General features: G+C 51.4%; 46 protein-coding genes. 3 read left to right on the forward strand and 43 right to left on the reverse strand.

Translation table 11 applies throughout. The features are described from left to right. Window positions 1-353: 353 nt before the first annotated feature. The 6 genes from ligA to CFI03_RS05560 all read right to left on the reverse strand — a co-directional run bounded on the left by ligA (window position 354) and on the right by CFI03_RS05560 (window position 11,418). A complete protein-coding gene (ligA, locus tag CFI03_RS05535) occupies window positions 354-2,387 on the reverse strand; it encodes an NAD-dependent DNA ligase LigA (protein ID WP_116393568.1) in 2,034 nt (677 codons plus the stop codon). A gap of 25 nt (window positions 2,388-2,412) precedes the next feature. Next, window positions 2,413-4,773 carry a DNA helicase PcrA gene (pcrA, locus tag CFI03_RS05540; RefSeq protein WP_116393569.1) on the reverse strand — a complete coding sequence of 787 codons (2,361 nt, stop codon included), beginning with the start codon at window positions 4,771-4,773 and terminating at the stop codon, window positions 2,413-2,415. Between the two features lie 201 nt (window positions 4,774-4,974). After that, entirely contained in the window at window positions 4,975-5,679 is a 705-nt protein-coding gene (pcrB, locus tag CFI03_RS05545) for a heptaprenylglyceryl phosphate synthase (RefSeq protein ID WP_116393570.1), read from the reverse strand. A 14-nt stretch (window positions 5,680-5,693) separates the two neighbouring features. Further along, window positions 5,694-8,219: a U32 family peptidase gene (locus CFI03_RS05550; protein WP_116393571.1), complete on the reverse strand. Its 2,526-nt coding sequence runs from the start codon at window positions 8,217-8,219 to the stop codon at window positions 5,694-5,696. A 145-nt stretch (window positions 8,220-8,364) separates the two neighbouring features. Beyond that, a complete protein-coding gene (locus CFI03_RS05555) occupies window positions 8,365-10,266 on the reverse strand; it encodes a copper amine oxidase N-terminal domain-containing protein (protein ID WP_116393572.1) in 1,902 nt (633 codons plus the stop codon). A gap of 36 nt (window positions 10,267-10,302) precedes the next feature. Continuing rightward, the gene (locus CFI03_RS05560; protein WP_116393573.1) at window positions 10,303-11,418 is read right to left on the reverse strand and encodes a trypsin-like peptidase domain-containing protein; all 1,116 of its coding nucleotides are present in this window, start codon (window positions 11,416-11,418) and stop codon (window positions 10,303-10,305) included. A gap of 388 nt (window positions 11,419-11,806) precedes the next feature. On the opposite strand from CFI03_RS05560, the gene CFI03_RS05565 reads away from it, so the two are divergent. Next, a complete protein-coding gene (locus CFI03_RS05565) occupies window positions 11,807-12,775 on the forward strand; it encodes a sugar phosphate isomerase/epimerase family protein (RefSeq protein WP_116393574.1) in 969 nt (322 codons plus the stop codon). 278 nt (window positions 12,776-13,053) lie between these two features. On the opposite strand, the gene CFI03_RS05570 is transcribed toward CFI03_RS05565, so the two are convergent. From CFI03_RS05570 to ftsE, 9 genes are all read right to left on the reverse strand, one after another. After that, window positions 13,054-13,659, reverse strand: a complete 606-nt coding sequence (locus CFI03_RS05570) for a DUF2087 domain-containing protein (RefSeq protein ID WP_116393575.1) — start codon at window positions 13,657-13,659, stop codon at window positions 13,054-13,056. A 190-nt stretch (window positions 13,660-13,849) separates the two neighbouring features. Further along, window positions 13,850-14,068: a hypothetical protein gene (locus CFI03_RS05575; protein ID WP_116393576.1), complete on the reverse strand. Its 219-nt coding sequence runs from the start codon at window positions 14,066-14,068 to the stop codon at window positions 13,850-13,852. 246 nt (window positions 14,069-14,314) lie between these two features. Continuing rightward, the gene (gene uvrA, locus CFI03_RS05580) at window positions 14,315-17,203 is read right to left on the reverse strand and encodes an excinuclease ABC subunit UvrA (protein WP_116393577.1); all 2,889 of its coding nucleotides are present in this window, start codon (window positions 17,201-17,203) and stop codon (window positions 14,315-14,317) included. A 27-nt stretch (window positions 17,204-17,230) separates the two neighbouring features. Beyond that, window positions 17,231-19,234 (reverse strand): excinuclease ABC subunit UvrB, encoded by a 2,004-nt coding sequence (uvrB, locus tag CFI03_RS05585; protein WP_205411919.1) that lies wholly within the window; start codon window positions 19,232-19,234, stop codon window positions 17,231-17,233. Between the two features lie 231 nt (window positions 19,235-19,465). Beyond that, on the reverse strand, window positions 19,466-20,779 hold the full coding sequence (locus CFI03_RS05590; protein ID WP_116393578.1) for a PDZ domain-containing protein: 1,314 nt from the start codon (window positions 20,777-20,779) through the stop codon (window positions 19,466-19,468). Between the two features lie 81 nt (window positions 20,780-20,860). Beyond that, window positions 20,861-22,312, reverse strand: coding sequence for a S41 family peptidase (locus tag CFI03_RS05595; protein WP_116393579.1), 1,452 nt, complete (start codon window positions 22,310-22,312; stop codon window positions 20,861-20,863). Between the two features lie 164 nt (window positions 22,313-22,476). After that, window positions 22,477-23,649 carry a peptidoglycan DD-metalloendopeptidase family protein gene (locus tag CFI03_RS05600; protein ID WP_116393580.1) on the reverse strand — a complete coding sequence of 391 codons (1,173 nt, stop codon included), beginning with the start codon at window positions 23,647-23,649 and terminating at the stop codon, window positions 22,477-22,479. A gap of 12 nt (window positions 23,650-23,661) precedes the next feature. Then, complete coding sequence (gene ftsX, locus CFI03_RS05605; RefSeq protein WP_116393581.1) at window positions 23,662-24,579, reverse strand: permease-like cell division protein FtsX; 918 nt, start codon at window positions 24,577-24,579, stop codon at window positions 23,662-23,664. Next, window positions 24,569-25,255 carry a cell division ATP-binding protein FtsE gene (ftsE, locus tag CFI03_RS05610; RefSeq protein WP_116393610.1) on the reverse strand — a complete coding sequence of 229 codons (687 nt, stop codon included), beginning with the start codon at window positions 25,253-25,255 and terminating at the stop codon, window positions 24,569-24,571. Before ftsE ends, ftsX begins: the two co-directional genes overlap by 11 nt. A gap of 264 nt (window positions 25,256-25,519) precedes the next feature. Here ftsE and CFI03_RS05615 point away from each other — a divergent pair, with 264 nt between their 5' ends. After that, window positions 25,520-26,950 carry a VanW family protein gene (locus tag CFI03_RS05615; protein ID WP_116393582.1) on the forward strand — a complete coding sequence of 477 codons (1,431 nt, stop codon included), beginning with the start codon at window positions 25,520-25,522 and terminating at the stop codon, window positions 26,948-26,950. Between the two features lie 351 nt (window positions 26,951-27,301). Here the strand turns inward: CFI03_RS05615 and argH are convergent, their stop codons facing one another. From argH to CFI03_RS05755, 28 genes are all read right to left on the reverse strand, one after another. Further along, window positions 27,302-28,717, reverse strand: a complete 1,416-nt coding sequence (argH, locus tag CFI03_RS05620; protein ID WP_116393583.1) for an argininosuccinate lyase — start codon at window positions 28,715-28,717, stop codon at window positions 27,302-27,304. Between the two features lie 81 nt (window positions 28,718-28,798). After that, the gene (locus CFI03_RS05625; RefSeq protein WP_116393584.1) at window positions 28,799-30,034 is read right to left on the reverse strand and encodes an argininosuccinate synthase; all 1,236 of its coding nucleotides are present in this window, start codon (window positions 30,032-30,034) and stop codon (window positions 28,799-28,801) included. A gap of 45 nt (window positions 30,035-30,079) precedes the next feature. Then, entirely contained in the window at window positions 30,080-31,036 is a 957-nt protein-coding gene (argF, locus tag CFI03_RS05630) for an ornithine carbamoyltransferase (RefSeq protein WP_116393585.1), read from the reverse strand. A 39-nt stretch (window positions 31,037-31,075) separates the two neighbouring features. Next, window positions 31,076-32,275 carry an acetylornithine transaminase gene (locus tag CFI03_RS05635; RefSeq protein WP_116393586.1) on the reverse strand — a complete coding sequence of 400 codons (1,200 nt, stop codon included), beginning with the start codon at window positions 32,273-32,275 and terminating at the stop codon, window positions 31,076-31,078. A 19-nt stretch (window positions 32,276-32,294) separates the two neighbouring features. Continuing rightward, window positions 32,295-33,083 carry an acetylglutamate kinase gene (argB, locus tag CFI03_RS05640; protein WP_116393587.1) on the reverse strand — a complete coding sequence of 263 codons (789 nt, stop codon included), beginning with the start codon at window positions 33,081-33,083 and terminating at the stop codon, window positions 32,295-32,297. Window positions 33,084-33,112: 29 nt separating this feature from the next. Continuing rightward, window positions 33,113-34,357 (reverse strand): bifunctional ornithine acetyltransferase/N-acetylglutamate synthase, encoded by a 1,245-nt coding sequence (gene argJ, locus CFI03_RS05645; protein WP_116393588.1) that lies wholly within the window; start codon window positions 34,355-34,357, stop codon window positions 33,113-33,115. 92 nt (window positions 34,358-34,449) lie between these two features. Continuing rightward, the gene (gene argC / locus CFI03_RS05650) at window positions 34,450-35,499 is read right to left on the reverse strand and encodes an N-acetyl-gamma-glutamyl-phosphate reductase (protein WP_116393589.1); all 1,050 of its coding nucleotides are present in this window, start codon (window positions 35,497-35,499) and stop codon (window positions 34,450-34,452) included. Between the two features lie 177 nt (window positions 35,500-35,676). After that, complete coding sequence (locus CFI03_RS05655) at window positions 35,677-36,576, reverse strand: YitT family protein (RefSeq protein WP_116393590.1); 900 nt, start codon at window positions 36,574-36,576, stop codon at window positions 35,677-35,679. A 165-nt stretch (window positions 36,577-36,741) separates the two neighbouring features. Beyond that, a protein-coding gene (gene prfB / locus CFI03_RS05660) for a peptide chain release factor 2 (protein WP_116393591.1) occupies window positions 36,742-37,849 on the reverse strand; the annotation gives its coding sequence in 2 pieces (ribosomal slippage) (window positions 36,742-37,776 and window positions 37,778-37,849; 1,107 coding nt in all). A 147-nt stretch (window positions 37,850-37,996) separates the two neighbouring features. Further along, complete coding sequence (gene secA / locus CFI03_RS05665) at window positions 37,997-40,504, reverse strand: preprotein translocase subunit SecA (RefSeq protein ID WP_116393592.1); 2,508 nt, start codon at window positions 40,502-40,504, stop codon at window positions 37,997-37,999. Between the two features lie 193 nt (window positions 40,505-40,697). After that, window positions 40,698-41,246 carry a ribosome hibernation-promoting factor, HPF/YfiA family gene (hpf, locus tag CFI03_RS05670; protein WP_116393593.1) on the reverse strand — a complete coding sequence of 183 codons (549 nt, stop codon included), beginning with the start codon at window positions 41,244-41,246 and terminating at the stop codon, window positions 40,698-40,700. A 262-nt stretch (window positions 41,247-41,508) separates the two neighbouring features. Continuing rightward, complete coding sequence (locus CFI03_RS05675) at window positions 41,509-41,706, reverse strand: cold-shock protein (RefSeq protein ID WP_015847290.1); 198 nt, start codon at window positions 41,704-41,706, stop codon at window positions 41,509-41,511. A gap of 141 nt (window positions 41,707-41,847) precedes the next feature. After that, on the reverse strand, window positions 41,848-42,186 hold the full coding sequence (locus CFI03_RS05680; protein ID WP_127498003.1) for a hypothetical protein: 339 nt from the start codon (window positions 42,184-42,186) through the stop codon (window positions 41,848-41,850). Beyond that, window positions 42,146-42,571 carry a flagellar export chaperone FliS gene (fliS, locus tag CFI03_RS05685; protein ID WP_116393595.1) on the reverse strand — a complete coding sequence of 142 codons (426 nt, stop codon included), beginning with the start codon at window positions 42,569-42,571 and terminating at the stop codon, window positions 42,146-42,148. The genes CFI03_RS05680 and fliS overlap by 41 nt, the downstream gene beginning before the upstream one ends. A 14-nt stretch (window positions 42,572-42,585) precedes the next feature. Then, a complete protein-coding gene (gene fliD / locus CFI03_RS05690) occupies window positions 42,586-44,367 on the reverse strand; it encodes a flagellar filament capping protein FliD (RefSeq protein ID WP_116393596.1) in 1,782 nt (593 codons plus the stop codon). Window positions 44,368-44,385: 18 nt separating this feature from the next. Further along, on the reverse strand, window positions 44,386-44,808 hold the full coding sequence (locus CFI03_RS05695) for a flagellar protein FlaG (RefSeq protein ID WP_015847294.1): 423 nt from the start codon (window positions 44,806-44,808) through the stop codon (window positions 44,386-44,388). Window positions 44,809-44,951: 143 nt separating this feature from the next. After that, window positions 44,952-46,712 carry a flagellin N-terminal helical domain-containing protein gene (locus tag CFI03_RS05700; RefSeq protein ID WP_116393597.1) on the reverse strand — a complete coding sequence of 587 codons (1,761 nt, stop codon included), beginning with the start codon at window positions 46,710-46,712 and terminating at the stop codon, window positions 44,952-44,954. Between the two features lie 158 nt (window positions 46,713-46,870). Beyond that, complete coding sequence (csrA, locus tag CFI03_RS05705) at window positions 46,871-47,110, reverse strand: carbon storage regulator CsrA (RefSeq protein WP_015847302.1); 240 nt, start codon at window positions 47,108-47,110, stop codon at window positions 46,871-46,873. Between the two features lie 11 nt (window positions 47,111-47,121). Beyond that, a complete protein-coding gene (fliW, locus tag CFI03_RS05710; RefSeq protein ID WP_116393598.1) occupies window positions 47,122-47,502 on the reverse strand; it encodes a flagellar assembly protein FliW in 381 nt (126 codons plus the stop codon). 112 nt (window positions 47,503-47,614) lie between these two features. Next, window positions 47,615-48,184, reverse strand: coding sequence for a DUF6470 family protein (locus CFI03_RS05715; RefSeq protein ID WP_116393599.1), 570 nt, complete (start codon window positions 48,182-48,184; stop codon window positions 47,615-47,617). Between the two features lie 9 nt (window positions 48,185-48,193). After that, window positions 48,194-49,153: a flagellar hook-associated protein FlgL gene (gene flgL, locus CFI03_RS05720; RefSeq protein ID WP_116393600.1), complete on the reverse strand. Its 960-nt coding sequence runs from the start codon at window positions 49,151-49,153 to the stop codon at window positions 48,194-48,196. Window positions 49,154-49,183: 30 nt separating this feature from the next. Further along, window positions 49,184-50,740, reverse strand: coding sequence for a flagellar hook-associated protein FlgK (gene flgK, locus CFI03_RS05725; RefSeq protein ID WP_116393601.1), 1,557 nt, complete (start codon window positions 50,738-50,740; stop codon window positions 49,184-49,186). An 18-nt stretch (window positions 50,741-50,758) separates the two neighbouring features. Further along, on the reverse strand, window positions 50,759-51,262 hold the full coding sequence (locus CFI03_RS05730) for a flagellar protein FlgN (protein WP_116393602.1): 504 nt from the start codon (window positions 51,260-51,262) through the stop codon (window positions 50,759-50,761). Window positions 51,263-51,269: 7 nt separating this feature from the next. Then, entirely contained in the window at window positions 51,270-51,536 is a 267-nt protein-coding gene (flgM, locus tag CFI03_RS05735; protein ID WP_116393603.1) for a flagellar biosynthesis anti-sigma factor FlgM, read from the reverse strand. A gap of 106 nt (window positions 51,537-51,642) precedes the next feature. Further along, entirely contained in the window at window positions 51,643-52,059 is a 417-nt protein-coding gene (locus CFI03_RS05740; protein ID WP_248756758.1) for a TIGR03826 family flagellar region protein, read from the reverse strand. 99 nt (window positions 52,060-52,158) lie between these two features. Then, window positions 52,159-53,049, reverse strand: a complete 891-nt coding sequence (locus CFI03_RS05745; RefSeq protein WP_162862738.1) for a ComF family protein — start codon at window positions 53,047-53,049, stop codon at window positions 52,159-52,161. A 124-nt stretch (window positions 53,050-53,173) separates the two neighbouring features. After that, a complete protein-coding gene (locus CFI03_RS05750; RefSeq protein WP_248756756.1) occupies window positions 53,174-54,640 on the reverse strand; it encodes an ATP-dependent helicase ComFA in 1,467 nt (488 codons plus the stop codon). A 650-nt stretch (window positions 54,641-55,290) separates the two neighbouring features. Then, complete coding sequence (locus CFI03_RS05755; RefSeq protein ID WP_116393607.1) at window positions 55,291-55,743, reverse strand: hypothetical protein; 453 nt, start codon at window positions 55,741-55,743, stop codon at window positions 55,291-55,293. Window positions 55,744-55,913: 170 nt separating this feature from the next. On the opposite strand from CFI03_RS05755, the gene CFI03_RS05760 reads away from it, so the two are divergent. Further along, a complete protein-coding gene (locus tag CFI03_RS05760; protein ID WP_116393608.1) occupies window positions 55,914-56,609 on the forward strand; it encodes a DNA-binding response regulator in 696 nt (231 codons plus the stop codon). Window positions 56,610-56,829: the final 220 nt, after the last annotated feature.

Consider the following 56,829-nt stretch of genomic DNA (forward strand, 5'->3'; position numbering starts at 1 on the left):
AACTCTCCATTAAAGTGTTTGACTTGCTCATTACTTAACTAGCTATTTAAAACTTGTTTGAATCGACGTGATTCATTTGTTCAGTTTTCAAGGAACTTGTTTGTCACAATTTTTCGTGACAAGATGTAATTTTATCAGCTTCTTCATCCTTTGTCAACAGCTTGTTTCACATTTTTATTCATTTCGATGTGTTTCGCTATTGATGTCGTGTCTTCCGAAGCGACAAGAGATAATATACCATGTCTGATTTTGAAATACAACTTGTAATAAATGACATTTAACTTTCGCGTCATAAGTTAAACGCCGCAAGCCTTTTTTCAAAGACCCGCGGCGCTCTGGTATTCTGCGAAAACTTATGCTTCGCCTAACAAGCGGAGCAATTCGTCTTCATCCTCTATTACGGTAATTCCAAGATCACGGGCCTTGGTCAGCTTGCTGCCCGCGCTCTCGCCCGCTATAACGAAGTCCGTCTTTTTCGAGACGCTGCCGCTGACTTTGGCGCCAAAAGCTTCAAGCTTTTTGGCCGCCTCATCCCGAGACATTTTCGATAAGGTTCCCGTTAATACAACGGTCTTGCCGCTGAAGATACTGTCCTGGCGAACAATAACCGGCTGTTCGGCTTCCGCTTTTACGCCAAGCTCGCGCATACGGGCAATGCTTGCAGCGATAACCGGATCGGCAAAATAGTTCACGATGCTGTCCGCTACAATGGCGCCGACATCCTGCAGGCCTACAAGCTCTTCAGCCGTCGCCGACATAACCGCATCAAGGCTTCCGTAGTGGTCGGCCAGCATTTTGGTCGTTGCTTTCCCTGTATTCGGAATTCCCAAGGCAAAGAGGAAGGCTGCCAAATCGCGGTCTTTGGATTTTTCGATGGCATCCAGCAGCTTGCGCGCTTTTTTGTCGCCGAATCGATCCAGCTTAATCAAATCGTCATAGCCAAGCGCATAAAGATCCGCTGGATCATGAACATCGCATTCCGCATACAGCTGCTCCGCCGTCATTACGCTGAAGGCTTCGATATCCATCGCGTCGCGGGAGGAGAAATGGGTGATCCGCCCGATAATTTGAGGACGGCAGCCCAGCTTATTATTACAGAATAGATGCGCCCCGCGCTGCTCCAGCTCGGTGCCGCATGCCGGACAGACGGTTGGAAATACGATCTCTTGCCCCGGCTCTTCGTCTATTTTGCCTAGTATTTCAGGGATTACGTCGTTCGAGCGGCGGATGGATACAAGCGTGCCCAAGGCATACTTCAGGTTCTTACGCTCAATGTCTCCGATATTGTTAAGCGTACAGTTCTGTACCGTTACTCCCGCCAGCTCAACCGCTTCAACCCTTGCTACCGGCGTGATTTTGCCCGTACGGCCGACTTCCCAGGAGACAGACTCCAGCACCGTTGCCGCCTCTTCCGCCTCAAACTTGAAAGCGACCGCCCAGCGAGGGAACTTATCCGTATAGCCAAGCGCCTCCCGAGTACGCATATCGGTGAGTTTCACTACCGCGCCGTCGATCAGGAAATCAAGCTCCAGGCGCTTCTCGGCAATCCGCAGCAATTCTTCCTGCACTTCTTCAATCGTATCGAAATACAAGGCATACGGGTTCACCTTGAACAAGTTATCCTTCAAAAACTGCTGCATCTCCCGGTGGTTCGAGAACGAAACGCCTTCCGCAAATCCGACATTATAGAAGAAAGCATTCAACTTTCGCTCCGCCGTTGTTTTCGGATTCAGGTTGCGCAGAGCGCCTGCAGCTGCATTGCGCGCATTCTTAAGCGGTTCTGCCGCCGTCTGGTTGTATCGCTCCAGAACGGACAGGTTCATAATGCCTTCCCCTTGCACTTCGATAATTCCGTCTCTGAAAGGTATAGTCAGCGGCACGGAGCGAATGGTCTTCACCTGTGCCAGAATCCCCTCGCCAACGGTTCCGTTGCCGCGGGTGGATGCCTGAATAAGCTGGCCGTTCTCATAAGTCAGGTTAAGGGTTAAGCCGTCGAATTTCAGTTCAATGACATAGTTGGGCTGCGGAAGAGGCTCCTCCTCCGGATGCTTCGCGTTATAGTCATTGATGGCTTTCAATACCCGCTGATTCCAAGCCAGGAGGTCTTCGGTATCCTGCGCCTTGTCGAGACTCCATAAGCGGGCCCGGTGACGGTGGGGCTCAAAGCCTTTGAGCAGTTCTCCTCCAACGCGCTGCGTAGGGGAATCGGGCAGTACAATGCCGGTAGCGGCTTCCAGCGCCACCAGCTCATCGTACAGCTTGTCGTAATCCGCGTCATTAATAGTGGGCTGGTCAAGCGTGTAATACGAATAATTATGGGCGGAGATTTCCGCCGCCAGCTCTTGCATGCGGGTCAGCTGCTCAGGCGTTGCCGTCTGGTTTTCCATGGGAGGGTCCCATCCTTCCATCCATTTAGACTTTTGTTATTGGTGCAAATCCGGCCAAAAGCCGTTTGACGCCAACCGGCGCAGGGAAAGCGATTTGCAGCTCCATATCGTTGCCCGTCCCTTTGACGGAAACGATGACGCCTTCGCCCCATTTGCCGTGCGCAACCTTGTCGCCGGCTACGAAGTTCCGGTCCGCGGCATTCCCCGCGGCCGATCCGGCGGTAGACGCCGCTTTCGCGGCCGCGTCAAGCGGCGTGCTCACGCGCACTCCCGCCCCCGATGGTCCCGGGGTTCGGGCTCCGGCGCCGGAAGCGCCAAAGGATGGCGCGCGCCCTGCGCCAAAGCTGGCTCCGCTACCGCTGCTGCCGAAGCTTGCGCGGCTTGCGCCGCCGGCAAAGCTGCCGGAGCGGCCGATCGTACCGCCCGGCGAAGCCAGCGTCTTCACGTTGTCCGGCACTTCCTGCAGGAAACGCGAAGGCAGGTTGGCGCTGATGCGGCCGAAGAGAGTCCGGCTGCGCGCGCAAGTCAGGTAAAGCTGCTTCTCCGCGCGGGTAATCCCTACGTAAGCAAGGCGGCGCTCTTCTTCGAGCTCTTCGTTATCGTTTAACGCACGGCTGTGCGGGAAGATGCTTTCCTCCATCCCGATAATAAAGACAACCGGGAACTCCAGGCCTTTCGCGCTATGCATCGTCATGAGAACAACGGAATTGTTGTCCGCCGGTTTTCCGTCATCGTCCTTGTCCATGGAATCAATATCCGCGATAAGGGCAAGATCCGTCAGGAAAGCGACTAACGTCTTGTCTTCGTTGCGCTTCTCGAAGTCCATCGTAACGGACAGGAACTCGTCGATGTTCTCGAGGCGGGCAGTCGACTCAAGCGTCTTCTCGCGCTGCAACTCCATGCGGTATTGCGACATTTCCAACACTTTCTCCGTCAGCTCGGTTACGGACAGATAATCGACCATCTGCGTTAGATTATCGATCATATCCCGGAATTCATGCAGCAGGCCCTGTGCCCGGGCGTTCAGATCTATCCCTTGCAGATTGCCAAGCACGTTAAAGATAGACGTGCCTTGACGAACTGCTTCTTCCGCCAGCTTCGCTACCGTCGTATCGCCGATTCCCCGCTTCGGAACATTGATGATCCGCTGCAAGCTGATATCGTCGTCCGGATTGGAGATCAGTCTGAGGTAAGCGAGCAAATCCTTAATCTCTTTGCGGTCGTAGAACTTGATGCCGCCGACAATCTGATACGGAATGTCCGACTTGATCAGTATTTCCTCGATTACGCGGGACTGGGCGTTGGTGCGGTACAGAATCGCATGGTCATCGTACCTGCGGCCGCTTTTCACGTTTTTGCTGATCGTGCCGGTTACGAAATATCCTTCATCATGCTCGGAGTCGGCTTGGTACAAGGTGATCATGTCGCCTTCTCCTTGGTCGGTCCACAGCTTCTTCGGCTTGCGGCCCGTGTTCAGCTTGATGACGGCATTGGCCGCTTCCAGAATGTTGGCCGTAGAACGGTAATTCTGCTCGAGCATAATGGTACGGGCTTCCGGATAGTCATCCTCAAAGTTCAGGATGTTCGTAATGTCCGCTCCGCGCCAGCGGTAGATCGACTGGTCGCTGTCGCCGACAACGCAAATATTGTGATGCTTGTCAGCCAGCATGCGGCAAAGCATGTATTGCGCGCGGTTCGTATCCTGATACTCGTCCACGTGGATATAACGGAATTTGTTCTGGTAGAACTCAAGCACTTCCGGCATTTCCTTGAACAGCTGAATCGTCGTCATGATCAGATCGTCAAAGTCCAGCGAGTTGTTGCTCTTCAGCCGCTTCTGGTACATCTTAAATACTTTCGCCACAATATCGGTAAAATAGTCGCCTATCTTCTGCTCATAACGCTCCGGCGTAATCAGCTCATTCTTCGCGCCGCTGATTTCAGCCTGAACGGCTTTCGGTTCAAACTTTTTCACGTCGATATTAAGCTCTTTCATGCAATTGCGAATGACCGACAGCTGGTCGGCGGAATCCAGGATCGAGAAATTGGAGGTAAAGCCGATGCGGTCGATATCCCTGCGGAGAATCCGTACGCACATGGAGTGGAAGGTAGAGACCCAAATATCCTGACCGGAAGGGCCAATAAGCGCCGCCACCCTCGCCTGCATCTCCCTGGCCGCTTTATTCGTAAAGGTAATGGCCAGAATGCTCCAAGGGGCAACCCGCTTCTTCTCGATTAAATAGGCAATACGGTGAGTAAGGACGCGGGTCTTGCCGGAGCCCGCTCCCGCCATGATAAGCAATGGTCCATCCGTCGCTTGAACGGCATCCCTCTGAGGAGGGTTCAGCTTCTGTACGGCTTGATCAATATTTATCGGATTAAACATGAATGTACTCCTTATTTATAAGTTCTGTTCGCATTTGTTCGCTTCTTACTGATAGTGTAGACAACGGCCAGTAATGTGTCAATTTGCAAATAAAAAGCTATTCCTAAAGCTTGTCATTACGCTCTCGGAATAGCTCTGCGATGCCCTGCATCTCTTGGAAAAGCTTCTGTCACCAGCTTGCTTCGCGCAAGCTTTGTTCATTCATCCCCGCGCTGCGGCGCGTACAGCCTCCACGGTCGACAGCGCCGCTTCCAAATCGGTATAGATGATATTGCCTACCACAATCGTATCGGCAACTTGAGCAGCCTGCTCGGCGGTATCGGCATTATGAATGCCTCCGCCGTAGAAGAGCTGCGCCCCTTGTGCCGCATCCTTCGCTGCGCGGACCAAGGACATGTCGCCAAAACGCCCGCTATACTCGATATAAATAACCGGAAGATGCATCAGCCTCGCACCCATGCGCACATGGGCCACCAAAGCCGTCTCGTCCAGTTCCGTATCGGCGCCCGTAACAGCAGCGGCCGTCGCTTCGCCGTTGAGGATAATATAGCCCTGCGAAGCGGTCTCTTCCCAAGGTACAAAAGAGCCGTATTCCTTGAGCCCTTCGATCTGCCGGCCAATGATCCATTCCGACTTGTCCGTATTGAGGACAATCGGGACGAAATAACCGTCAAAGCCGGGAACGGCACCGTCGAGGGTCGAAACCTCGAGTGCACAGTCCACCTCATAACGGCGGATGCGCGCCATTAGGTCAACCGTATTTTCAAACGTAACGCCGCTGGAGCCGCCAACTATGATCGCATCGGTCCCGGACATACAGACGGCATCTAATGCCTCATCCGAGATTTCCTTCTCCGGATCTAATTTGAACACATGTCTCCAGCCGCTGTACCATGCTCCACTCATAAAGGCGGTTCTCCTTATTTCACGAGCTGCCCGCGCGTAACGCCGAGCTGATTCGTTGCTTTTAACGTTTTCCATACCTTTGTGCCGCTAATGCGTCCGTCCAGAGCGTCGCGGTACAAGCCAAGCACTTCGCGTACTTTGTCCGCCGTCTCTTCCAAAAACTCAACGCGGTAGGAAGGCACGCCAAGCTCCATGAAGTTGCGAATATATTCGGCGCCCGATTGCTCGATTGCGTTGTACACCGTATTGCGGCAGCCTTCGTCTACGCGTACCGGGTGGGACATGCCGATCCGGTCCTGCAGGGATGCGCGGTGATCCTCGCAAGGACGTCCGCAGTTTGTGTAGTCGGTCCCTTCGCTCATGAACGTGCAATAAACGCAATGTTCGGTATGGAACATCGGCAGATGCTGCTGAATCACGACTTCCAGACGCGTTGTATCGGATTGCTCGAGCATATCCACCATCTGCTGAATGTTCAGGTCGTAAGACGGGGTAATCAGATCCAGACCCGCTTCCGCAAAAACTTCAACGGCTTTGTGATTCGCTACGTTAAGCGAAAAATCGCCGATCAGCTTAGGAAACGGCTTGCCCGGGTTCTCCGCGCGCGCACGCAGGTAGTAGTACAAAGCACCCGTATTGCGGATAAGCACGGCATCCGGCTGGAGCTTCAGTATATTCGCATGGTAGCCGTTCTCTCCCGGCATATGAATACGCGGCGTAGCCAGCGCAATCGGCTTGCCTGCGCGTCTAGCCACTTCAATTGCCGCAGGGAACTGCTTAATAAATTCAAAGTCGGCATAAATCATCTCGACATCCATTTGAACAGCCGCTTCCACCTGCTCCAGATTGCGGCATAGAGCCGTCAATTTCGGATCGGATACCTGCTGTTTGGATGGCTTGGCTTTTGCGGCCGCGTTCGGCGCATCTTCAAGCGGATCGATCATATGCTTCACGTATACCGGCGGTTTCGGACGTTCGCCCGTCAGCTTCTCAACCGCTTCGCGGCGCATCCGGTTCAGTTCGCGTACGGGTACGATAACATCGCCCTCAAGCGCGACCTCCAGTTGGTCCAGCTGATAGAGCGAGCCGCCAAGGCGGCCAAGCTGGTCTTCAAGCAGCGCAGCGTCCATCGGGCGTTTATTCGCTTGCTCCAGCATCAGCTCGGATTCAACCTCTACCGTGATCCCCTTCTGTACATCCGTCCACCAGGTGCGGAGCGGTTCGCCAACCACACCGGTTACTTTCAGATGCAGAGGGAATACGCGGTAGGGCTTCTCGGTCTCGAATGTCGCGCGAAGACGCTTGTCGAGAGCTGGGTCATTCGTCTTCCAGATCTTATCGCCGACATGGACTTTACGCAGGTCAACGTCATTACGTCCGGCAACCAGCTCAAGAAGAGTTCCTTCCTGCGCTTCGCCTTCGATCTTTTGGCCATGACGGCGCAGGTCGTAGACGCGTCCGCCCTCTTCCTTCTTCGTTGGATCGCCGGCGTCAAATACGATACCGTCACCGCGCTTCAGCGGAGCTTCCAGGCGGATCGTCACCGCATCACGGAGAATACGCTCCACGCGGCCCAGATAAACGCCGCGGCTTTTCGGGAAGGTTCCGTCTACCAGCTGTTTGTTGTTTGTACCTTTCAGGAACCCATGGGTGAAGCCGCGGGAGAAGCTTTGCTGCAACTCGCGGACTTCCTCCTTGGAAGGACCCGTAAGATCACCGGCAAAATAGCTGTCAATCGCACGGCGATATTTGCTTACTACGTTAGCTACATATTCCGGGCTTTTCAGACGGCCTTCAATTTTAAAAGAAGTTACGCCGGCTTGAATCAGTTCCGGAATCAGGTCGATAGCCGCCAGATCTTTCGGAGATAATAGGTAAGCAACATCGCCCATCGGCTTGTGTTCACCGTCTACCATCAGATCATAAGGAAGTCGGCAGGCCTGCGCGCATTCCCCGCGGTTCGCGGAGCGGCCGCCCCACATTTCGGAAGTCAAGCATTGGCCCGAGTACGATACGCAAAGCGCGCCATGCACGAATACTTCCATCGGAAGCTTTGCCTGCTCGCCGATTTTTTGAATTTGCTTCAGGTTATTCTCGCGGCCGAGAACGACGCGTTCCATGCCAAAAGGCTTCGTGAATTCCACAGCCTCAGGCGATGTAATCGTCATTTGCGTCGAGCCGTGGATCGGGAAGTCCGGAGACAGCTCGCGAATCATTTTCACAAGACCCAAGTCCTGCACGATCACCGCATCTACGCCGGCATTAATACACATCTCTATCAATTGCTTCGCATCGCGAAGCTCGTCTTCAAATACGAGAATATTAAAGGTCAGGAAACCTTTTACGCCATAGGTATGAAGAAACGCCATAATCTCCGGCAGCTCTTCGCTCCGGAAATTGTTTGCTCGAGCACGGGCATTAAACTTCTCTACGCCAAAAAAAATGGCATCCGCGCCGTTGGCCACTGCTGCGCGCATGCAATCCCAGTCGCCGGCAGGTGCCAGCAGCTCGATATCCTCTCGTTTTATATCAATCGTCATTCGACATTCATTCCTCCATTTGTAAACCTGCTATTGCTAGTTTATCAAACCGCGGCAGCAGATGCCACCACCCAATACTGGCAGGGAAGAGAAAAGAAGCCGATTCTCTTGGCGAGAACCGGCTTCTTTCAAATAAATGTCTTAATTATTGGAATTTGATCGATTTGACAATGGTGTCAAAACGATCTAAAGCACTGGTTGTTGCATTCGCATTATTAATTCCGAAGAGGAGCATGATTGTATTGCCTTTGTTCTCTACGAAGTAAAATACATCCGTAATCGGAATATTGTCCTCCGTAACGTCTTGAACCGAGAATTTAATGACATTCGCGGTTCCAATCTGGAAGGAAGTGCTGCCGGAGACCGTAACCCCTTCTTTCTGCAAGGATTGCTGAACGGATTGAGCCACGCTTGAAGCACTCATGCCCTCGATATTTTGAAGAATCATGTGCCCAAAACTATCAACATAAGCAGCCGCTTCCTTGTTAAAGTCGGTGTTAACGCCGAACCAATAAGCAGGAAGAGCAATCGAGTAGCCAAATTTGGTACTTGTTTTGACTGTAACCTCAGTACGGTCTAAATCAAACTCGTCTTCCATTTGGCCATAATTTTTTTCAACATAAGCGGTATCGATATCTACCGTTGCCATTGTGGACTTGTATAACGCTTCCCCTTGCGATCCAGTTTTGGAATCATAGTTGAAGTCAATCGCATAACGGTATTTGCCGGCGATCAGCAGTACTTCGTTAGCGGTATACCACAATTTCTGGTCGTAAGTGAATTCGTAGGTTAAAACAAGCGCATTGCCGTCTTTTAATACAATGGAGGAGTTCTTCTCGTTTTTAATATAGTTCGGCAGAAAATCTTCATGCAAGAGCTGTTGTCTCCGCGCAAGCCATTGCTGTGGGCTGTCCTGCTCTTTCACGGAAGAAATGCTGAAGGAGAAATAGCCGTCCTCGCTGACGTAAGTCGGATTGCTGCTGTCCTTATCCTTGTACCAGCCTGCCGGAAGCTTGAGCGACAATCCGTACTCTTTATTGTTAATAGCCATTAACCCATTAGAAACCTTAGTGATATCCTTGATTGTTTTATCGTTACTGTCGAAGGACGGAACAAAGCTGTCAAGCAGCGATTGGTAAGGATCCAGAGCGGTTTTATCCGTGCCGGCTACTCCGCCCATAACATAGTAAAGCGTATCGCCCTTCTGCAGAGCGCGGTATTCGAACAGCAGACCGCGTTCAGTCGTTCTGGTAACCATTTTCTCGAAGTTTAGACCATTGACAGTGATCGTCCGTTTATCAATAACAACCTCATCGTCACCTAACCAGCCGGATACGATCTTGTCTTGGATTTCACTTTTGGTCAGAACATCGGTAACCTTCTCCGTTGAAATAATTACGCTTGTGTCACTTGTTGCGCTTCCCCAAATTACGAATGAACCATCATCATTTTGATTCAAGAGCTTGAGACCCGGCGGATAGTTCATTGTCCAGCCGTAGTAGCTGTCGCCGAACTTGGTTTTGCCATAGTCAGGGTCCAGGTTCGTCGAACCGCCGCCCGAATTACTAGTGCCGGACTGAGCAATAGTACCGGTGATTACGATTTCTCCCGTTTTCTTATCTTTGCCGATCTTCGCGCCAAAGGCTTCAACGATGACGCGTACCGGCACCATCGTTGTACCTTTGATTACAACTGGAGCAACCGCAACCGTTTGATCTTTACCGTTTACTTTTACGGTTTTGCTGCCAATCGTTACGACTACGGTCTTATTGTTATAAGTCAGCGTAATAATTTTGTTGTCTTGAAGCTTCAACTTTGCGCCAAAGGCTTTCGTGATGACGCTAAGGGGCACCATGGTTGTTCCCGCTTTTTCAAAAGGAGCCTGTACAGTCGATTGTTTTCCGTTAATCGTAACGGTCGAGCTGTTTGTTTTGAGGCGGATTTCGACGCTACCGCTCGCGGAGTCTGCCGCAAAAGCCGCTGCCGGCACGAACGTTACGACCAGCAGTACCGCTAACAGCATAAACATAAATCGTTTCATCTTCATTCTCTCTACTCTCCCTATTTATAACGGAATAAAAGATTAAGCCGTTGTTAGCGTCAGTTTACGGGTAACCAAATCGCCATCCATCATCATTGTTACTTCAACCTGTTGGCCGGGCAAATACGATTTCAAAAGCTCATTCACTTCTACAATAGAAGAAATCTGATGGCCTGCAACGGAATACAGCACATCACCGACCTGAATGCCAAGCTTCTTGGCCGAATCCGATTTGACTGAAGTAACGGTTAAACCGTCGTCGGTTGGCAAACCAACGATAGCCGCGTAGCTCTCTTCCAGCCCGATTCCAAGGGAGGAGCGCTTCACGTAGCCGTACTTGAAGAAATGTCCCGTTACGTACGATACGGTATCCACCGGAATCGAGAAGCCCATGTTATCGATGCCCTCATCCACGAATTTCATGGAATTGATGCCGATCACTTCGCCCTTCATATTGACGAGCGGGCCGCCGCTGTTCCCCGGGTTAATCGCGGCATCCGTCTGCAGCAGACGGTAATAGGAAGATACCGAGCGGTTCATGCCGCTTAATACACCGGTTGTTGCCGTGTTGCGAAGCGAGAAAGAGACAGGCGTGCCGATTGCAATCACCGTCTCGCCGACTTTTGCTTGCAGCGGCGATGCCGCAAATTTTGCTACCGGCAGCTTGGTCGCGTTGATTTTGACAAGCGCCAGATCGCTTACTTCGTCGACATTGCTTCTTTTCCCGCTGTATTGCTTGCCATCCGCGGTTACAACCGTAATGTTGGTCAAGTCTTTTACAACATGGGCGTTGGTCAAAATCCAGCCGTCGGCTTTCATAATAACGCCTGTCCCATGTGCCAGAACATAACGCTGATCGCCGCCGTCCGCCGGCTTGCCGATGATTCCTACAACGGAAGGAGAGACTTTGCTGACGACAGACGGAACATCTGCCGGAGGAGTGTAGGCATAAGTCTTGGTTGATGCATCGTAAGCACCCGTACCTCCCAAAGTACTCGTCAGTGACGATGCCTTGACGTACACCTCTCCGTTAATCTTGGTCGCGCTCATTTTCATTGTTCCGGGACTTGTTGCCGTTCCCGCTGCAAACGCTGATCCGGCTACCAACAGTCCTCCCGTTAGGACAATGGCGCCTGCGCGAAGCATACTACGTTTCACTCTATCACTCTCCCAGATCCAATCAAAAACAAGAATCCATTTATAGGAAACACGTTCTAAATGTATCATGCCAAAGTACTAGACAACAAGAAGAATTTGTAAGATAAAAACCTAAATAATAAGTAAATAAATAGGCGAGGCAAACATCTTTTTTCAAATTGATTAAATATCCAAAAACACGACAAACGTAAGTCTCTTATTCCATTAAATTTGACGTGATTTTTCACACCTGTCGCAAGAGGAATGCCTTATCTTTCCGGGCGGGAAGATTGCTTTCATTCGAATTGCCTAGTTTGTATGCGATTTTGGTTTTTCTTTCGTAAAAATGAGGTATACGCACCACTAGAATGCTATAATAGGGACAGCCAAACCTTAGGAGGTAATAATAATGAAATTAGGCGTATTTGCCGTACTTTTCTCGCAAAAACCATTTGAAGAAGCACTCGACTACATCGCTGCCAAAGGTCTTGAAGCGGTAGAGCTTGGTACAGGCGGTTACCCTGGCAACGCACATTGCGATCCAGATACATTGCTTGCTGACGCAGGCAAATTGAAAGCGTTTAAACAAGCGGTAGATTCGCGCGGACTGATTATCAGCGCACTGAGCTGCCATGCTAACCCGCTTCACCCGCAAAAAGCGATTTCCAGCGCAGACGACGCGATTATCCGTAAAACAATCGAGCTGGCTAACCGCCTTGAAGTACCGGTTGTAAACACCTTCTCCGGCTGCCCTGGCGACCATGAGGATGCAAAATATCCGAACTGGCCGGTTGCTCCATGGCCGAACGATTTCCAAGAAATCCTTGCTTGGCAATGGGAGAAAAAAGTTATTCCATATTGGTCTGAAATCGGCGGTATCGCTGAGCAAAACGGCGTAAAAATCGGCCTTGAGCTGCATGGCGGCTTCTCCGTTCATACGCCTGCTACGCTGCTTCGCCTTCGTGAAGCCGCAGGCAAAGCGATTGGCGCTAACCTTGACCCATCCCATATGTGGTGGCAAGGCATTGACCCTGTTGAAGCGATCAAAATCCTGGGCCGCGAAAACGCGATCCATCACTTCCATGCGAAGGATACTTCCATTGACTTCAACAACGTGAACAAACACGGCGTAACGGACATGCAGTCTTACACACTGATGCTGGACCGCGCTTGGCAGTTCCGCTCCGTTGGCTTTGGTCACGATCTGAAAACATGGGCAGACATCATCAGCACGCTGCGTCTCGTTGGCTACGACTACGTTGTCAGCATCGAGCATGAAGACGGCCTGATGTCCGTTGAAGAAGGCTTCTCGAAAGCTGTTCAAAACCTGCAGCAAGTTCTGATTAAAGAGCCTGTTGGGGATATGTGGTGGGTATAATTCAATGGGTTGATTGATGCGGTAAAAGCAATCGCTGCGCAAAAGTATGTTTCTTCCGATCGCTGTTGACCGTGGATTTCTTCGAATATAACCGCTTAGCGGTTGAAATCCTCGGTCAAAGGCGAATACTCCGTTTCTCCAGAAACATACTTTCGCTCCGCTCATTTACCACAAAGACCAAACAATTGAATTAAAGAAATGAGCAGTAAAACAGCCTGCCTGGCTTATGCCGGGCAGGCTGTTTTTGCATGCGATAAAGATAAAGGCAAAGATAAAGGCTAGGACAACGTCTCCCACTTCGCCCACATCTCCGGTGGATTGAGCTCGTAAATTTCGTTCTCCCGGAACATGAACTGGTGCATGATAAATTCACGGCGGATGGTCGCGAAATCCGGGTGGAAGCCTTTGATAAATTCGTTGAGCTCCTTTTCCGTGTATTTGCGCCCCTTCTCCAGCTTGGATACCATATACTCGAGTACGATCAGCTTCTTCTTAAGCTGAGCCGGAATTGACTTTAGTTGACCTGTAGCAGCGAAGAAGTTCTTGATCACGGACTGCCTTACGCGCTCAAATTCCTCGTTCATTTGTTCTTCTCCTCCTTTCTGTTGCGATGTCCGATAAATCAAATTAGCCGCAGCGTTAGAGCCATTCTTAATAAAATAGTCATTGAGCGAGAAGTAAATGGTGTTCTTCTCTCTCCGTTCATTAATCAAGCTTGCTTCACGAAGCTTGGCCGCGTGGTGAGTGACTGTAGCCGGTGTTACGCCAAGCTTCTCCGCCAGCACCTGCCCGTTGAGTTCCCCTTCTGCCAGCAGAATCAGAAGCCGGATACGTGTCGGATCCGCTAATGCTTTATGATAGCTCACTACCTTATCTAATTGCATGGAAACTTCACTTCCTTCCACAAACTAATTTAACAAATATCTAATTAGATAACTATTAAATAAGATAATAAAGGATCACCTAACAAATGTCAATTGGCAAATCAAAAAGCGCCAGCCCATTTTCCTCTAGGATCATGAGCTGGCGCTTATAAATGTATAAAGCCTGCCGGCGAACCGGCAGGCCTTGTATTTATGCCATCCAAACTTTAAAAATCATAATGTAGTCTATGTAAAGAAACAAAAGCAACGCTATCGTAGTGAATCCGATTGCAAATACATTTTTCTTAGGGCGAGCTTTTACTAAACGTACAAAGCCAATCAAGATTAAAATGGTGAACGCAAGCATGAACCAGTCAAATGTATTGATGTTGCTGGTGGATTTAGCTGCTTCCTCTGCTGCCAAAAACATCGAGTGACCCCCTTTTATTCGCACGTAGCCTATATTACCTCTATGTTATCTTCAAGTGGCAAATCATGCAAGTCCGATTCAGATTTCGTAACAAGTTTGTCACGTTTTCCCACATTTGTTCTTAAAAACGTTGTCATACCAGTATACTCTGCAAGTTAATTTGTCCAGTTCTGCCTCTATTTATAACTAAACATACAAAAGAGACTCCCTTTCCATCGGATAAGAAGAGTCTCCTTTGCCTTTTACTTACTCCACAGCGCCTGCCGCTACGCTTTCCTGGACTGCGCGATGCCGGTTCACCGTGCGTTCGCGGTCCCGCTCCATAATAGGCTTCAAATACTTGCCTGTATAGGAACCGGATACTTTAACAACATCCTCGGGTGCACCCGAGGCAACAATGGTACCTCCGCCATTGCCGCCTTCGGGTCCAAGATCGATCAGATAATCGGCTGTCTTGATCACATCAAGGTTATGCTCGATAACAAGGACGGATTCTCCGGAATCAACGAGGCGGTGCAGGACCGTAAGCAGACGGTCAATATCATCGACGTGAAGCCCTGTTGTTGGTTCATCCAAAATGTACAGCGTCTTGCCGGTACTGCGACGGTACAGCTCGGAAGCCAGCTTCACGCGCTGCGCTTCGCCGCCCGACAAGGTTGTCGCCGGTTGGCCCAAGGTCATATAGCCGAGACCAACATCAAGCAAAGTTTGCAGCTTCCGGTGGATACGGGGAATGTTCTCAAAGAACTTGGTTGCGTCCTCGATCGTCATCTCCAGCACCTCGGCAATGTTTTTGCCCTTGTATTTCACTTCCAGGGTCTCACGGTTATAACGCTTGCCTTTGCAAATCTCGCAAGGGACATACACATCCGGCAGGAAGTGCATCTCAATCTTGATGATACCGTCGCCTCTGCACGCTTCGCAACGGCCGCCTTTTACGTTAAAGCTGAAACGGCCCTTCTTGTAGCCGCGAACCTTCGCTTCATTCGTTGTGGAATAGAGATCACGCACATCATCGAATACTCCCGTGTAGGTAGCCGGGTTCGAACGAGGAGTACGGCCAATCGGAGACTGGTCAATATCGATAACCTTCTCCAAATGCTCAAGACCGCGCAATTCCTTGTATTCGCCTGGACGAACCTTCGCCTTGTTCAGGTCGCGGGCCAGCGTCTTGTACAGGATCTCATTCACGAGTGTAGATTTACCAGAACCGGATACGCCGGTAACAGCCGTGAATATACCCAGCGGAATCTTCACGTTAACGCCGCGCAGGTTATTTTCCTTGGCACCGCGGATCTCCAGCCACTTCTCTCCTGTCTTACGGCGCTCAAGCGGAACCTCGATAAACTTCTTCCCGCTCAAATATTGGCCGGTCAGAGAGTTATCGTCCTTCATAATTTCCTCAGGACTTCCCTCGGCGGTTACCATTCCCCCGTGAATACCTGCGCCAGGGCCAATATCAATAATATAATCGGCGGCAAGCATCGTATCTTCATCATGCTCGACGACAATAAGCGTATTGCCCAGGTTGCGCATATGCTCCAGGGTTTCGATAAGACGGTCATTATCGCGTTGATGCAGACCAATGCTTGGCTCGTCCAGTATATACAGAACGCCCATCAGACTGGAACCAATCTGAGTAGCCAGACGAATCCTCTGTGCCTCTCCGCCGGATAACGTGCCTGCGGCACGGCTCATCGACAAATATTCCAGGCCAACGTTCACAAGGAAGCCCAGGCGGCTGTTGATCTCTTTCAGAATGAGGTGAGCGATCTTCTGCTCTTTCTCGTTTAAGGTAAGGGAATCAAAGAAACGTTGCGCCTCGCCAATCGATAACGAAGTCACAAAGGAAATATTCTGTTCGTTAATCGTAACGGCAAGGCTTTCTTTCTTCAGACGATGGCCTTTGCAAGTACCGCATGGCTTGGCACTCATGTAAGCTTCAATATATTCGCGGATGCCATCGGAAGCCGTCTCCCGGTAGCGGCGCTCCAGATTATGAACAATACCCTCGAAAGGAACGTAAGCTTCCTTCCGGTGGCCAAAGTCATTCTCGTACACGAAGCGTACTCGCTCTCCGCCCGTACCAAACATGAGCTTTTTCATCTGATCGGCTGACAAATCCGATACCGGTACATCCTGCGGAATATGATAATGCTGGCACACTGCGCTCAGGAATTGCGGGTAATAATTCGACGTGCTTCCCGCCCATGCTTCGAATGCCCCTTCATTTATGGCTTTGCTCAGATCCGGAACAAGCAGGTCCGGGTCAACAATCATCTTCACGCCAAGACCGTCACAATCCGGGCAGGCACCATACGGACTATTGAAAGAGAACATGCGAGGGGCCAGCTCTTCAATGCTAAATCCGCATACCGGACAAGCCAGGTTGGAGCTGAACAAGAGCTCCTCTTGGTCAATAATATCAACAATAACCCGGCCTTCAGCCAGCTTCAGCGCGGTTTCCAGGGAATCCGCCAACCGGCCTTGAATATCCGCCTTCACCACGATACGGTCGATAACGACTTCAATATTATGCTTCTTGTTCTTCTCGAGCTCGATTTTCTCGCTAAGCTCCCGAAGCTCGCCGTTTACCCGGACACGGACATAGCCTTGCTTCTGAATGTCGGCAAGCAGCTTCGTATGCTCACCCTTACGGCCGGAAACAAGCGGCGCCAGAATTTGCAGCTTCGTCCTCTCCGGATATTCCATAATACGGTCAACCATCTGCTCTACGGTCTGCGAAGTAATCTCGATGCCATGATCCGGGCAATGCGGTCTTCCGACCCGGGCAAAGAGCAAACGCAAATAATCGTAAATTTCCGTTACCGTACCCACCGTCGATCGCGGGTTGCGGCTTGTTGTCTTCTGGTCAATGGAGATAGCCGGAGACAAGCCGTCAATGGAATCAACATCCGGCTTCTCCATCTGCCCGAGAAACTGCCGGGCATAAGCGGACAACGACTCTACGTATCTGCGCTGGCCTTCGGCATAAATCGTATCGAAAGCAAGCGAGGATTTACCGGAGCCGCTCAGTCCCGTCAGGACGACAAATTTGTCGCGGGGTATGGTAACATCGATATTTTTCAAATTGTGGGCTCTAGCCCCTTTGATTACAATCTTGTCACTAGCCACTTCTTACGTTCCTCCCATTCCTTGTCTCTAGCTCATCTCCGCTTTCAGTTCCAGCAACGCGTCACGCAGCTCTGCGGCTCTCTCGAACTGCAGATTCTTCGCCGCATCCTTCATCTCGGCTTCCAGCCTTTGCAGCAAAGCTTGGCGTTCCTTCTTCGTCATCTTCTCGGAGCCTACGCCAGTCAAATATTCCGACTTCTCCTCGGCCACTTTCGTTGCCTTTATATCATCATGCACTTTCTTGCGGATCGTCTGAGGCGTAATCCCATGCTCTTCGTTATAAGCAATTTGGATAGTCCGGCGGCGCTCCGTCTCCTTCAGCGCCTTATCCATGGAATCGGTAATCTTATCCCCGTACATGATAACCCGGCCATCGCTATTACGCGCAGCTCTGCCAATCGTCTGAATCAACGAGCGTTCGGAACGGAGGAAGCCTTCTTTGTCCGCATCCAATATCGCAACAAGGGATACTTCCGGCAAATCAAGGCCCTCCCTCAAGAGGTTAATACCCACTAGCACATGGAATGTACCGAGACGCAGGTCGCGAAGGATGGCGATCCTCTCCAGCGTCTTGATATCCGAGTGCAGATAACGCACTTTAATGCCGATTTCTTTGAAATAGTCCGTCAGATCCTCGGCCATCTTCTTCGTCAGCGTAGTGACAAGGACGCGTTCATCCTTGGCTATCCGGTCGCGGATCTCGACTAACAGATCATCGATTTGCCCTTTTGTCGGACGCACCTCAATAATCGGATCCAGCAGGCCCGTCGGACGGATAATCTGCTCAACCATCGTTGGGCAATGTTCCAGTTCATAAGGTCCCGGTGTCGCCGACACATAAATCTGCTGTTTCGCTTTCTCCTCGAATTCTTCGAAGCGCAGCGGCCGGTTATCCAGTGCGGACGGCAGACGGAAGCCGTGATTAACGAGCATTTCCTTCCGCGCGCGGTCACCGTTGTACATAGCTCTAATCTGCGGCAGGGTAACGTGCGATTCGTCAATGACGATCAGCATATCGTCCGGAAAATAATCCATCAGCGTATACGGCGTTGCCCCGCGCTCGCGGAAGGTCAAAGGTCCGGAATAATTCTCGATGCCGGAACAGAAGCCCATCTCCGCCATCATTTCGAGGTCATAACGGGTACGCTGCTCCAGACGCTGCGCTTCCAGCAGCTTGCCTTCTTCCCGCAGCTCCGCAAGACGTTCCTCCAGCTCACGCTCGATATTGCCAAGCGCAACCTTCATCGTTTCTTCGTGGGTAACGAAGTGAGACGCCGGGAATATAGCAACATGATCGCGTTCGCTTACGATCTCGCCGGTAAGCACGTCGATTTCCGTAATCCGTTCAATCTCATCGCCAAACAGCTCGACCCGAATCGCCCGTTCATTATTGGCAACCGGGAAAATCTCTACAATATCGCCGCGCACGCGGAACGTACCGCGGATAAAGTTAATGTCATTGCGCTGGTACTGAATATCAACAAGCTTATGAAGAATCGTATCTCTGGACTTCTCCATGCCTACCCGCAGCGACAGCACCAGACTGCCGTACTCGGAAGGCGAACCGAGACCGTAGATACAGGAAACGCTCGCTACGATAATAACGTCCCTGCGTTCGAACAATGAACTGGTCGCGGAGTGGCGCAGCTTGTCGATCTCATCGTTAATACTGGAATCCTTCTCAATGTAAGTGTCCGTAGACGGGATATAAGCCTCAGGCTGAAAATAATCATAATAGCTGACGAAATAACTTACCGCATTGTCCGGGAAGAACTCCTTAAACTCGCTGCACAACTGTGCCGCGAGCGTCTTGTTATGGGCAATAACCAGCGTCGGCCGGTTAAGCTGCGCTATCGTATTGGCAATCGTATACGTCTTGCCCGTACCCGTCGCGCCAAGCAAGGTTTGCTTGGCTTCGCCGTTCTTCACGCCTTCAACAAGTTTTCTGATGGCTCCCGGCTGATCGCCCTGCGGCGTGTAGCTCGACTTTAATTGAAATAATTGCTCTGAAATCTCATTCACTTGCGTCATCCACCCCGTTTCCCTTACTCATCAATCATTATAGTCAATATATATAAGCGTAAACGGCATCAGCGTCCTTGAAACTTAGAAGAAGCAGCACCGTCCCGCGGTCGAATCCATACGCGCATAGCCTATCCGAATGTGTGTTCCCCTCTATTATAGACGTCTATAGAGGCTGATGCAAACATAAAATCAAAGGGCTTTCCCTAAGCGGCTGCCCAGGAAAAGCCCCATTTCTATTTAGACATTCAAAGTACCCGAACGGTCTTCCTCTTCCGCGTAAACGCCGCCGCTCCGCTTTGCCGTCCTCGCGCGGCGCAAAAGGTCAATCAGCGTAGCCGGCTCTGCCGATGCGTAATAGGTCGCCCGCTCGTCAGGAGATAAAATAACCCCAAGCTGATGATGCTCCCCTTCATAACGGGCCCGCTGCACAAACTTGATCTCGCCCTCTCTGTTCAGCACCTCGAGCTTATACATCGCCGAATTGTTCTGCAGCGCCTCATGAAGATCCTCTTTCGTGAACACCCTGATGCCGTTCACCTTCGAAATAATCTCGCCGGCCTGCAGCTTCATTGCCTCAGCAGGCGTACCCGGCACGATACCGAGAATACGCAAGCCCCGCTGATCATTCACGTACAGCGGACTTTGCGTGGATTCCACCGCCCGGCTGCGCCAGATGATAGCTTCATGCAGCAGCAGCGAACATAAAGCGGCAAGCGGGAGCAGCGCCGGCAGCCACCAGGCGAGAAGCGCCGCACCGGTCAGCAGCAGGCTGTACCACATAAGCCCTTTTGCCGCATGGCGGGCTTTGGCCTCGGGCAGCATCGCGCGCGTCATTTCGCTGAAGCCGATAATCATCGGCAGAGCGACAACCGTCCAGCCTTGCGTCCAATCGCCGCCGAATAATGGCGTCCAAGGCAGATCAACAACCGATGTCCCCCCGGCTGCCGGCACAAGCAGCAGCAGCGGAACCGGCCAAAAGCCCTGCAGCATATAGCCGCCTACCAGCTTCCCCCGCTTCCCTTCCAGGAAAAGCGGAGTAGCTAGCTTGTTTCCTTGTCTCCGGACAAGGAAAGCTTCTACCAGATGAAGCAGCGCCACCAATACGAAAATCCCCGGCATATCAAGTCCGGCAAGCGAATTCGCCGCATCTCCGAGCCATCCCTCACTATTTGCGAGCGAAGTAAAACCAACGATCCACTGCAGAAGCGCCAGCGCTCCCGCGCCGTAGGCAAAGCATAGATAGCGAATTCGGAACAAGAGCAGCACAACCGCCGAACCCCATAGCCATAAAACGGCGTCGCCGGTTAAGGTTATGCCGATAAAAGCACCGGCAACGGATGCGAGCACCCCGGCTGCAAGCCCGGCCAGCATCGCTTTAGCCACGAGCCGCGGCCAGATGTGCAGCCTTACGGCGAACATTCGTCTTTCCAAGCTGATCTGTCTCGTATATTGAAGGATAATAAATAATACCGCAATATAATAAAAAGGCTGCGCAAGCAAATGTACAATTGCCCGGCCGAACTGGTCTAGTAAAGCATTGGCTGCATCCAATCGCTACACTCCCATCCTCATCCAAAATAAAAGGCTGACTCCGCTTTAGAGCCAACCTTTTATAAATTCGCCGTTTCCTCTTTATTTCCTGCTGACCGCCTGGATTGCCTCCAGCAGCTGTTTATCGTTCTTCTGATCTTTGATCCATTTCACTACGGCCTGCTCCAAAGACGACGCCGTCTTCGTATCGATCTCGCCTGTAACCGGAAGTCCGGAAGCGTTCTGGAAATCCTTCACGGCTTGTTCGGTCGAATCGTTATAGTAGCCGTCCTCCCGCTGCGTCGCATAGCCAAGGCCGGACAGCATGACCTGCGCATTCCGAATCTGCTCGCCTAGCATATCCTTGCGCAAGGTCTCCGTTAAAGTAAGCCTTGCTACCGTATACAGCTTCGGCGGCTGTACCTCCACGGTTGGCTTGATGCCCTTCTGGTGAATCCAATTGCCGTCCGGCGTGAGCCACTTCGCAATCGTCATTTTCACCAGGCTGCCATCCCCAAGCGTCTTGTTATAGCTAACTTGCACCGTTCCTTTGCCGTAAGAGGTTTCACCGACAAGAGCTGCCCCTGCCCGCTCCTGCAAAGCCCCGGCGAGAATCTCGGAAGCACTCGCGCTGCCTTTGTTCATCAGAACGGCAATCGGATACGTTTTGCCGCCACCTTGCGAAGTTGTTTTCTCGCGGTGACCGTCGCGGTCTTCGACCTGTACGATCGTTTCACCCTTCGGTACGAACTGTTGAGCAATCTCAACCACAACCGGCAGGATGCCGCCCGGATCGTTCCGCACGTCAATAACAAGACCTTTCATGCCTTGCTTCTCCAGCTTGGCGAGCTCTTCCTTGAAACGGTCCGCCGTGTTAAGGGAGAACTGGCGGATCTCAATCACGCCTACTCCGTCGCTACGCAGATTCGCGTACACCGTCTCCACATCAATGTCGTCGCGGACAAGGATGAGATCAATCGGCTGGGTATTGCCTGCACGCTCGATCCGAAGCTTCGCTTTTGTCCCCCGGGGACCACGGATCTTGGCGACAGCATCATTCAATGTTAAGCCGTCCAGCTTCTCGCCGTTGACCGATAAGACGATATCCTTGGCGAGCAGCCCGGCGCGTTCTGCCGGCGAGCCTTTGATAGGCGCGACAACCACGACTTTTCCTTTTTCGAGCGTAACCTCGGCACCTATGCCGGAGAACGACCCTTCAATAGACTCCGAAAATTGCTTGGCGACATCCTTTTCCATATAGACGGAATAAGGATCGTCAAGCGATTCCATCATCCCTCTTACCGCCCCGTCAACCAGCTCATCCCGGTCGATATCCTTGAAATATTTGGTTTCGATTAACCCCAGAACCGCATTAATCTTCGACTCTTCCTTCTTGCTGAGCCCGCTTCCCTCGCTTGCCGCGGCAGCCGACACGGAAGCCTGCTTCCCGTTAGACGCCCAGAAGACCTGATCGCCTATCGTTAATGTTACGAGCACTGATGCCACCATCGTCATCAGCAGAAGGACAAATACGGTTCTTCCTTTAAAGTACACGTTCGACACCATCCTATCCTTAACCCTAACCTGTTTTGAAGTGAACCTCATTAGTATATGATAAGTTGTCCGTATTTATTTAGAACTCTTCCTAATGCAGGAGAAGGCATACTCGTGAATAAACGGAACAGTTCCGCATTCCCGGTATGCCTTCCAAGCAAAAATTATTTCAAATAGCCCGCCGGATCAACCGCGACTTGGTTTTTCCGGACTTCGAAGTGAAGATGCGGTCCCGTGGAATTGCCGGTGTTTCCTGATTCCCCGATTTTTTCGCCTTTCTTCACGGTTTGGCCTTTCTCTACCATGATACCGCCATTGCGGAGATGACCATAGAGCGTCCATAGACCGTTGCCATGGTCAATAATAATCGCATTGCCGTAACCGCTCCATGTTTGGGCAACGATTACTACACCCGCTTCAGCCGCGTAAACATCGGTCCCTTGCGGCACCGCAAAGTCAATGCCGGTATGAAGCTTCCTCACATGGGTAATCGGATGAATGCGGTAACCAAAGTTCGAACTGATTCGGTAGCTGCTGCGAAGCGGCATTCCCAGCTTACCGCCGGAGTATGGCTTTTTGATCGCGTTTTTCTTCTTGTTCAGATCGGACACTTTCTTCGCAAGGGCAAGCAGCTGCTGCTCCTGATCCTCGCTGATATCCTCAAGCTCCTCTATTTCCTTGTTGTAGTTAGCGATGAGGACTTCTTTTTCTTCCTCTTTCTCATCCAGCTCCGATTTGTACTTCTGGAGCTTCGTATACATCGTCTTTACTTCTCCAAGAGCCGTCTCGACGTTAGCCTTCTTCTCCTCTACCAGCGCTTGATCCTTCTTGTGCTGCTCGAGAATCGTGCGGTCCTGGCTCAGAATGGAGTGCAGCGAATCGAACCGGTCGAGAAAATCCGAGAAGCTGGTGGCGCTGAACAGTACCTCAAGGTAAGAAACTGCGCCGTTCTCGTACATCAGCTTCAGACGGGATTGCAGAAGCTCGTCCCGCTCCTTCACCTGCTCAATGGCTTTGTCGAGCTCCTCGCCAGCCTCCTGAAGATCAGCTTCCTTGGCATCCACTTGGCCTTGCACGTAATTGAGGTTGTCCGCAACCTGATCCAATTGCGTGTTTAGTTTAAGGATGGCCTGCTGGGCATCTTCCTTCTTCACGGCAATATCCGCTTTCTTGGCATCGGCATTTTTGGCGATTTTCTGCGCCTCTTCAATCTGTTTCTTTGCCGCGGCAAGATCCTTGTTGATTTTATCTATGGAGGATGCGGCATTTCCGCCAACAGGCTGCAACAAAAATACAGTCAACATCGTTAGGACGATAAACCCTTTTTTCACACTCACCTGCGCGGTCACCTACACTTTCAAATATTTTCGAACGGATAACGTACTTCCCCAGACGCCAATCAAGGTACCGAGGCCCATCAGCAGAACGGTGATTTTCCATCCCAATTCCTCTACCGGTATAAGCTTGATCATCAGCAGTCCCAATTCCATTTCGTTCATGCTCACCAGCTTCGTGTACGCCAGCAACACAACGATGGTTGTAATGCCCGAAGCCACAAGCCCGATCAAGGCGCCTTCCACGAAGAACGGCCAGCGGATGAACGAATTCGTCGCCCCTACCAGCTTCATGATGCCAATCTCGCGCCGTCTTGCCAGAATCGTCATTTTGATCGTTGTGGAGATCAGGAACATCGCGGTTACGCCTAGACCGATAACAATGACAAGACCGATGTTACGGATCGCGTTCGTAATCTTGAACAGCTTCTCGACCGTGCCTTGGCCGTATTTGACGCTTGTAATCGGCTTCGCTTCATCGCCGTTGTTCAGCGCCGAAATCTCGCTTGCCGCGACAGCTATGTTCTGAGGATCAAACACCTCCACGGTAAAAGAATCCGGCAGCGGGTTGCTTTCCTTGTCGTAGCCGTCCAAGAGAGCGTCGCCGTCTTTGCCGAGATTTTTGCGGAGCAGCTCAAGTCCCTCTTCCTTGGACACGAACTCGACTTTGCTGACGTCGGAGAGCTTGCGGATTTTGTTCTCCAGCTCGTTAGTCTTCTGCTGATCGATATCGGTCTGCAGGTAGACGCGGATTTGCACCTGGCTCTCGATATTCGAGGCCATGCTGTTGATGTTCAGCGCGAGCAAGACGAATACGCCAAGCAGAAACAGCGAGAAAAAGATCGAACTGATCGAAGCGAAGGACATCCACCCGTTGCGGATGATGTTCTTGAAGCCTTCCCGAAAGTGGCGGAGGAGCGTGCTAATTCTCATACCCGTACTCCCCTCTGGCTTCGTCACGGGCAATGTTGCCGTTCTCGATGGCGATCACGCGTTTACGCATCGTGTTCACGATTTCTTTGTTGTGCGTAGCCATAACGATTGTCGCGCCGCGGAAATTGATCTCCTCGAGCAGGTTCATAATGCCCCATGAGGTCTCCGGATCAAGGTTGCCCGTCGGCTCGTCCGCTACGATCACGGTCGGGTTATTAACGATGGCGCGCGCGATAGCGACGCGCTGCTGCTCGCCGCCGGACAGCTGGGCCGGAAGGCTGGCATGCTTATGTTTAAGTCCGACAAGGTCGAGCACTTCCATCGTCCGCTTTTTGATGAGGCGGCGAGGCGCTTCGATAACTTCCATGGCGAAAGCTACGTTTTCGTAGACCGTCAGCTTCGGAAGCAGCCGGAAATCTTGGAATATAACGCCAATATTGCGTCTAACGTACGGGATTTTGCGGGGTTTGAGCTTGCCAATATTGAAACCGTTGACGGAGATTTGGCCTTTCGTTGGCACTTCTTCACGGTAAATCAGCTTCATGAAGGTAGATTTGCCGGCGCCGGATGGGCCGACGAGGTAAACGAATTCATTGCGATCTATTCGAACGGATACGCCGCGCAGGGCGTGAGTACCGTCGGTGTAAGTCTTCCATATGTCTTGCATCTCTATCAACATTATCACATCCTGTTTTTTATCAGTCTTAGTTATTCGACAGGGATATACGAAATCCTTCATTTTGGGTCTTATTTCCTCATTTTTCACAATTCTCATAAACGTTCTCACCGTTGATTTCCCCGGAAATATGCCTGTTTTTCGACAAACAGGGCTTGTCGTCTATTGGCGAATTTGAACAATAACGGGTAAATGACAAGTACCTTTCAACTCCTGCATATACATGAAACATTGCCATTTTTGAACGGAAAGGGTGGTCTTATCATGTGGAAAAAGCTGCACTTGTGGGTCATTATCGTGTTTGCGCTGCTCTTGGTCGCATCCGTCGGCTACGGCGCCCTATCCTATTATTCCGGGCAGGATACCGTACCCGAGAGGGTTACGGCCGGAGGGGTAGAAATCGGGGGGCTGTCCATTGACGATGCGCTGAAAAAGCTGGACCAATACGAACAGCAGCTGGAGAGCCGTACGGTTACCGTCGAAGGAAACGCCGAAGCCAAAGCGGAAGGCAGTCAAACGTGGAAGGCGGCAGAGATTGGCTATAACGCCGAATTTGTCGGGGTGAAGGAGGAGCTTAAAAAGCTTCGCGCCGGAAATGTATGGACCCGTTCGAAATTCCGCTATCATTTCCCTACTTCCTTTGAGCTGAAGCAAAGCTATGATCCGGCCGTCTTCGACAAGCTTGTCCGCGCGGAGTTCGACTGGATTGACTCCAATAAGCCCGTAAATGCCACGCGTAAAATAACGGACAACGATGAGGTCGTCTATACCGCCCATACCGACGCTTACCGGATCGACGTTGCTCCAATCGAGGAAAAGGTCGCTTCATGGATCACCGTGCCCGACAGTCAGCTCGGTGGACAGCCGGAACAGGCGTTGACCGTTCAGCTTGGCGTAAAGACGGTTCATCCGGAGATCACGCTTGAGAAGCTGAAGGATGAGGGCATCGACCGTAAAATCATGGAGTTCACGACCGACTTTAAGACGAGCGCCGAGGGCCGGGCCTATAACGTAACCTCTACAGCTATGGCATTAAATGACTGGGTGCTTGAACCCGGCGAAGTATTCTCCTACGGAGATGTTGTAGCCAAGACCGAAAAAGAATTCGGCTATAAGGAAGCGCCCGTTATTTCTAACGGCAAGCTTGTGCCGGGTATCGGAGGCGGGATCTGCCAAGTATCCAGCACGCTGTACAACGCGATTATCCGCACGGCGGGGATTGATATCGTTGAACGGCGCAATCACTCCCTTCCGGTCGCTTATTTGCCGAAAGGCCAGGATGCGACCTTCGCGTCCGGCTCCATCGACTTTCGCTTCCGCAACTCGACCGGCAAGCAGCTGATCATCCGCACGGTTGTGGAGAATCGCAAGCTGACAGTGAAGCTGTTCGGTACGATGCCGGAGGATATCCGCTACGACATTGACTCGAGCATCGTCAAGACGGTGCAGCCTGCCGTACAAAAGGTAACGGACAAATCGCTTGGCGCCGGTCAAAGCGTTACCGTCCAGAAAGGCTCTATCGGCTATGTCGTGGATACGTACCGCACGATGTACAAGGACGGCAAACAGGTCTCCCGCGAGAAAATCTCGCATGACACGTACAGAGCGCAGCCAATCGTTGTTCACGTCGCCGCAGGCGCCGGCGGTTCGTCCGGTTCGCAAAACTCCGGCGGCGTGGTTGAGGATGGGATTTGATAAGTGTTACTAAGCTCGAATGCTTTATGATGCTGTGTATCATCACGTTGCACGAAATGCATTATACTTATCACCATTAGATCATACAGACACTTTATACTGCACGAAATGCAGGATATCCGCTCAATATGGAGCCCAGAAATACTAAACTAGCCAGATATCCTGCACTTTGTGCAGGATATCTTTTGTTACTGGGCTGGAATGCTACATTATGCTGTATTGTGTGCAACGTAGGAGCGAGCATGGCGATTCTTCAAGCAACTTGAGACGCAGTACCCTAAGCTGACAAGACCAAATAAAAAGACTGCCAGCACCGCTAAGGCGGGACTGACAGTCTTCTCTCAATAGAAATTAACGGCTCTTCTCGGCGAATTCGGTTACCCAAGCGGCTGTTTGCTCCAGCACTTGCTCGGCGCGGGCGATTGCCGCCTCGACTTGTACTTTTGCCGTGCCGCCGTAGACGTTACGGGCATTAACGACTTGCTCCGGCTGAAGCACGTTGTAGATGCGCTCGTCGAACAGCTGCGAGAATTGCTTGAACTCTTCCAGAGTCAGGTCAAGCAGGTATTTGTTCTGCTCGATGCAGTACAATACCGTCTTGCCGATAACTTCATGCGCTTGGCGGAACGGCAGACCCTTGCCAACGAGGAAGTCGGCGATGTCCGTCGCGTTCGAGAAGTCCTGGTTAACGGCTTGGCGCATCTGCTCTTTGTTCACTTTCATGGTAGCGATCATCGGAGCGAACAGTTGAAGCGCGCCTTGCATCGTTTTCACTGTATCAAACATGCCTTCCTTGTCTTCCTGCATATCCTTGTTGTAAGCAAGCGGCAGCGATTTCAGTACCGTCAGGAGACCAACAAGGTTACCGTAAACGCGGCCTGTTTTACCGCGGACAAGCTCCGGAACGTCCGGGTTTTTCTTCTGCGGCATAATGCTGCTGCCCGTGCAGAATGCGTCATCCAGCTCAACAAAGCGGAACTCCGTGCTCGACCACAGGATCAGCTCTTCGCTCAGACGCGACAGATGCATCATAATGATGGAAGCGTGGGACAGGAACTCAAGGATGAAGTCGCGGTCGCTTACCGCATCCAGGCTGTTCTCGTATACGCGGTCGAACTTCAGCTGGCTGGCGACGAAATGGCGATCGATCGGGAACGTTGTTCCCGCCAAAGCGCCGGCGCCCAGCGGCAGCATGTTGATGCGTTTGTAGCTGTCCTGCAGACGCTCCAGGTCGCGGCCAAACATCGAAACGTAAGCCATCAGATGATGAGCGAACAGAATCGGCTGCGCACGCTGCAAATGCGTGTAGCCCGGCACGATGGTATCGATGTTTGCTTTTGCCTGCTCGATCAGCGCGGATTGCAGCTTATGCAGCATGTCCACGAACTCAACGACGCGTTTGCGCAGGTACAAGTGCATGTCCGTTGCTACTTGGTCGTTACGGCTGCGGCCGGTGTGAAGCTTGCCGCCTACCGGACCAACATCGTCGATCAGCGTTTTTTCGATATTCATATGAATGTCTTCATCGGAAATGGAGAATTCGATATCATTGCGTTTGATGCGCTGCAGCACGCGGTGCAGGCCGTCCTTGATCGTCTCAACGTCGTCCGCAGGCAAAATGCCTTGCTTGCCCAGCATCGTTACATGCGCCAGGCTGCCTTGGATATCCTCTTCGGCAAGCTCTTTATCGAACATAATGGATGCCGTATATTCCTCTACCAACTGGTCGGTCTTTTTCGTAAACCGTCCGCCCCACAATTTGCTCACTTGGTACACTCCCTCCCGAAATTGCCATAAAGGCCGCTAGATGCATCGCACATAACGGCCTAGATGAATATTCGGTTTATATTATTTCTTGCTTTGTTCTACGCCGGACGATACTTTCAGACGAAGAGCGTTCAGGCGGATAAAGCCCGTAGCGTCGCCTTGGTCGTACGCTTGGGATGGATCGGCTTCCATTGTCGCGATATCCGGATTGTACAAGCTCACCGGACTCTTCACGCCTGCGCCGATTACATTGCCTTTGTACAGCTTCAGGCGGACAACGCCCGTTACGTTCTTTTGCGACTCGGTTACAAGCGTTTGAAGCGCAAGACGCTCAGGCGCGAACCAGAAGCCATTGTACACGAGCTGCGCGTATTTCGAGATCAGGGAGTCGCGAAGGTTCATAACCTCGCGGTCCATGGTCAGGGATTCCATTTTGCGGTGTGCGGTGAACAGGATTGTACCGCCCGGTGTCTCATAGACGCCGCGGCTCTTCATGCCAACAAAGCGGTTCTCCACCATGTCCACGCGGCCTACGCCATGCTTGCCGCCCAGTTCGTTCAATTTATCCATCACTTGCAGCGGGCTCAGCTGTTCGCCGTTGATCGCGATACAGTTGCCTGCTTCGAAAGTAAGCTCTACGTATTCCGCTTGATCCGGAGCTCTCTCCGGGGATACGCTCAGCACGTACATCTCTTCGTTGGACTCTGCGCTTGGATCGAACCAAGGATCCTCGAGCATACCGGACTCAAAGCTGATATGCAGCAGGTTGCGGTCCGTCGAGTACGGCTTGGAAGCCGATGCCGTTACCGGAATGCCGTGCTTCTCGGCGAAAGCGATCATCTCCGCGCGGCCAGGGAACTCTTCCCGGAAGCGCTCTTCACGCCAAGGCGCGACTACTTTGATGTCCGGTGCAAGAGCGGCTACGCCAAGCTCGAAACGCACTTGGTCATTGCCTTTGCCTGTTGCGCCGTGCGCGATCATCGTTGCGCCTTCCGCGCGGGCGATCTCAACCATACGCTTCGCGATCAGAGGACGGGCAATAGATGTGCCAAGCAGGTATTGGCCTTCGTACAGCGCTGCCGCTTGGAACATTGGGAAAATAAAGTCGCTCGCAAACTCAGCGCGCAGGTCATCGATGTACACCTTCGATGCGCCGGTTGCCAGAGCTTTAGCCTCAAGGCCGTCGAGCTCTTCTTTTTGACCGATGTCAGCCGTAAAAGCAATGATCTCAGCATCATAAGTTTCTTTCAACCATTTCAAGATGATGGACGTATCCAGACCGCCGGAATAGGCCAGTACAATTTTTTCCTTCGCCATAATTTCTCCTAGCACCCCTTTGAGTTATTAAAAGCTATTTCAATGCTACATGATTGCTGCCATAATCGCTTTTTGCGCGTGCAGACGGTTTTCCGCCTGGTCGAAAATAATCGAGTTCGGTCCGTCGATAACGCCTTCGCTTACTTCTTCGCCGCGGTGCGCAGGCAGGCAGTGCATGAACAGGTAATCCTTTTTCGCGTATTTCGCCAACGCTTCGTTCACTTGGAAGTTGGCAAAAGCAAGCTCGCGCTCCTTCTGCTCCGACTCTTGACCCATGCTTGCCCAAACGTCCGAGTATACCACGTCCGCATCGGCAATCGCTTCCTTCGGATCGCGGCACAGGTGAATGCGAGCGCCGGTTTCCTTCGCGTTGTCGATCGATTGCTTCAGAAGATCCGCGTCCGGCTCGTAGCCTTCCGGCGTCGCGATGGAAATATCAACGCCCAGCTTCGCGGCGCCCATCATCAGGGAATGAACAACATTGTTGCCATCGCCGATGTAAGCCAGCTTCAGCCCTTCAAGACGTCCTTTGTGCTCGAGGATCGTCTGGTAATCCGCCAGCGCCTGGCATGGATGGGAAAGATCCGTAAGGCCGTTAATAACCGGGATAGTTGCTCCGCGCGCCAGCTCCACCACGTTGCGATGAGCGAACGTACGGATCATGATGCCGTCCAGGTAACGGGACAATACTTGCGCCGTATCCAGAATCGGCTCGCCGCGGCCGATCTGCAGATCGTTGCCGCTCAGGAACAGCCCTTGGCCGCCCAGCTGGTAAATGCCAACCTCGAACGATACGCGGGTACGGGTGGACGATTTCTCGAAAATCATGCCGAGCGTCTTGCCCTTCAGCGGTTGATAAACCTCGCCGGCCTTTTGCTTCTTCTTCAGATCGATCGCAAGATCGATCAGGTACCGGATTTCTTCCGGCGTGTAATCCAAAAGCATAAGGAAATCCCGGCCTTTTAGGCTTGCCGCCAAATCTTCCTTTACTGTATCAACCATTGTGTAACCCTCCTAAATCCTCTATTTATATTTCAAGCCTTAGGCTTTAACCGCGTTAACCAACAATTGCTTTAGTGTTGCCACAGCCTGGTCGATCTCTTCCTTCGTCACCAGAAGGTTAGGCAGAAGACGCACAACGTTTGGTCCTGCGGAGATGACGAGCAGCCCTTGCTCTTGCGCCGCCGTCAAAACCGGGCCAACCGGCTCCACGCATTCAATTCCCACGATTAGACCTTGACCGCGAACTTCCTTCACGAACGAATTGCCCGCGAGCGCCTTCTTCAGCTCATCCATGAGATAAGCGCCCATCTCAGCCGCACGCTGCGGCAGGTTCTCGCCTACAATCGTCTCCACCGTTGCCTTCACCGCTGCCGTCGCAATCGGCGTACCGCCAAAGGTAGAGCCATGGCTGCCCGGGCCAAAAGCTTCGCGAAGCTTTTCCTTCGCAACCGCCGCGCCTACCGGGAACCCGCTTCCGAGACCTTTTGCCAGCGTGAAAATATCCGGCTCGATGCCGTAATGCTCATAGGCGAACAATTTGCCCGTACGGCCCATACCGGTCTGGATCTCGTCGATGATGACCAGAATTCCGTTCTCTTCGCACAGCTTCACCAGATCATCAACAAATGCCTGATCCGCCGGGAAGATACCGCCTTCCGCTTGGATCAATTCGAGCATAACTGCCGCCGTTTTATCGGAGATCGCCGCTTTTAAAGCTTCGATATCGTTATAAGGGATATATTTGAATCCTTCCGGCAAAGGCGCAAAGCCTTCCTTCACCTTCTCTTGTCCGGTTGCAGTCAGAGTTGCCAGCGTACGGCCGTGGAAGGAGGATTCAAACGTAATAATTTCGTATCGCCCGTTGTTCAGCACTTTCTGCTGGTAACGGCGAGCCAGCTTGATCGCGGCTTCATTCGCTTCCGCACCGGAGTTACAGAAGAAGACGGCATCGCCGCTGCTGTTCGAAGTGATCAAATGCGCTGCCTCTTCCTGATTCGGAATGCGGAACAGGTTGGACACATGCCACAGCTCATCCAGCTGCTTGATCAACGCTTCTTTTACTTTTTGAGGCGCATGGCCAAGGTTGGTTACGGCAATACCGCTCATGAAATCGAGGTATTTGTTGCCTTGATCATCCCACAGCCAGCTTCCTTCGCCCTTCACAAGCGCGATTGGATATCTCGCATACGTTGGCAGCAAGGATTGCTCGGGCGCTGCCGCTACTTTCGTCTCGCTCATCGACTTTAACCGCCTTTCTCTACTCCTGTACGATTCTTGTACCTACGCCGCCTTCGCGCACGGCCCGGCTAAGAACACCCGGCTCTTCGCCGCTGACAATAACAACCTCGCGAACGCGTCCTTGAATGCACTGCACCGCCGCGCGTACCTTCGGAATCATGCCGCCGTAAATTTCGCCGCTTGCAATCATCTCTTCGATCTCGGCGACGGTGACGGAAGGCAAAACCCGCTTCTTGCCGTTTACCGTACGCATAATGCCCGGAACGTCCGTTACTACGATCATCTGCTCAACCCCAAGATGGGAAGCAACAGCCCCTGCTGCCGTATCCGCATTGATGTTGTAGCGCTGACCGCCTGCATCAATCCCAATCGGAGCGATAACCGGCATATAGCCCATAGCCATAACGCCTTCAACCACTTCCGCATTCACATCCGTTACATCCCCGACAAAACCGATTTCCGCGCTGTTTGCCACCGGCTTAGCCTGGATCAGCAAACCGTCTACACCGGAGAGGCCTAGCGCCTTCGCGCCGTTTGTCTGGATTTTACGAACGATTTCTTTATTGATTCGGCCCGCAAGCACCATCTCAACCACGTCGAGCACGGCATCATTGGTCTTGCGCAGGCCGTTTACGAATTCCGTCTCAATGCCAAGCTTCGTAAGCGTCTCGGAGATCGCCGGACCGCCGCCATGGACGATAACCGGATGAACGCCGGACTCTTGCAGCTCGCGCAGCTCGCCGAAGAAGGAATCGGGAAGCGCGGCCAGCGTGCTGCCGCCGCATTTCATTACAAAACGTTGTGCCATAAGTTAATCCGTTCTCCTCTGCCCTAGCGTTACGTACGGTATGCCGCGTTGATGCGGACATAATCGTACGTCAGGTCACAGCCCCAAGCCGTTGCCGTGCCGTTATCCATATGCAGGTCGACGCGGATTACAACCGTATCGCCCTTCAAATATTCCAGTGCCGCTTCTTCGTCGAAAGCAACCGGACGGGAGCCTTCCAGCGTCACGATATCACCGATTCGAACGTCTACCGTATCCGGGTTAACCGGCTGGCCTGCGCGGCCTACCGCCGCGATAATCCGGCCCCAGTTCGCGTCGGCGCCAAATACCGCCGATTTCACCAGGGAAGAGCCGATAACCGTCTTCGCAATCGCCGTAGCCGCTTCGTCATTCACGGCTCCGTGCACTTGCACTTCAACCAGCTTTGTCGCGCCTTCGCCGTCGCGGGCGATTGCTTTCGCCAGCACTTCGCATACATAACGAAGGCCAGCCGAGAAAGCTGCCCAGCCTTCATGCTCCGGCGTCAGCTCGCTGTTGCCGGCAAGGCCGCTTGCCATAGCCACCAGCATATCGTTGGTGCTTGTATCGCCGTCAACCGTAATCATATTAAACGTATAGTTTGTCGCTTCGCGAAGCAGCGTTTGAAGCGCTTCGCTGCCGATTGCCGCATCCGTAGTCACAAAGCCAAGCATAGTGGCCATGTTCGGATGAATCATGCCGGAGCCTTTGGCCGCGCCGGCAATATGTACCGCCCTGCCGTCGATCTCAACGGAGACGCATACCATTTTTTGCACAAGGTCAGTGGTCAGGATTGCTTGACAGAAGCCGTCCGCCGCATCGCGGTCCGCCTCCAGCTTCGCCGGAAGCGCGTCGATCCCCGCACGCACCTTATCCATCTTCAGATTCTCGCCGATCACGCCCGTCGAAGCGACCGCAACCTGATCCGCGGACACGCCAATAGACTCGGCAAAACGCGAACGCATCTCGTAAGCATCGTCTTCGCCCTGCTTGCCCGTTACCGCGTTGGCATTGCCGCTGTTCACGATAACGGCGCGCAGGAAGCCATCCGATTCAATGCTCTCCCGCGTCACCTTGATTGGCGCTGCCTGGAACACGTTTGTGGTGTAAACGCCGGCGGATGCCGCCGGCACTTCGCATACGATTGCGCCAAGATCATGGCGGGTTGTCTTCTTCAGGCCGCAGTGGAGACCACCGGCTCTGAATCCTTTAGGAGTCGTAATCGATCCGTCCGTGACGACCGAATACAGCGCTTTAGCTTGTTGCACCTGTCCCATTTCTCCTCGTTTCTCCTTCACCTTGTACGAATAATTGCTCAATTTAAAACTTTATAAGTATAAAGAAAATTCTTAACGCCATATGTTCAAGATCACGGATATACAGGCACGAACTGCAGGCCAAGGCCTTCATCCCAGCCCATCATCAGGTTGAGGTTCTGAATCGCTTGTCCCGAAGCGCCTTTCACAAGGTTATCAATGACCGAAATAATCGTAATGCGGCCCGTTCTCTCATCGTAGTTAAAAGCGATATCGCAATAGTTGGAGCCCCATACTTCCTTCGTCTGCGGCAGAACGCCTTCCTTGCGGATGCGGACGAATTGGCGGCCTTCATAGAATTGCTTATAGAGTTCAATAAAATCAGCGGCGTTATGCTCGCCCTTCACCGTAGCGTACATGGTCGACAGGATCCCTCTTGTCATCGGCACCAGATGCGGCGTGAACGTGGTCACAACCTCCCGGCCCGCTGCTTCCGACAGCACCATCTCGATTTCAGGGACATGCTGATGCTGATTTACTTTGTAGGCTTTGAAGTTCTCGTTCAGCTCGGAGTAATGCGTACCGAGGCTTGCGCCGCGGCCTGCGCCGGATACGCCCGATTTCGAATCGATAATAATCGTCGCCGGATCAATCCAGCCTGCCTTCACGGCAGGGACAAGGCCAAGCAGCGCGGACGTTACGAAACAGCCCGGGTTCGAAATAAACGAAGCGCCTTGCGCTTTGTCGCCGTTAATCTCAGGGAGAGCATAGAGAGCTTGCTTCAGGTATTGCTCATCCGCCGGTGTTTTTTTATACCATTTCTCGTATAAAGCCGTATCCTGCAGACGGAAGTCGCCGGACAGGTCAATGACCTTCAAGCCGGCATCCAGCAGCTGCGGAGCAAGCTTAGCCGCAACTCCGGCCGGCGTTGCCGTAAAGACGACGTCAGCTTTCGCTTTGATCCCTTGCGGATCCACGTCATCAAGCAAAGCCGTCTGAATGTCCGTCAAATGAGGGAACCATTCCGCAATCGGCATTCCCGCGCTGGACGAGGAAATAACCGACGTAATCTCCACCAACGGGTGGCTAGCCAACAAACGAATAAGCTCAATACCGCCATAACCGGTAGAGCCGACGATCGCAACCTTCAATTTCTCGCTCATACACGTTCTCTCCCTTAAAAGAAGTTGAACCCGAAGCATGGATTCAACTTACGTAGATCATCTAAATCTATATTGTACATGAATCAGGTTCACATGGAAATATTACGTTGTTTCGTATTATTATACAGTCGTATTCATATTAATACAATGTAAAAAAGATGTCATTTTCCGTACAATTTATTCCGATTTGAACCCCTGTCCCACAACCTCCGCCGTGTTGCTTATAATGACGAAAGCGCCCGGATCCACCGCTCTTACCAGCTGCTTCAGCTTGGCTACTTCCATCTGCCCGACAACGGCCATCAGCACCTGGCGCTTCTCGTTCGTGTAGCCGCCATGCGCGTCCAGCCTCGTCACTCCGCGGTCCAGGTCATGCAGGATCGCATTCACAAGCAGATCGGCCTGATCGCTTATAATAAAAGCAACCTTCGACAGCGGAATGCCGCTTTGAATAATATCAATCGTCTTGCTGGTTACGAACAGTCCGATCAAGGCATACAAGGCCGCCTCCGGCGAAATTAAAATACCAGACGCCGCTATTACGCAACCGTCAAAGCAGGCTACCGCAAGCCCCAGTGGAATGCCGGTATACCGGTGCAGAATCTGCGCGGCCAGATCAAGCCCACCGGTTGAACCACGTCCGCGAAATACGATACCAAGCCCGATACCCACGCCAATGCCGCCATAGATTGCCGCAAGCAGCATATTATCGGTAGGAGGCGACCAGTCTGCCGTAAGCAGCACAAATAAAGGAAGCACGATGGTGCCAAGCAAGGTTTTGAGCGCAAACCGTTTGCCGAGCAGGAGCAGCCCCGCAAGGAAGAGCGGAATATTGAGCGCCCATTGGGTATATGCCGGCGTAATGCCAAGCGTTTTATGCACAAGGATCGATATGCCCGATACGCCGCCGGAAGCGATTCCATTCGGAGCGAGAAATAGATTAAAGCTGAGCGCTACTACAAAAGAACCAATTATGACCTGCAAAAAGGTCCAGACGACATCAAGCGGCGTTGCTTTCCTGCCTGCCGGACGCCGGTTGCGTTTTGAAATTTTTACTTCGTTATTCTTGCTGTCCATGGATCACCATGCCGCCTCTCTGTCGTTCAACCTCTGTTATGTTATTCATGCCGCGCATGACTTTCCATCGTATGTAGTTCCCATTACGCACAAAAAAGAAGAGTTCCAACCTTTATAAGTGTTGGAGCTCTTCCCCAAAGCTATGCATATAAACTTGCCGTTTCCTTAGTCGTGACGAATCTGACTGCGCAAATAGCCGTCGATAAAAGCATCCAGGTCGCCGTCCATTACGGCGCCAACGTTGCCTGTCTCCACCGAAGTCCGGTGATCCTTCACCATGCTGTACGGATGGAAGACGTACGAACGAATCTGGCTGCCCCATGCGATATCCGACTGCTCGCCGCGAATTTCGGCAAGATGCTTTTGCTGCTCTTCGATCTTGCGCTCGTAGAGCTTCGAACGAAGCATATTCATCGCGCGCTCGCGGTTCTGAATCTGCGAACGCTCCTGCTGGCAGGCTACGACAATCCCTGTCGGGATATGCGTAATCCGGATAGCCGACTCCGTCTTGTTGACGTGCTGGCCGCCGGCGCCGCTCGCGCGGTACGTATCAACCTTCAGATCCTCGGTACGGATCTCCACTTCAATATCCTCCGTAATCTCCGGTACCACGTCGCAGGATACGAACGACGTATGTCTACGGCCGGACGAGTCGAACGGCGAGATGCGGACAAGACGGTGAACGCCTTTTTCCGCTTTCAGATATCCGTAGGCATTGTAGCCTTTGACCGCAATCGTTACGCTTTTAATGCCCGCTTCGTCGCCATCCTGATAATCGAGCACTTCAACCTTGAAACCCCGTTTCTCCGCCCAGCGCGTGTACATCCGGTACAGCATCTGACCCCAGTCCTGCGACTCGGTACCGCCCGCACCCGGATGCAGCTCGAGAATGGCATTCAGCTTGTCGTACGGCTGATTCAGCAGCAGCTGCAATTCGAAGCCGTTCACCTTTTCGTTCAGGGAAGCAATGCCTCCAATGACTTCGGCCTCCAGCGAATCATCGCTTTCTTCGTCAGCCAGTTCAATCAATGTCTGTAGATCTTCGCATTCCGTATTCAGCCGTTCGTAATGCTCAACGACCGACTTAATCGCATTCAACTCCGAGATAATGCCCTGCGCTTTCGTATTATCGTCCCAGAAATCCGGGGCAGTCATTTTCTCTTCAAAGTTTGCGATATGCTCCAGCTTCAGATCTAAGTCAAAGAGACCCCCTGAGTTCTTGGAGCCGCTTCGCCACTTCACGCAAATCCTGTTTTACGTTTGTTTCTATCATCGCGTAGCTTCACCTCAAAATTAAGTATGCGCGGACTGACCACGGTAAATCCGTGCAGACCGCATAAAACGCGCCGTTCGCCCGCTTAAGGGCTGACCGGCGCGTTAACCGTGTATGTTACCTTATGCAAATAGCTCAGGCCAGGTGTTACTTGCCCATGCCATGGCACATTTTGTATTTCTTGCCGCTGCCGCATGGGCAAAGGTCGTTGCGTCCCGTACGCTCTTCACGCTTCGCAGGGCGTTTTTCCGCTTCCGCCGGGCTGTTGGTCGTCGTCTGGCCTTGCGCAACCTCTTGACGCTCCAGGTTGCTCTCCACTCGTGCCTTCATGATGTACTTCGCGACTTCTTCCTGGATGCTGTAGATCATTTCCTTAAACATCTCGAAGCCTTCGAATTGGTACTCGCGAAGCGGATCCGTACCGCCGTATGCACGGAGGTGGATACCTTGGCGGAGCTGATCCATCGCATCGATGTGATCCATCCATTTGCTGTCTACCGCGCGCAGTACGACAACCTTCTCGAATTCGCGCATCGTTTCGGCGCCAAGCTCAGCCTCGCGCTCATCGTAATAAGCAACAACCTTATCCTTGATAAGCTCGATAATATCTTCCTTCTCTTTGCCCCACAGATCGTCCTTCGAGAACGTATCTTCAGGGAGAAGGTTCGAGTTCGCGTAATCCGCGATTTCCTGCAGATCCCACTCTTCCGGAATATCGCCTTCCGTATGGGCTTCAACCACATGCTCGATAACCGGTATGATCATTTCCATAACGATCTCGCGGATGTTCTCCGAGTACAATACGTCACGGCGCTGCTTGTAAATCACTTCCCGCTGCTGGTTCATGACATCGTCATATTGCAGGACGACTTTACGGGTATCGAAGTTGCTGCCCTCTACGCGCTTCTGAGCGGACTCAACGGCACGCGTAATGAGGCGGCTCTCGATCGGCTGGTCTTCTTCCAGACCCAGACGGTCCATCATGCCCATAATGTTCTCCGCGCCAAAGCGGCGCATCAGTTCATCCTCAAGGGAGAGATAGAACTGCGAGGAGCCCGGGTCGCCTTGACGGCCGGCACGACCGCGCAGCTGGTTATCGATACGACGGCTCTCATGGCGCTCCGTACCGATAATGTGCAGACCGCCTACGTCATGAACGCCTTCGCCGAGCAAAATGTCCGTACCGCGTCCCGCCATGTTTGTCGCGATCGTAACCGCGCCCGCTTGACCCGCGCGGGAGATGATTTCCGCTTCCTCCGCATGGAACTTCGCGTTCAGTACTTTATGCTGCACGCCGCGCTTTTTCAGCATGTCGGACAGACGCTCCGAGTTCTCGATGGAGATTGTACCCACGAGTACCGGCTGGTTCTTCTTGTGACGTTCTACGATTTCCTCAACAACGGCTTTAAACTTGCCATTCTCGGATTTGTAGACCACGTCCTGCATATCTTTACGGATCAGAGCGCGGTTTGTCGGAATTTGAATAACCTCGAGACCGTAGATCCGTTTGAACTCTTCTTCCTCCGTCTTCGCCGTACCGGTCATGCCCGACAGCTTCCGGTACATACGGAAGTAGTTCTGGAACGTAATCGTCGCAAGCGTCATGCTCTCGTTCTGAACCTTCAGCTGCTCCTTCGCTTCGATCGCTTGGTGCAGACCGTCGCTGTAACGGCGGCCCGCCATCAGACGGCCCGTGAATTCGTCGACGATGACGACTTCGTCTTCGTTAACCACGTAATCCACGTCGCGCTTCATGATGACATGCGCTTTAAGCGCTTGTTGCACGTGATGGTTCAGCGTTACGTTCGCATGATCGAATAAGTTCTCGATGCCGAATGCTTTCTCCGCTTTCTCAACGCCGGCTTCCGTCAGCGTTACGTTGCGAAGCTTAATATCAACCGTGTAATCCTCTTCCTCTTTCAAACGGCTGACGAAACGGTCAGCGGCATAATACAGCTCCGTCGATTTTTGTGCTTGTCCGGAGATGATCAGCGGCGTACGCGCCTCGTCGACCAGGATGGAGTCCACTTCGTCTATGATTGCATAATAAAGCGGGCGTTGAACCATTTGCTCTTTGTACAGCACCATGTTATCGCGCAAATAGTCAAAGCCGAACTCATTATTGGTTCCGTAAGTAATATCGCAGGCATAAGCTTCTTGCTTCTCTTCATGCGTCAAGCCGTGCAGGTTGCAGCCGACAGTCAGTCCGAGGAAATTATAAAGTTCAGCCATGATCTGGCTGTCGCGAGATGCAAGGTAATCATTGACCGTAATAACGTGTACGCCTTTGCCTTGCAATGCATTCAGATAAGTAGGAAGCGTCGCAACGAGCGTTTTACCTTCACCGGTTCTCATCTCTGCGATCTTGCCTTCGTGCAGCACCATACCACCCATCAGCTGTACGTCGAAATGGCGCATGCCAAGCGTACGCTTCGATGCTTCGCGCACAACCGCGAAAGCTTCCGGCAGAATCGAGTCAATATCCTCGCCTTTTTCAAGACGTCCCTTGAACTCTTCCGTTTTATTACGCAGCTCATCGTCTGACAGCGGCGATATCTTGGACTCAAGTCCGTTAATTTCTTCTACCGTACGCGTGAGACGCTTGACCTCGCGCTCGTTCGCATCACCGAATATTTTTTTCACTAGTCCGAGCATGGTCTTCCCCTTTCATAAATACGCCTGTTTGCCTTAAATTGTAACAGTTTGTCGTGACGCCCGCAACGCATCGCGTTCATTTCCAGCAATAAGCAGGTATACATCCATATAAAAGGCCTCTTCCCCGTCGGAGAAAAGGCCGTGATTGGTAATTTAATAAGTAAGAATGGTGAAATAATGGCTGGGTTCAGATTTATACTTGCTCGATCAGGCCGTATTTCCCGTCGCTTCGTTTATAAACAACGTTCACTTCCTTATTATCGATATTGGAGAATACAAAGAAGTTATGTCCAACCATGTTCATTTGCAAAATGGCTTCCTCAACGTCCATTGGCTTTAGCATAAAGCGCTTCGTGCGGACGAGCTCAAGTTCGTCTTCCTCATCCATAACGGATACGGCTGTCTGGCTGATGCCTTCCTTGAACAGAGCCTTGACGCCACTTTCTTGCCTGAACTTACGGTTCATCTTAGTCTTATGTTTGCGAATTTGACGTTCCAGTTTGTCCACCACAACATCAATGGAGGAGTACATATCCTCGCTCTTGTCTTCCGCCCTCAGCATGACGCCGACCAACGGGATGGTTACTTCCACCGCGTGTTTGCCTTTGGTAACAGACAACGTAACGGTTGTTTCGGAGGCAGGAGCTTCAAAATACTTTTCCAATCGACTGATCTTCTTCACAGCATACTCTCGTAAAGCTTCTGTCACTTGAATACGATGACCTCGAATGATGTATTTCATGGGGCATTCCTCCTTTACGTATTCTTATTATAACATATGCCGGAGCCTATTTCAAAATAGTTTTTTATTTATTATGAATTTTCAGATAATATTATCGGAGGATCAGCCTGAATCTGTTTCTTCATTAATATGTGGATAAGCTATGGATCATGACAGTTAAAAAAAAGGGCTATAAAAATGAAAAGCCCCGGTTTCCCGGAGCTTAGAATAGGCACTTGTCAATCGAACCATATAATGTGGCTGAATGAGTCAGCCTAGATGATTACAGTTTGACTACGTTTGCAGCTTGTGGACCGCGAGCGCCTTCTACGATGTCGAATTCAACCGCTTGGCCTTCTTCGAGCGTTTTGAAGCCTTCGGCTTGGATTGCGGAGAAATGAACGAATACGTCGCCGCCTTGTTCAGTCTCGATAAATCCATAACCTTTCTCTGCGTTAAACCATTTAACTTTACCTTGCATACATAAACAGTCCCTTCATCTTCAAATACTGTGAGGCGTCTTAGTTATGTTATGGCCCACAAGTCGAATATACCACCATTGACACACTATTGTCAATATTTCCTTGTAAGCGAATACATTTTTTTTAGACAGCCCCATTTTCTACCTTCTGGCGTCAAAAAAGAGGCTGTCTCCGCCGCCGTAAGCAGAGTCGTATCTAGCCTGGGAACGGCGTCCCTGCTGGATTTTGTCCCATTGCTGCCTCGCTTCGTCACGAAGCGTAACCATCCTCGCCACGATCACGGACTCGATGGAAATTAACCGGTCGGCTTCCAGCCGGAGCACGGCCATTTGCTCCGCCGGGACAACCAGCTGCTCCAGCTCCAGGAACAGTTCTTCTCGCTGCCGCATGTACTCGTCGAACTGTTCCAGATCGGCGCTGTCCAACCGCTCAACCAAATTAGACGACAGTAGAATGAGTCGCTGTAAAAGAGCTTCCATTAGCTTGTCCCGCCATTTGATTGACTTGCTTGGCCGCTTCCACCCACGTTGCCTTCAGGTCGATCAGGTGCCCAAGCACCTCTTCGGCCGGTGCGGCATCCTTCCGGGTATTGGCTTCGATTAACCGGTGGTTGAAATAATCGTAAAGCAGCAGCAAGCTTTCCGATACCGGATTCGAACGGTCCAGGGTAATAATGAACTCGCTAATGATTTCCTGCGTCTTCATGAGACTCGTATGCGCATCCGCATTCCGCCGCTCTTTGAGAGCTTCAATGCCCTGACGGCAGAAACGAATCGCCCCGTCATAAAGCATGATAAGCAAAGCAGCCGGATTAGCCGTCTGAACCGATGTCTGCATGTATGGATTGCGCGGTTGGTATTGCATAGGTTATTAGCCTCCTAGGAACCAAGCAGCGAAGCAAGGCTTGAGCTGCGTGAATTCATCTGACTGATGTAGGTTTCCATCTGGGTGAATTGGTTGTAATAGCGGGTCTCCATGTCGTCGAGACGGGTCTGGAGAGCCGAAATTTGCTTATCGTATTCTAACGATTCTTTACCGAGTACATAAGTGTTTTTGACGGATGTGCTTGTTCCCGCTTTATCTACAATCTGACTGAAAATAGCACTTGCCTGATTATACAGTCGTGTGGCAACACCGTCACCGGCAGTCGTTTTGCTATCCTTATCGTCAGCAGTGAACAAAGCCATTACTTCATCCGGCTTCTCCGAGATCATTTGTTTGAGCTTTGTCTCGTCAATGTACAGCTTGCCTTTATCCAAATAGCTGCCGCTCACCGATGTACCGCTAATTAACGAGCTCGAAATCCCGATATCGGACAGGTTCTTTAATTGACCGGACGCCAAGCCGCTAATAGAAGAAGATAAAGCTTGTCTCATGGAGTACAGGCTGCTTGTCAGAACGGAATCATTAGCCAGCATACCGCTTTTTGCTTTGTCTTCCCATTGTTTAATCTGATCATCCGTCATCTCTTTTTTCTGAGCATCGGTCAGAGGAGCATAATCGCGATACTTCTCTTCAGATAATTCCGAGTTGATCGAGCTGATCAGATCATTGTACTTATCTACAAAGGATTTGATCTTGTTGAATACGGAATCAACGTCCTGCGTAACGCCAATGTTCGTTACATCGGTTCCTTCCGACTTTGCCGTTATGCTAAGGCCGGCGATGGTGAAAGTGTTTGAGTCGTATTCGCCTTCTACGCCGTTAAACTTTACTTTGGCGTTTTGGCCCGTTTGATAAACAGATGCCGTATCCTTGCCTGTTGCTCCCGTTAAGCCTAAAGCATCCAAAACTGTTGTATCCGAACCTGTAGTGAAATCAATCGCTTTGCTTTTGACCGGGTTATCAATAATCAGGTTACCATCTTTGTTTAAAGATACGGAGACGCCCGTATTCTTTAACGAGTCATTCATCTTAGACATCAGATCTCCAACGGTTGTGGTAGATGTAATGTCGAACTTGAATGGTGCAGCTTGTCCATCTATGGTTAGGGAGATGGATTTCCCTGCTAAAGAGGCCAACGATGTATCTGCAGCCAGTTTGACATTACCCGTTGTCGTTGTTGCCGTGCCGTTGGTAGCTAGGCCTAAAATAGAGGTTACATCCGCGCCTCTCAGATCGATATCAGCAGCAGCGCCTGTTTTGGTAGAAGAGAAGAACATTGTTTTTAAAGTAGAATCGTAAGCAACCTTTACCCCTGTTTTTACGGACTGCGCGTTAATCTTATTGGCAAGATCTTGGTAGGTATCTGCGCTCTTAACTTCAACATCAACGCCATTGACGGTAATCGTTGTATCTTTGCCGATGGTTGCGCCCGTTAAAGTACCGCTCTTCAGCGTTGCCGTTTTAGCCAGCTGTTCGACCTGCAAGGTATACGAACCTTCAATCGCCGTTCCCGTTCCTGTTACTGTCGCTACGTTTGTATTCGAGGAAGAAGCAGTTTTCGTTAAGTAAGCGGATTGCAGCTTCATATCGAATGCAGCATTTTTAAAATCCAGAACCTTGTTATTGATTGCCCGATAATCGTCCTGCTTCCACTGGTTAATCTGCTTCTTCTGGTTGAGCTTGTCTAGTGGTACGCGCTGGGCATCCATGATCTGTTTAATCATGCTCTCATAATCCATACCCGATGCTAACCCGGTTACACGTAAAGTACTCACTCTTATCCCTCCTGATCGTTACCGTTTCTCGTCAACAATTAAGCCTGCCATTTCCCATAGTTTTGCGATAAAGTCCAGCGATTTCTCTGGAGGGATTTCTCTTAACACTTCGCCCGTTTCTTTATCCTTTACCTTTACTGCGACAAGATGGGTTTGTTTGTGCACGTCAAATTGCAGTTCCGTTGGTCTTCCGCGCATAGCCTTAACGGCCTGCTCTATATTTTTGAATAATTGCTGCTCTCCAACGCTGATCTTCTCGCCCTGCAGCTCAGCTATCTTCACATCTTCAAAGCTGGTATAGGACCGTGATCCTTGGACAGCTGCTTCCATCTGTACCGAAGTTTCCGCATACACTTCTTTGCTAGGCGTCTTTGGTGCATCCGATGCTGGAATTCGTTCCGATGGAAAATTCGATCCTGATATAGAAAGATTTGAACTCATCCGAATTTTCCTCCTGCCAGATTGATGTTACCTATTATATCGGCATATGAAAAAGCGATTATTATAGGTACCTTGCAAGTAAGCCCTATAAAAAAGAGACCTTAGTCGCCTAAGGTCTCTCTTTATTCCGTTATGGTTAAAGATTAACGGAGAAGTTGAAGTACGCCTTGCGGCTGTTGGTTCGCTTGAGCAAGCATAGCTTGAGCAGCTTGTGCAAGGATCGAGTTCTTCGTTTGCTCCATCATTTCTTTCGCCATATCAACGTCACGGATACGGGATTCAGCAGCAGTCAGGTTCTCGGAAGCTGTACCCAGGTTGTTGATTGTGTGCTCCAGACGGTTTTGAACAGCACCAAGCTTGGAACGTTCGCTGGATACGGAGTTAATAGCTTTATCCAGAACTTTAATTGCGGAAGAAGCGCCTTCTTTAGTCGAGATGTCAAGAGCAGCTTCAGATTGAACATCGTTAGTACCGTTAGTAACCGAGTTAGCTTTCGTGAAGCCAGCTTGACCAGCGTTACCTGTGATACCCAGTGCAGCAGAACGCATGTCAGCGATATTCAAAGACATCGATTGACCGGAGTTAGCACCGATTTGGAATTTCGTGTTGAAGCCGGAACCTTGAGCACCAGGTCCAACTACTTGCTCGATGTTACCAACTGCTGCAAGGTCACCAGGAGCTGCAGTAGTTCCGGTAAAACCAATAGCAGTCAATGGAGCATTCGTTCCATTTTCGAGCTTAATATCTTTTCCGCCTTCAGAGATAAATTGGATTTTATTATCGCTAGAAACGGAGGCAGTTACTTTGCCGTCAAGGCCTGCTTTTTGCAATGCTGCATTCAGGTCTTTTACTAAATCAGCGGTTGCTGCTTTCGCAATGTTAGCATCTGCGTTGTTAGTATCATAAGTTTTTGCATCTGGGCCAAGATTAACCTCAACTGCACTGTCGGATCCTACAGTGATTTTAAATGTAGAGTCTTTTGTGATAGAAACAGCTGCACCATTCAATGCTGTAGTAGCTTGAAGACCAGCACGTTCTACAGTAGCCGGTTTACCAGTATCAGTAGCATTTGCAGCTACACCAAGTGCAGTTGTTGTACCACTAAATGTAATTTTGCTAGTGTCGCCAGAAGACTTAGCTTTAAAAGTTAATTCTCCTGTAGCATCAGCAGTAATATCCAATACATCAGATAATTTTACTCCGCCAGAAGTAACTGCCCCCAACTTAGCAATCAATTGATCAGCATTTTCTTGTGCAGTAGATGCAGCAATTGCAGGGGTTTCGTCACCCGATGCAGGAACGCCGTCTGGGTCAGTAGCGGCTACAGCTGCATTACCTACCGAGATAGAGCTGATATCAAATGTTGTACCATCTACTGTCACTTTCAGATCATTAGCTGTAGAGACAGCACCAGCTGCAATTGCGGTACCAGCAGTTACCGATGCATTAGTCGCTTTAGTAAGTTTAGTACCGTCAGTAGAAGCGATACCGCCGTTCAGCAATTTTTGAGTATTGAACTCAGTTGTGTTGCCGATACGGTTGATTTCGGAAGTCAATTGGTTCATTTCGTCTTGCAGAGCTGCGCGGTCAGTATCTGTGTTTGTACCGTTCGCGGATTGTGTAGCCAGCTCGCGCATACGTTGCAGGATGCTATGAGTTTCGTTCAAAGCGCCCTCAGCTGTTTGGATCAAGGAGATGCCGTCTTGACCGTTTTTAGCAGCCATGTCCAGACCGCGGATTTGGCCACGCATTTTTTCGGAAATTGCCAAGCCAGCAGCGTCGTCACCAGCACGGTTGATACGAAGACCGGAAGACAGTTTTTCCATCGATTTGCTTTGAGCGCTAGAAGCGTTGTTCAGCGAGCTCAGAGTGTTAAGAGCTGCAATGTTGTGATTAATACGCATTGTTATTTCCTCCCTGAATGTCTGTTAGTTCCGCATCCTTGCGGAAGCTTACGGTGAAAGGGTCGGCCGCCCCTCCCCCGCGCTTATTATGTATATCGACAGCATTCGGGATTTTTTATAGAGGAAAAACAAAATTTTCTATTTTAATTTGTTCTTTTTTATTTGTCTGAGCGATTTTGTTTTAACAGCTGAACAACATCGTTAATAGCAAGCAGACTGCTCGCTGCTTCCCGGTTGGAAGCTTGAATGTTCATATACAGTTCTTTGCGGAATATTTCAATATCCTTAGGGGCGCGAATACCCAGCTTTACCGTCTCACCCTCGACACCAAGCACGACAATCTCAATATTGCCGCCAATCATAATCGACTCATCCGTCTTACGAGATAATACGAGCATAACGCTCCTCCTTAGGCTTGATATAAAGGCGCTCTTGAGCTATAAGCATGATCGTGGATGATATGCTGCTTGCCGCGTTTCGTCTTCTTGTTCAATACAATCGGCGCCAGCAAATTTATCGTGGATTTATTCGGATCCTTATTGAGAGTAACGACGGACCAGACCTCGACATCCTTCTCGTCATCCAGCTTCAGCTCTTGCACGACCGAGTCCGGCAAGTCCCATTCGTAATCGTTATAAAAGAAAAAGGGACTGGCAATAAGAAACGCGATATTCTCATCCTCCACGGATTGCATCAGCCTGACCGGCATTTCCCCTTCAACCTCGGACAACACAAATTGCTGCAGATGTTCAAAGCCCGGTATTCCGTTATCGAACTGGTATGTAGTCAATCGAATCCCCTCTTCGTCTCCAATATATAAAAAGAAAACTACAGGCCCCGTATAAAGATACGCATAAGAGGCCTATAGTTATTAAACCTAATTCTATGAACAATGTAAAATCCTATAAAACGGTGTCGATGCTTGGCGGCGTAATCTGCAAGGAGGCATACTGCCTCATGTAAATTTCCGCTTTCCCCGGCGTATATTCATGAATGGGGCGGTTAGGCGTAACGTTTAGCTCGACTCCGCCCTGCTCAACCGATATTTGCACTTTGCCCGGCGTAAAAGATACATCCACGTTATCAATAGACGCTGGTCCCGTAACGGGCATCGGCGGTCCTTCGATCCGCCAGTCTTTTGACAAGCTGGCTACAGGATTACTCTTCACATGCGCGAGATCCGCCAGCTGCCGTCCTTCTTCCATCCGGCGGGCAACGCCTTGAAGCGCGATTTCTTTGGCTTGCGAATAAATTCTGCTCGAAACTTCCAGGTTATTCCCCAACCCTAGCGCATCCCAAGCCCGGTCCTGATTGACCTCCAGAACCCCCATAGGCTGCTCGATCGACAGCTGAGCCGGAATCTGACGCATGTCAATTGTGGCTTGTGGCTGCTCGATATGCTGCTCCGCCGGCCTTACCTGAATTCCAATAAGGGCAGGCTGCTGGTGAATTTGAATTTGTCCAATAGCCATATAACCACCCTATCTCAGGAAGTCCACAAGACTTGGCTGAATGATCTTCGCTCCTGCCGACAGGGAAGCTTGGTATACGTTCTCTAAGGTCGTAATATTCGTGATGGCTTCCGCCATATCGACGTCTTCTACTTTTTGCTGCATTTGCTGGAGGTTGATATCCACGTCGGAAAGCCTTCCCTGCACGATCTCCACACGGTTAACCCGCGCTCCGATCTGGGCTCTCGCCGTCAGCATCGTATTCATTCGCGTATCAATCTGGCCAAGCAGGCTCGTCAAACCTTCTTGATCACCGGATCCCAGCATATCGTAGGCACGGTGCATAAGCTGGAACAAGTTATCGCTTGTCGTATCGGATTCATTCGCAACCGGAGCACCAAACACATCGTTGCCCGTCATGTTTACGTCCATCGTCATTCCCGGAGACAACTCGTATTGAATGCTTCCGGTATCCGTCTGGTTGCTGAAGGCTTTCAGAATTGGAGGATCTGCCGAAGGATCGGACTGCTGATCCAATCCAAGGGTGGAATAAGGCTTAACGCCTGTCTGCTCGCCGTTAAACATTTGTTTCCCGTTGAACTGGCTGTTGCCGATCTCCACCATTTGGTTGTACAGCTGGGAAACCTCGGTTTGAATAGCGGTCATGCTCGTTTGCTCCAACGTGCCGTTCGATCCTTTTACAATCAGCTCGCGGAAACGCTGCACGATGTCCGTAGCTTGACCGATCGTCGTATCCATATATTCCAGAGAAGACAATGCCGCATCCGCATTATCCGTATATTGATCATTAGATGCAATCTCGCCGCGATAACGCAAAGCGAACGTAATCCCGATTGGGTCATCGGAAGGCTTATTAATCGCTTTACCCGTAGCGAGCTGATTTTGCAGCTTATTCATACTGTTAAGATTGTTCGTTATGTTGCCAAGCATTTGGGAAGACATCATTCTTTGCGTTACGCGTAATGCCATGTGGCTGCACCTCCGGCTTTATCTAGTCGATTACAGGCCGACGCGGCCCATGCTGTTAATAATGCGATCCAGCGTCTCGTCAATAACGGTCATCACGCGCGCGGATGCGTTATAGGCATGCTGGAATTTCACAAGATCGGACATTTCTTCGTCAAGGGAAACCCCACTCACCGACATGCGGCGGGAATCCACCTGATCTACGATCGTTTGCTGATTCGTTTGCAGCCTCTGCATTTCCTTGGACTGCACGCCTAATTGGCCAACTACGGCGCGGAAGAATCCGTTAATCGTATTTTTGTCCGTCGCATCAAAAGCAAACTTCGTGTCCCTTGCCTGCGACATCAGAACGGCCATCGAGTTGTTACCCGCTACAACCGTCTCGGTGCCATCGGCGTTGAGAGTCACTTTCATAGAGGTTGCAAGCAGAGTAGGATCTGCTGCAATTTTTGGATTGAGCTGAATATTCGCCGCGGTCAAATTATCCGTGTTACCGTCCGCATCGGTGAAAAGCGGTTCGCCTTGCTCCCCGTTCATCGTATAGCCGAGCTGATGCAAGCCGTTTAGGCCTTGAACCGTTACTTTCAGGTCCTCCGTAAGCGTACGGTTTGCTCCTGCATACGTAACTCCGTTAAGCACGGTACCTTCCGGAAGAACAGAGCCTTTAGGAATGGTAACTTCAATATCTCCATTGGCAATGGTATTGGCCATTTGGTTCAACTGGTCTACATAGCCTTGAACATATTTATCGCGCGACTGCATCGTGCCGTAAATAGCCCCGTTATTCAGATCACCGTTTTCAATTGCAGCCGTCATATCGTCGAGCGTTAATCCTTGCGACCCTTCAGCGGATTTGCCCGCAACCAGAGATACGTTGCCCATTGTAATCGTATAACCGTCAGATAAATCAGACACCTTGACATTCGCCAGACCGGACAACTCGTCCACAAGCTTGTCACGCTGGTCCCTCAAATCGTTAGCATCATCGCCAATGCCTTCAATACGCTGAATTTGTCCGTTCAGATTGGCAATGGTGCTGGAGATCGATTTGAGGTTGTCGAGGTTGATCTGGGCATTTTCCGTCAGGTCGGATTTCAAATCGGTAAGTTGTTTGTATGTATAGTTAAAAGCGTCCATCATCGCTTTCGTCTGTTCAACCAGTACGGCGCGGCCGTCCGCGCTCTCAGGCGTCTTGCTGAGGTCCGACCAGCTGTTCCAGAAGTTCGAAATCACGGTCTGCAGGCCGCTATCGCTTGGCTCATTGACAATAGTCTCCAGCTTCTCGAGCGTATCTGACTGAACCGTATAATTCCCGAGCCACTTATACTCACTATAAAACTGACTGTCGAGGAACTTGTCTCTTACCCGCGTAATGGAAGCCGCTTCTACGCCGGTTCCCAGTTGGCCAGCTGCTGTAGAATGCGTAAGACCGTAAGCTTCAATTGGACGAGTAGCCGAAAAATTAACCCGCTGACGGGAATAGCCGGCCGTATTCGCATTGGATATATTGTGACCCGTCGTGTTCAGCGCCGTCTGCGTCGTGAAAATACTCCGCTTCGCGGTCTCCAGACCATGAAATGTTGATGTCATCGTATCTTGTCCTCTCTCTTAAGTCTTGAGATTAAAGCGACTAGCACGCTGCACATTCATTCCTTGTACGGCGCGGTGATAGGTAACCTCGTCCTCCGGGGCACCAAGCAGCAGGTCCTGCGTAAATTGCAGATAGTCCAGGTTCATCCGGATCAGCTGCTGATTAAACGTATTGACGTCCTGAAGCTCCTTGATCGCGGCGGACAGCTCCCGCCACATCTGCTGAAGCTCCAGCTTCTGCTCCGCATGGTAAACCATCTGAATCAGCTTCTCCATCTTCAGGGAGCGCATATTGCGAAGGCCTTGTTCAACCGTAAACCGTCCAACCTGAAGCAGACGCGTCTGTTCCAGGTCAACGATACGCTGCACGCTTTTTTTCTCGCGGCTCGTAATAAGGGATACCGCTTCCACGTTTTCCGAGCGGATGGCTTCCGTCTTCTCGTTGGCATGCCGGATAAGCTCACGGTGCGCATCCAGCAGCTCCTGCAGGGTGACTAAAATCTGCCTGATATGTTCGTTCATCTACGGATCATCCCTTCAGGTATGGAAGCAGCTTGTCTGCGATTTTGCCGGCATCCACCTTGTAGGTTCCCGCCGAAATGGATTGCTTCAATTCCTCAAGACGCTTCTGCCGTTCAGGACTATTCGTTTGACTGGTAGAGAGCATTTCCTTCGCCTCCGCGGAGATCTCTACGATATCCTTCTGTTTCTTCTTATTTGCACCATCTATCCGCTGTTCCATTTGCTTCTGGTAGGGGTTGTATGCGCCGATCCGATTCGTTTCATTTATCTTCATGAATAATCACCTCTTTGGTCCCACAATAGAAAAAACCGATAACCTTTAAAAGTATTATCGGTTCAGCTAGTAGGAAAATGAATAGGCCAAGTTATGGGGCTACATATTAATTTTGCCTGTTTTTATATTTATCGATACCTTTGTACGAAACTCTCTCTTCCGCCCGAAGCGCGGCATTCCTTGCCTGATCCTCGTGCATGTGCTGAGTATCCTTGAGCAGACGCGCGCGGCAATTAGTGCAAATGTTATTTTCACGGATGAGCGTACCACAAACTTCGCAAGGATACATCAAATTAGGGGCGTTCAGAAGCGAAATCCGGCCCTCTTTAATAAACTTCGTAATTTGTTTAATCGAAACGCCGGTCGCTTCGTGCAGTTCCGTTATGACCGCACCTTTTTGTTCACGCAAGTAAGTGGAGCACAATTCGTATTCTTTATCAATTTCACGGATACATGCAGGGCAGACATCACGGAAGTTTTTCGCGAAAATCTTACCGCACCGAGGGCAGTTTTCTACATTCATCATCGATTCCCCATTCCAGCAATCAAAAGGTTGTTACGGTTATTTTAACGGATATTGGGAGTTTTTTCACTAGTAATCTTGCAAAAGGTCTTTCTGCTGCTAGGATCTGGCCCACGTAAGCGAATAAATGTCGAGCGGGACCTCCGAATGCTGATGCAGCGCGGCAGCGCAGGCGCCAATCGTACTGCCGGTTGTGTAGATGTCGTCAACGAGAAGAATTCGTATAGATCGCGATCGAGCGTTCATAGGTGAACTTAGGACATTGTTCTGCAAAAGCGCCATTGTATGCGGGTTGGCATGGAACAAACGCTGCGTATCCTTCATTCGCTCCAGGCGGGTCTTGAAGCTTTGTTTCCCGGTATGCCGTTCCCGGACGAGCAGATCATACAGAGGAAGCTGATGATGCTTGGCCAAAATAGAAGCGAATCGCTCGGCTTGATTAAACCCCCGCTCCTCTGCCCGCTCCATGCTTACCGGCACAAAGGTAACGGCATCCCAGATCGGGATTGGGGAGAGTTGAGTTGAAAAGCTTTGTTTTTCCGCTTCCTTCGTGATGGCTATAAATGCAGGAAACATCATTTGGGCGAGCAGCGGCTCCAGCCTCTCATTGCCACGGTATTTATATTGAGCCAGCCACTCTCTCATCTCGCTGCTGTACTGGACGGCGCTTCGGTTCGCGATAAACATGGCGTCCGTCCGGCGGACGCAGTCGGGGCAAGTGATCGCCCTGCCGCAAACGCGGCATTTGATTGGAGTAAGCCAGGGGATGGCCGCAAGACAAGAGGAGCAGACGGAACGGGTAAATGCAGGCGGGAGATACGAGAGATACGTTTTTCTGCTATCGGAATGAGGCGATGACAGGCTTGGCGGAGTCTGCTTTAACCCTTTTCCGCAAAAAGGACATTCTCCCGAACTGGGATTCAGAAAATGAAAAGAGTGACGCAGCTCGGAGGTAGAACGTTGAAATAGTTGCTTGATGAATTCGCGCATGCATGAGTGGTCTCCTTTGCCAGTGTTGTTTTAGCAATTTGATCAAAGTGCAGCTAGTGGATAGGCATAACGCAATGAGCTATGAGGAGAAAATAAGCGCTTCTGCTTGACGGTCAAAAGAAGGTTAGTTGGAACGCTTGAATAATTTGCTCCACCGCCATGAATTAGCCTGCTCCTCCGGGAGCAGGTATCCCCGTTTGCGGGCAATCCGGTTCATTCCGCGAATCTGGCTGACGGCCGCAGCTTGAGCGCCCGTTCGCTCCCTGCCGCAAAAATAGACGAATCCATTCGGATCATCTCCCGAACGACCGGCCCTCCCCGCCATCTGAACCAGCGAGGCCTCGTCAAACAACCGCCCGTCCGCGTCCAGAATATATACATCGCTTCGCGGAATGGTTACTCCCCGCTCCAGGATGGTTGTGGTGACCAATACTCGAATTTTGCTTTTGCGGAATCGGCTTACTTTGTCAGCCCGGTCCGGATCCTGGGACGAGGTCCCTTCGACGGCAGATTGCTTTAGCAGCGCTCTCAGCAGCTTGGCCATCGGCTCAACCTGCGAGATCCGCTGGACGAATATAAAGAGCTGAGCGCCGCGGTTTAAGGAATGATTAAGGGCTGCGAGCAGCGCTCTCGGTATTTTTCTCGTCTGAAGGAGCTTTGCGACGGGCGGCGTGCGAAGCAGGACCGGAACGGGCAGCGGATTTCGATGGTAGCGAACAGGCACTCTGGCATGGGGCAACTGGCCGGATTTCACCCGCCGCTGCAGCTCGGTTGGAGGTGTGGCCGATAGCAGCAGCTTTGGGGCATGCGGCGCACGGCTCTTGTCCGCCGCGTAATGCAAAATCGGATCGCCGTGGTAGGGAAACGCATCAAGCTCGTCGATAATGACGAGATCAAAAGCTTGATGGAACCGCATCAATTGATGCGTAGTTGCCAGCGTAATGTCCCCCGCTTCCCAGCGCTGCTCGCTGCCTCCGTATAAAGTAACGACCCGAGCCTGCGGAAACGCCCTGCGGATGCGGGGATCCAGCTCAATGACAACATCGCGGCGCGGAGTGGCGATCAGCGCCCGCCCGCCGCGTGAGAGGACCGACTCGACCAGCGGGAATATCATCTCCGTCTTGCCGGCCCCCGTGACTGCCCAGAGGAGGAACTCCTTGTTCTGATGCGGCTGGTAGGGAAAAGTTGGCGCTTCGATGAACTGAAGCGCCGATTCCGTGGCGGCCGCTTGCGCGGGGCTTAGCTGCCACTTGTGCAGGTCGGCCGAGGCTGAGCCGGCCTCTAATGGCTGTGCGGGCATGCCAAGCACCAGCAGCTCGCATTCGCGGCTGCGCCCCATGGTGAGGCATGCCGAGCAATAGGCGCACATGCGCCCGCACGCTGCGCATGGCGTGCGGTGCATGTGCGCTTCGCCGCTGCCGCATCGCCTGCAGCGGCACTCGCGCCGCCGCCGGCCGTGCTCGGCGGCGACAGCGCCCGAGAGGCGCAGCCAGCCTAGCAGCTGCGCCAACTGCAATGCGCCGCCCATATCGGCGGCGGCGCCCTCGAGCAGGGCGTGCGCTTCGCTGCGAAGCAGCGCACGGCCCTGCATGGCCGCGGCGGCCTGCTGCGCAGCGGCCGCCAGGGCCTCCCGCGCGCGTGCAGCAGCGCGCGCGGTGCCGGGGCTGGAGCCGCCCGCGTCAGCGGCGGCTCGCGCCCACCGCCGGGCCCGCAGGCTGGCATCGCCAGCAGCCTGCGGGCCCGGCCCGTTCATTGGCGCGCCAGCTTCGCGGCGCGCCTGCTCCACGCAGGCCGCGAGCGAAGCCAGCGGCCCGCCGCCACTACCCGCACCGCTGCTGCTCCGCGAAACACCGCTCCCAGCACCGCACTCCCAAAGCTCCACGCATCGAATCGCATCCCCCAAAGGCAACGCCTCCTCCCATAGCCAGCCTTCTTCCGCCCGCTCCCCTTTTAATCTCATTTCGACCGCTTCATTCCGCGCCTTATCCTTATATCTCATCCCGCCATAGCGACTATCTACTAACCTAACAGCTTCCGCTAGCCCCTCCTCCATCCAAAACAACCGGTCCACTTCCGGCGCGATCGTCATCCGAGCAGACCATGCCCCGCTAACATGCACGACATACACAAAGGCTTTCATCCGTTCCCCTCCCCGCGCACGCAAAAAAGCACACCTCAACGATGCCATTGCATCATCGGGGTGTGCTTCACTCCGTGCCTCCAATTAACTTCCATTATAGCTCAAAACGGCATTTTCGACAAATCCGATGGATTCTGCAAATCAACAAGAATTGCCTGGTCCGGCTTGCTTACAATCCCTTCGTTTCTAAGCATCCATATAAGACCTGCCGAATCGTCATCCGATTGTGAGCGCTTTCGATCCTTCAAACCTTCATCCGCAAAAACCGTAATATTCCCGTTCTCCCGCCGAAGACGGTCAACAATCTGAGCGGTCTGGTCAGCCGAATCATTATCCACAACCGTAAGCTGAACATCCGTCCCCATTCTGCGCGAATAGGAAGAAAACTGGCGTAAAAACATTTCCATCTTCATATGCTGATCATGAGCAACAAGAACATAATGCTTGCTTTCGCGGACTTTGCCCCGCCTGAGCCTATAAGCCACATGCACCGATGCGGCGGCCAAAGCATAACAGCCTATCACAAGAAGAAAAATCGCAATCAGGTCGGCCACCTCCTCTTTGTGACAATATATGCCGTTATGAGCCCAGTGGTTACGGACATAAGGACAAGGGGGACAAAATGTGTGATCGACATGCCTCTGCGTCTATTGTAAAATAAATACAAATGAAATCATGCGTGTGAAGCACACCGCTCTTATCTCGTTTCCAACGGGAGGGCCGTGTGCTTTTTTTATTTTCCAAAGGAGTGATTATTCTGGTTAAGGTACTTGAAGCCCCATATGAACAATGGTTGCAAGCTCAGCTTCAATCCGGTGGCAGCGAACGTAGACGCAGATTATCCGAAGAGCGTCATGCGGAGGAATTATTTCTTAGGCAGGTTTGGTGGCCGGCTATTGGCCAGCTTGATCATTTGCACGCAGAATACGAGGTGGATGACTACAAGGACGGTCAGCGATTTCTCGATTATGCCTATCTTCGCAAGCCCTACAAAGTTTGCATCGAAATTGACGGATACGGTCCACACTTCCGTGATGCCGACCGCAGACAGTTCGCCGACAACCTGATGCGCCAGAACCATCTTATCCTGGACGGCTGGTTAGTGATCCGCTTCTCCTATGACGACATCAAGAGCAAACCGCGCCAATGCCAGCAATTTCTTCAGCAGCTGTTCGGCAAGCTATACAGTCTTACGCCTGATACGAAACTATCCCTGCAGCAAAAAGAGATCCTTCGCTACATACAACTTGTCCGTAAACCAGTGACGCCAAAAGATATAAGCCAATTACTATCAATTAGTTCAAAGTATGCCCGCAAACTGTTAATAGAAATGGTTAGTTTAAATTATTTACAACCTGCAAACACCACTGTCCATCGAGTCCGTACCTACAAGTTGCAGACTGCCGCTTCTAGACTATAATTAGCTCTGATTCAAACTTCTCTTTGGATAAGACCCTATTAAGGGTCTTATCCTCTCGAAACTAGCTACTCTTTCCCTCCATAAGTCTCCCGTAGGGTCTTATCCATCCGCGACTCCACCTTTTCCCTGCTCCCAACAGCCACATTCCATTCAATAAGACCCTGGCAGGGTCTTATCCCACCTACACTAGGGTAGCGTCAAGAAGTTTGTGTAGTAGGGA

Source organism: Paenibacillus sp. ATY16 (assembly GCF_003399985.2).
Lineage (GTDB): Bacteria > Bacillota > Bacilli > Paenibacillales > Paenibacillaceae > Pristimantibacillus > Pristimantibacillus glycanilyticus.

Bases quoted from the DNA above. Each gene is read 5' to 3' on its own strand.
- ligA (WP_116393568.1), bottom strand. From the start codon at position 2,387: ATGGAAAACCAGACGGCAACGCCTGAGCAGCTGACCCGCATGCAAGAG.
- pcrA (WP_116393569.1), bottom strand. From the start codon at position 4,773: ATGTTTAATCCGATAAATATTGATCAAGCCGTACAGAAGCTGAACCCT.
- pcrB (WP_116393570.1), bottom strand. From the start codon at position 5,679: ATGAGTGGAGCATGGTACAGCGGCTGGAGACATGTGTTCAAATTAGAT.
- CFI03_RS05550 (WP_116393571.1), bottom strand. From the start codon at position 8,219: ATGACGATTGATATAAAACGAGAGGATATCGAGCTGCTGGCACCTGCC.
- CFI03_RS05555 (WP_116393572.1), bottom strand. From the start codon at position 10,266: ATGAAGATGAAACGATTTATGTTTATGCTGTTAGCGGTACTGCTGGTC.
- CFI03_RS05565 (WP_116393574.1), top strand. From the start codon at position 11,807: ATGAAATTAGGCGTATTTGCCGTACTTTTCTCGCAAAAACCATTTGAA.
- CFI03_RS05570 (WP_116393575.1), bottom strand. From the start codon at position 13,659: ATGCAATTAGATAAGGTAGTGAGCTATCATAAAGCATTAGCGGATCCG.
- CFI03_RS05575 (WP_116393576.1), bottom strand. From the start codon at position 14,068: ATGTTTTTGGCAGCAGAGGAAGCAGCTAAATCCACCAGCAACATCAAT.
- uvrB (WP_205411919.1), bottom strand. From the start codon at position 19,234: ATGACGCAAGTGAATGAGATTTCAGAGCAATTATTTCAATTAAAGTCG.
- ftsX (WP_116393581.1), bottom strand. From the start codon at position 24,579: ATGAGAATTAGCACGCTCCTCCGCCACTTTCGGGAAGGCTTCAAGAAC.
- CFI03_RS05615 (WP_116393582.1), top strand. From the start codon at position 25,520: ATGTGGAAAAAGCTGCACTTGTGGGTCATTATCGTGTTTGCGCTGCTC.
- CFI03_RS05625 (WP_116393584.1), bottom strand. From the start codon at position 30,034: ATGGCGAAGGAAAAAATTGTACTGGCCTATTCCGGCGGTCTGGATACG.
- argF (WP_116393585.1), bottom strand. From the start codon at position 31,036: ATGGTTGATACAGTAAAGGAAGATTTGGCGGCAAGCCTAAAAGGCCGG.
- CFI03_RS05635 (WP_116393586.1), bottom strand. From the start codon at position 32,275: ATGAGCGAGACGAAAGTAGCGGCAGCGCCCGAGCAATCCTTGCTGCCA.
- argB (WP_116393587.1), bottom strand. From the start codon at position 33,083: ATGGCACAACGTTTTGTAATGAAATGCGGCGGCAGCACGCTGGCCGCG.
- argJ (WP_116393588.1), bottom strand. From the start codon at position 34,357: ATGGGACAGGTGCAACAAGCTAAAGCGCTGTATTCGGTCGTCACGGAC.
- argC (WP_116393589.1), bottom strand. From the start codon at position 35,499: ATGAGCGAGAAATTGAAGGTTGCGATCGTCGGCTCTACCGGTTATGGC.
- CFI03_RS05655 (WP_116393590.1), bottom strand. From the start codon at position 36,576: ATGGACAGCAAGAATAACGAAGTAAAAATTTCAAAACGCAACCGGCGT.
- secA (WP_116393592.1), bottom strand. From the start codon at position 40,504: ATGCTCGGACTAGTGAAAAAAATATTCGGTGATGCGAACGAGCGCGAG.
- hpf (WP_116393593.1), bottom strand. From the start codon at position 41,246: ATGAAATACATCATTCGAGGTCATCGTATTCAAGTGACAGAAGCTTTA.
- CFI03_RS05675 (WP_015847290.1), bottom strand. From the start codon at position 41,706: ATGCAAGGTAAAGTTAAATGGTTTAACGCAGAGAAAGGTTATGGATTT.
- CFI03_RS05680 (WP_127498003.1), bottom strand. From the start codon at position 42,186: ATGGAAGCTCTTTTACAGCGACTCATTCTACTGTCGTCTAATTTGGTT.
- fliS (WP_116393595.1), bottom strand. From the start codon at position 42,571: ATGCAATACCAACCGCGCAATCCATACATGCAGACATCGGTTCAGACG.
- CFI03_RS05695 (WP_015847294.1), bottom strand. From the start codon at position 44,808: ATGAGTTCAAATCTTTCTATATCAGGATCGAATTTTCCATCGGAACGA.
- CFI03_RS05700 (WP_116393597.1), bottom strand. From the start codon at position 46,712: ATGCGTATTAATCACAACATTGCAGCTCTTAACACTCTGAGCTCGCTG.
- csrA (WP_015847302.1), bottom strand. From the start codon at position 47,110: ATGCTCGTATTATCTCGTAAGACGGATGAGTCGATTATGATTGGCGGC.
- CFI03_RS05715 (WP_116393599.1), bottom strand. From the start codon at position 48,184: ATGGCTATTGGACAAATTCAAATTCACCAGCAGCCTGCCCTTATTGGA.
- flgL (WP_116393600.1), bottom strand. From the start codon at position 49,153: ATGGCATTACGCGTAACGCAAAGAATGATGTCTTCCCAAATGCTTGGC.
- flgK (WP_116393601.1), bottom strand. From the start codon at position 50,740: ATGACATCAACATTTCATGGTCTGGAGACCGCGAAGCGGAGTATTTTC.
- CFI03_RS05730 (WP_116393602.1), bottom strand. From the start codon at position 51,262: ATGAACGAACATATCAGGCAGATTTTAGTCACCCTGCAGGAGCTGCTG.
- flgM (WP_116393603.1), bottom strand. From the start codon at position 51,536: ATGAAGATAAATGAAACGAATCGGATCGGCGCATACAACCCCTACCAG.
- CFI03_RS05740 (WP_248756758.1), bottom strand. From the start codon at position 52,059: ATGAATGTAGAAAACTGCCCTCGGTGCGGTAAGATTTTCGCGAAAAAC.
- CFI03_RS05745 (WP_162862738.1), bottom strand. From the start codon at position 53,049: ATGCGCGAATTCATCAAGCAACTATTTCAACGTTCTACCTCCGAGCTG.
- CFI03_RS05750 (WP_248756756.1), bottom strand. From the start codon at position 54,640: ATGCAGGGCCGTGCGCTGCTTCGCAGCGAAGCGCACGCCCTGCTCGAG.